Origin of the sequence: Longimicrobium sp., from assembly GCA_036389795.1 — a bacterium.
Classification (GTDB): Bacteria; Gemmatimonadota; Gemmatimonadetes; order Longimicrobiales; family Longimicrobiaceae; genus Longimicrobium.
Genome location: DASVWD010000096.1, coordinates 1 through 55173, shown reverse-complemented (window position 1 = coordinate 55173; position 55173 = coordinate 1). Strand labels below are relative to the sequence as shown.

Genomic DNA, 55173 nt, shown 5'->3' with positions numbered 1-55173 from the left:
GGAGGCGCTCCGGGCAGCCACGGGCGACTGGGGCCGCGTGGAGCTGTACGACGCGCTGGACCGCGGCGCCACGCCGGCCTCGGGCTCCGCGCCGTCGCGCGGGATGGTGGTCTGCCCGTGCTCGATGGGCACCCTGGCCTCGATCGCCGCGGGGACGTCGCGCAACCTGGTGGAGCGCGCGGCGGACGTCGCCCTCAAGGAGCGCCGTCCTCTGGTCCTGGTCCCCCGCGAGACGCCGCTGTCGCTGGTCCACCTGGAGAACATGACCCGCCTGACGCGTGCGGGGGCGACGATCCTCCCCGCCGCGCCCGGCTTCTACCACCGCCCGCGCTCGGTCGACGACCTGGTGGACTTCGTGGTCGCGCGCATCCTCGACCACCTGGGGGTGGAGCATTCCGTCGGGACGCGGTGGAAGAGCGGGGAGCAGCAGGCGGGCGGATGAAGATCGGACTGATCTCCGACACGCACGGGCTGCTGCGCGCGCAGGTGTTCGAGGCGCTCGCGGGCGTCGAGCACATCCTGCACGCGGGCGACGTGGGCCCCGCGGAGCTGCTGGACGAGCTGGCGGCGATCGCGCCGGTGACCGCCGTGTGGGGGAACACTGACGGGTGGGACGTGCGCCGGCGGGTGCAGGAGGTGGCCGAGGTGGAGCTCGGGGGCGTGCGCTGCGTGGTCGTGCACGGGATGCAGCTCGGCTCGCCGACGCCGGAGAAGGCGGCTGCGGCCTACCCGCACGCGGGGCTGGTCGTCTTCGGCCACTCGCACAGGCCGGTCATCCGGCAGGTCGGCGCCACGCTCGCCGTGAACCCGGGGAGCGCCGGACGCCAGCGCTTCCGCGACCCCGTCACCTGCGCCGTCGCGGAGATCGAGGGCGGCAGGGTCGCCGCGCGGCTTATCGAGCTCGATCCAGCGCGGAAATAAACTCGCACGAGATTCGCTCCGTGGCTGCCATATGTTGAGCCAAATACAAATCGATGCAGCACTGCGTGCTATCCAGGGTTCGGTGGATAGCGCGTATGAGAACTTTAACTATTGGATCTATGGACGACTCACTTATAGCAAAGAGGAAATGGAGTTTTTTGTCGAAAAAGCTTTCATTCAGCTCCTTACCCTTTTGGAGCTCCTTGGCCTGAGTCGAACTTACGATCTGTTGCTTCAAAGGTATCAAGAGGCGAAGCAAATAGGTTTTGCAGAGATCAAGCGGGACCCAGAAGACGAGCCGTATCTATTTTGGATGCCAGTCTTACGGACGTTCATCGACTCTATACCGAGTTCGGGCAACGAAAATTCACCACCCGCCGTTCAGAAGGATCTTTCGTCCATTCTGAAAGCAATGCTGTTCCCTATCACAGATGAAAGCCTGTTCGCCACCCGGCCGATGAGCGAAGATGATGTCCATACCAGAATAGAGGGTATTCTCCGTGTAATCTTCCCCGACCTACAGAGAAAACCACGTATTAACAAGCCGATCAAGAGCTTTGAGCCTGATACGGGACTCCCGAGTATCCGAACGCTTATCGAATATAAGTTCGTATCAGACGAAGCTAGCGCAAAACGAGTTGCTGAGGAGATCCTGGCCGACACACGTGGATATATTTCCGCTGAGTGGGACACCTTTTTCTATGTGATTTATGAAACCGTTCGGGTCAAATCTCCGACCGAGTGGGAAAACCTACTGCGGAACTCTGGTGTTGTCGTCAGCACGTCGATAGTTGTGTTACACGGTGTTGAACCCAAGCCCGGTCAGAGCAAACCCGCGGCTCTTTCTCAAGCAATCCTAAACACAGAGTCAAGCGCATGATTCTACAGAGGTTAGCACTGTTCTCCGCAGTGCTTGTGGGTAGTGCACTGCCCGCGGCGGCGCAGGACACCGCGCGCGCGGCTCCCGCGCCCCCGCGGCCCTGGACCTCGCCCGACCCGGTGCTGCGGCGGATCTGGGAGATCGGGATGAGCCAGTCGCAGCTCGAGCCGCTGGCGCAGGCGCTGCTGGACAGCGTGGGGCCGCGGCTCACGGGCTCGCCCGGGCAGGACGACGCGCACCGGTGGGCGGTCGCCCGGTACCAGGGCTGGGGGATTCCCGCGCGCACCGAGCAGTACGGCACCTGGCGCGGCTGGCGGCGCGGCCACACGCACGTGGACCTGGTGCAGCCGCGCGTGCGCACGCTGGAGGCCACCATGCTGGCCTGGAGCCCGGGGACCGGCGGGCGGCCCGTCACGGCGGGCGTCGTGATCCTCCCCGACCTGGCCGACTCCGCCGCCTTCCGCGCCTGGCTCCCGGGCGTGGCCGGCAAGTTCGTGCTCGTCTCCTTCCCCCAGCCCACCTGCCGCCCCGACGACAACTGGGCGAAGTGGGCCACCCCCGCCTCGTTCGAGCGGATGAAGGCCGCGCGGCAGGCCGCCCTCGCCGCGTGGAACCAGCGCGTCCAGAAGACCGGCCTCGCCGCGCGCGACCTGCCCGCCGCGCTGGAGCGGGCCGGCGCCGCGGGCGTGCTCACCCACCTGTGGTCGCAGGGGTGGGGCGTCGACAAGGTGTTCCAGGCGCGCACCGAGCGGGTGCCCAGCCTGGACCTGAGCTGCGAGGACTACGGCCTGGTCTTCCGCCTGGCGCAGAACGGCCAGGACCCCGTGCTCCGGGTCGACGCCGAGTCGCAGGCGCTGGGAGACGTCCCCGCCGTGAACACCATCGCGGAGGTGCGCGGGCGGCGGCTCCCGGGCGAGTACGTGGTGCTCTCCGCGCACTTCGACTCGTGGGACGCCGCCTCGGGGGCCACCGACAACGGCACCGGCACCATCGTGATGATGGAGGCCATGCGCATCCTCCGGCAGGTCTATCCCAACCCCCGGCGCACCATCCTGGCCGGGCACTGGAGCGGCGAGGAGCAGGGGCTGAACGGCTCGCGCGGCTTCGTGGCCGACCACCCGCAGGTGGTGCAGGGCCTGCAAGCGCTCTTCAACCAGGACAACGGCACCGGGCGCATCGCCAACTTCTCGTTCCAGGGCTTCACGCGCCTGGGCCCGACGGTGCGCGGCTGGCTGGCGAAGCTCCCGCCCGAGCTCACCGACAGCCTGCAGATCGCCGACCCCGGCGCGCCGAGCGCGGGCGGCACCGACAACGCCTCGTTCGTGTGCGCGGGGGTGCCGGCGTTCGGGCTGGGGTCGCTGTCGTGGGACTACGGCACCTACACCTGGCATACCAACCGCGACACCTACGACAAGATCTCCTTCGACGACGTGCGGCGGAACGCGGTGATGGTGGCCATGCTGGCGTACCTGGCCAGCGAAGAGCCCGAGCGGCTGCCGCGCGACCGCCTGGCCGAGCTGCCGCCCAACCCGCAGACGGGCCAGCCGCGACAGTGGCCCACCTGCCAGGAGCCCGCCCGCTCCGCCGCGCAGAGCACGCGCTAGGAATCGCTGGAGCAAAGACGTCGAGCCCCTCGCCAAGCGATCCGGCGAGGGGCTCGCTGTTCGTCATCGACCGCAAACAGCAACTGCGGTGTTTGGGCGTGTCCCTCCGCTGCGCTCCGGGCCGGGCTGCGCGCGCGGTAGGGCAGCAAACAACGCTGCCTAACCGCGCCGGGCCACCGCCGCCACATAACCCCCGTGGCGGCGGCGTCTGGCCCTCCGGGCGCGCATCCCTCACGCAAGTCGTTGTCGCGGGATACAGTTCCGTAGGGGCGAGCATGCGAGTCCGTGCGGTTCCTTATCGGCGCCTGACTCCGCCGCTCGCGCACCCGCTGGCATCCTCCGGTCGAGGCATGCCTCGACCCTACGGCACGTGCGTGCAGCCGCGTGAGCCTGCCTGGACGCGCAGAAAAAGCTCCCTCCACCGCGCAGCGGGGGAGGGCGGGGGGAGGGGGCTGCCGGCGGCCGCGCGAGTGCCGGCGAATCGCCCCCTCACCGGCCCGTCGTGTCGCCCGCGGCTCCGCCGCCGGCGGTGTCGCGCTGCTGGAACGACTGGATCAGCGAGTCGACGTTCGGCTGCGCGGCGCGGGCGCTGTCGGTCTGCGGGGCGCCGCCCACCGCGCGCAGCGTCACCAGCGCCACCTCGGGCGGGTGGCCGAAGCGCACGGGGACGAAGCTGTACCCCACCCCGCAGGTGGCGAAGACGGTGCTGCCGCGCAGCCGCCAGATGCGCGTGCGGCCGGGGTCGGGCGTGCCGGGGAGGATGGTGGTGTTGAACCAGGTGAGCCGCGGCGTCCCCGGCACCTCCACCTGCCCGCAGAAGGTGTGGCCCGCCAGCAGCGCCGCGTAGCGGTCGCGCGGGACGCCGATGGCCGCCACCGGCATGTGCGACAGCAGCACCAGCGCCGGGATGCCGCCGTAGATCTCCGCCTGGCGCCACTCGGGGCGGCGCACCACGTACGGCTCCACCCCGCCCACGTACGCCGTGTCGCCGCCGCGGATCACCGGCGTGCGGCTGTTGCGCAGCACCTGCACCCCCGCGCGCTCCAGCTCCGCCACCGTGCGGATCATGTTGCTGTCGGGCTCCTCGGGCTGGTCCAGCATGTCCCGGTCGCCCAGCACCGCGATCGTCCGCCGCCCCTTCAGCGGCGCCAGCACCCGCCCCAGCGCGCCGAAGTCGCCCCCGCGCCCCACGTAGTCGCCCAGCAGCACGATCAGGTCGGGGCGCGACTCCAGCGCCCGGCGCACGGCCGCCGCCGCCACCCGCTCGTTGTCGGCCCACATCCCCAGGTTGAAGTCCGAGAGCGCGGCGATGCGCATCCCGCTCCACCCGGGCGGCAGGTCCACCACCTCGATCTCCACCGGGGTCACGCGCACGTTCTCGGGCGCGGCCACGCCATAGAGCTCGCGCGGGTCCTCCTTCTGGCGCGCGCTGTCCGCCGCCGCGCTCCTGTTCGAAGACGCGTCACGGCCTCCGCACGCGGCGGTGAGGGCGAGCAGCAGGAAGAGGAGCGGGGAGCGCCGGGTGCTCCGCATCGGGGTCGTGGGCTCGGGGTCCAGAGGTCGGGGTTCCACGCGGGACGGCGTCCGCACGCGCAACCCGTGTGCCGGGCCCTGATCTTACGCCGAGAGGGGGAGCGCGTCCACGCGCTCGGGAGGGCAGGTGCTCCGCAGCTCGCCGGGGCGCAGACGGAACCAGCGGGCGAGCAGGAGGATCTCGTCCACCTGGTGGCGGGCCACCAGCGCGCCCTTGGGCTCCGGGCGGCCGAAGTGCTCCTCGCACAGCCGCGAGAGCCGCCGCCGCTCGGCGTGGGTCTGCGGGGCGGGGACCGCCGCGCGCACGGTGCCGCGGCGCACCAGGTACACGCGGTCGTCGCCCGCCGCGCCGGGGACGTGGTAGAGGAAGGTGAGGCCGTCCAGCGCCTCGCGCAGCTGGCTGAACTCGTCACGCAGCCGCTCCAGGCGGGCCAGCCGGTCGCGCAGCGAGGCCGCGTACTCGAACTCCCAGCGCTCGGCGGCCGCCTGCATCCGCTCCGCCAGCCAGCGCAGCGGCTCGTCGGCGCCGCCCTCCAGGAAGGCGCGCGCCAGCTCCACCCGGCGGCGGTACTGGTCCTGGCTGCAGCGCGCCGCGCACGGGCCCAGGCACAGCCGGAGCTCGAAGCGGTGGCAGCGCGGCGTGTGCTCCACCGAGAAGAGGTCGGCCTGGTCGGCGAAGCGCATCGGGGTGGAGAGCGAGCAGTCGCGCAGCCCCAGCAGGTCGTTCAGCTCGCGCACGGCGTCCACCACCCGCCGCCCGCCGCGGAAGGGGCCGTAGTAGCTGGCCGCGTCGTCGGAGACGGCGTGCACCACGAAGAGGCGCGGCGCCGCCCCGCCGGTGAACTTCAGGAACGACCAGCGGCCGTCGCGCTTGTGCTGCACGTTCAGCCGCGGGCGGAAGCGCTTGATCAGCTCCAGCTCGCGCAGCAGCGCCGCGAACTCGCTGGGCTGGTACTCCCACTCCAGCCCGCGCGCCTCGCTCAGGATGCGGTGCCCCTTGTCGCCCCGCCTGGCCCGGAAGTACGAGAGCAGCCGCGTGCGCAGCGACTTCGACTTCCCCACGTACACCACGATCCCGTCCGGCCCCAGCATGCGGTAGACGCCGGGGAGGTTCTTCGCGTCGCCGATGGACGCGCGGAGCGGGTGCGGGGAGGAGCGCGGCGGCACGTTGGGGACAGGCGCGGAATGAAGAAAAACCGAACAGGAGGGCAAAGTAGCGCGGGCCCGGCCGTCGCGAAAGGGAGTTCTGCGGCGCCCCGTCCGCTGGTCCGGGTTATGCAGCACGTCTCAGATACAAAAAGTCTGCAAAAGGTGATACCTGGGGTGCATCCTGAATCGCGCCTCAAATGCCTGATGCAGGAAATGTCCAGTAATGCCGCCCTGTTTGCCAACGAATGTGGAGGAGATGAATTAAACTCGTTAAATCTGTTAGGTCGCAAAAAGGACGTTTAGAGTCGGGCAGCGCGTTCGTTGAAAGAGGCGGGGCCGCGCAAGTTGGAGCAATGGCTTTCACCACTCTCCCAACCTGCGAGGCCCCGATGAGACTGCTCCGCGTGATCCTGGCCGTCCTGGCCCTCGGCACCGCCGTCGCTGCGTGTGGCTCCAGCTCCATCACCGGCCCCGACCAGCCCACAGCGCGCCACGAACAGCAGATGGGCGCGGGCGACGGCTGACCGTCGGGGAACGAGGGCGTGGCGTCAGCCCACGCCCTCGAACACCTGAAGCGAGCGGACGAACTCGCCCGGCAGCGACTCGGCGGCGGCGTCCTCCGCGGCCGACGCCGCGGCCGTCCGGCTCTCGGCGAGGCGGTGGTGGCGGGCGGAGTCGAGCACCGCCTCGGCCGTGAGCCGCACCTTCCCCTGGTTGCGCCGGGTGGCGAGGTCCAGCGCGGTCTGCGCCGCGCGCTCCGCCCGGTCCCACAGGCCGAGGCTGGCGGCCCCGTGCGCCAGGTCCAGGAACGCGCCAGACGCCATCTCCTCCGCCGCACCGCCCTGGTGGAGGTCCCAGACGTCGTCCCACGCCTGCTGGAAGCGGTCCCTGCGCCCCAGCCCGCCCGCCGCCCGGGCGAGGCCTCCGACGACCGCCAGGCGCTCGGCGGGGGTCTGGAAGATGGAGACGAGGCGCTCCAGCACCGGCAGGGCGCGGTCGAACCGGCCCAGCGTGTTCCAGAGATCGGCGACGTCTTGTGCCAGGCGCGGCAGGTGCGGGTCGGTGGGGCCGTACGCCTCCAGGGCGGCGCGCGCCCGCTCGTGGGCTTCCGACGTCTTCCCCGTCTCGACGGCGATGCTGAACAGGTTGTGCTGCGCGCTCCCCTCCAGGTGGTGCAGCGTGTTGCGGCTGGCCACCTTGAGCGCGCGCTCGTGGAAGCGCCTGGCCGCCGGGTAGTTGCCGCGCTCCATGTACAGGGTGCCCAGCCCCAGGAAGGCGCGGGCGTAGGTGGGCCAGTCGCCCACCTGGCGGGCCAGCGCGATGGTGCGCCGGTACCAGCTCTCGGCGCGCGCGTGCTCGGCGCGGCGGCGGGCCAGGCGGCCCACGGCGAACGCCGCCGCGGGGTCGGCCGGGGTCACGATCGCCGCGGCCTGCGCGAAGGCCAGCGCCGTGGCCAGCATCGCGCGCTCGTCGGCCCACGCGGCCACCTGGCGGCAGGCGAGCGCCACGTTCTCCTCGCGCGCCGCGTCGGGGCTGCCCACCATGTGGGCCACCGCCTTGAGCGGCTCCTCCACCTCGGGCGGGATCCCGGCGGCCAGCAGGGCGGCCAGCCGCGCCCGCTCCGCGCCCGGCGCGAAGAGAGCGCCCCGGGCGTCCGGCGCGGCCTGCCCCCAGAGGAGGGCGTCGCGCAGCGTCTGCCAGAGGACCAGCCCCTGCTCGCCCGGGATCTCGTCGAGCACGCCCAGGCCCTCGAACACGTCGTCGCCGTGCGTGAGCGCGGGGGGCACCCGCCACCTCCGTTGCGTCTTGCGGGGTGGCGCCTTGAACTTGCGTTGTCTCATGGTTCGGCTGGGAAGGAGCGTGGCGGGGGAGTTAGAACGTTCCGGAAACCATGACCTCGGAGGCTCAAGATAACGCGTGTTCGCGAAAGCGCCAGATTTTAGACGAAATGCAAGCCGGAGATGGCCGCCTCAGTGCTGGCAGCCTTCGCAGAAGAAGGTGGAGCGGCCGCCCTGCACGATGCGGCCGACGGGCCGTCCGCACTGCGTGCACGGCTCGCCCTCGCGGTCGTAGACGCGCAGCCGCGCCACGAAGCCGCCCGGCTCGCCGCTCGAGTCGCGGTAGTCCAGCAGGGTGGTGCCGCGGAACTCGATCGACTCCGTAAGTACGTCGCGCACGGCGCCCCGGATGCGTGCGCACTCGTCCGGAGCGAGCGTGTTCGCCGGGCGACGCGGGTCGACCTTCGCGCGGAAGAGCGCCTCGCTCGCGTAGATGTTGCCGACGCCCACCACGCGGGCCTGGTCCATCAGCCAGGTCTTGATCGCCACGCGCGAGCGGCCGGCGGCCTCGCACAGCCACTGGGCGGTGAACTGGTCCGAGAGCGGCTCGACGCCGAGGGCGGCCTCCCAGGCGCGCCACTCCGCTTCCGTCATCCGCCAGAGCCGGCCGAAGCGGCGCACGTCGTGGTAGCGCAGCTCGCGCTTTCTGTCCAGCTCGATCCGCACGCCCAGGTGCGGGGGCGCCTCGTCGTCCGCGCGGGTGACGAGGAGGCGGCCGGTCATCCCCAGGTTCACCAGCAGGTAGCCGTCGCCCACGTCGATCACGGTGTTCTTGGCGCGCCGGGCGACGCTCCGGATCCGCTTCCCCTCCAGCGCCTTCGCGAACTGCTCGGGAGACTCGCCCTCGACCAGGTCGGGGCGCAGCACCTCGACGCGGCGGATCCTGGCGCCCGGGAGCGCCTTCGCCAGGCCGCGGACGATGGTCTCGACCTCGGGGAGCTCAGGCACGCGCGGCCTCCGCGCGCTCGAGCTCGCGCCAGCCGATGTCGCGGCGGAAATGGCGCCCCGCGAACTCGATGCGCCCGGCGGCGCGGCGGCTCTTCTCGGCCGCTTCGGCGACGGTGGGCGCCAGGGCGGTGACGGCGAGCACGCGGCCGCCGGAGGTCACCAGCCGGCCGCCCTCGCCCTCGCGGGTGCCCTCGGTGGTGCCGGCGTGGAAGACGATCACGTCGCCCTGCGACTCCAGGTCGGGGGGGATGCGGACCGGGTGGCCGCTCTCGTAGCCGCCGGGGTAGCCGGCGGAGGCCAGGACGGTGGTGGCGGCCGCGCCGCCCTCCCAGTCGAGCGTGAGCCCCTCGATGCTCCCGCCGCGGGCGATCGCGTCGAGCGGCTCCAGGAGCGAGGAGCGCAGCAGGGGGAGCACCACCTGCGTCTCGGGGTCGCCGAAGCGGCAGTTGAACTCCACCACGCGCGGGCCCGTCCCGGTGAGCATGAGCCCGGCGTAGAGGAGGCCGCGGAAGGGGCGGTGCTCCTTCGCCAGCGCGGCGACGGTGGGCTCCAGGATCTCGCCCTGCACGCGCGCCATCAGCTCGGGGGTGGCGATGGAGACGGGGGCGTAGGCGCCCATCCCGCCGGTGTTGGGCCCGGTCTCGCCCTCGCCGACGCGCTTGTGGTCCTGGGCCGCGAGCATCGGCACCACGTGCTTCCCGTCGGTGAGCGCGAAGACGGAGAGCTCCTCGCCCGTCATCCGCTCCTCGACCACCACCTCGCGCCCGGCGCCGCCGAACGCGGTGCCGGCCAGCATCTCGCGCACGGCCGCGAGCGCCTCCTCCGTGGAGTCGGCGACGACGACGCCCTTGCCGGCGGCCAGCCCCGACGCCTTCACCACCACCGGGCCGGCGGCGCCAAGGACGTACGCCTCGGCGGCGGGCAGCTCGGAGAAGGCCCCGAAGGCGGCGGTGGGGATGCCGTGGCGCTGCATGAGCCCCTTGGCGAACGCCTTGGAGCTCTCGATCTCGGCGGCGGCGCGGGTGGGCCCGAAGGCGCAGAGCCCGTGCGCGGAGAAGTGGTCGACGATCCCCTCCGCCAGCGGAACTTCGGGGCCGACGACGGTGAGATCGATGTCGTTCTGGTCGACCCAGCCGGCGAGCGCCTGGATCTCGTCCGGGGCGAGGGGGACGGAGGTGGCGCCCCGCATCCCCCCGTTCGCCTTCGTGACGAAGAACTCCGCCTCCGGCGCGTCGCGCCGGAGCTTCCACAGGAGCGCGTGCTCGCGCCCGCCGTTGCCAACGATCAGGATCTTCACTTGCCAGCCGTGGCCGTCGTTCGGGGGATTGACCGTCCGGCGGGAACTTCCTCGCTCGGGTGGGCTGGCGCAAGGGTGCACCCAGGAGGACTCGACCACCCAATCCGGATGCGGCGTCTTCGAGCCGTCTGGGCCTGTCACATGCGAAGTGGGCGTGTCTCCGGTGGCGGCTTTCGCGCGGTCGGGGACTTGCCTCTTGCGCAGTCTCGAGTGATCGTCCAGTTTCTCACGAAATCAGTTGCGGTTCCTGTTGTGTCTGAAATGTCCACCCCTCCCCTTGTCCATTCCACATGACGGCTCCGCTCCTGCTGTACTCGACGAACACCTGGATTGCGTACGCGGTCGCGGAGCGGTTTTACGGGGGCATCCACTATGCGTGGTGCAGTCCGGTCTACGACGGAGTGCGGGCCGCGGCGCACGTGAACATCCCGCCCACGGCGAGCCCGGCGGAGATCTATCGGATTCTGCTGGAGGAGTCACGGCGTGGCGAGCAGCACAGCACGATAACCGAGCGGAACCGGGCGGGGATCAAGCGTGGCGCGGAAGAGAAGCGCGAGCGCGGGATCATCACCGAAGCGGTGGAAGAGGAGATCTACGAGATGATCGAGAAATCGGGCATCGCTGATTCCAGGCCCGTGCTGTTCATCATCCCGTTCCAGAAGGTGCGAGAGATCGCCATGGAGGTGCCGGTGCGAGAGCGTGCGCATCCGTTTTCGATCGAATACCGGATCGAGGCGCTGCCGCGCGACTGTTTCGACATGATCGAGCTGAGGAGCTGACGATGCTGGAGACTCTCTACTCCGTGCCCAGATCGATCCTCGTGGAGGTGGTCTACCAGGTCGGCCTCCGCCTGTACGTCCGGGCCCGCTTTCCCCTGACGGGCGAGGCTGAAGAGATCGCCGAGGCGGCCGCCAACCCGAAGGCGATCGACCTGGAGACGGCTTCGGTCGAAGAGGTGGTGACCGGCCTGCTGGGTGAGATCCAGCGGGCGGAAGCGAAGCCCCTCGCGGAGCTCTCGGACGAGGAGGCGGGGAAGTACATCGTCAGGATGAACGAGATCGTGAACGAGCGGACCGAGCCCGCCACCCCGGAACAGATCAGGCGCGCGGAGGCGACGCTCGAAGAGATGCGGAGGGACTACGGCGGATACTCTCGCAAGGTCGCCTGACGCGCCTGTTCATCAGCACGGCGTCCCCGACGGAGGGAAGGCCCCGTGGCTCAGGGGAGCCACGGGGCCATGTTTGCTGGTCCCAGGTTTACGTCTCCCGGCGTCGCGCCGGAGCTTCCACAGGAGCGCGACCCGCCGTTGCCTACGATGAGGATCTTCACCGCTTCACGATCAGAGGTCGTTCGAGGTCGTCGGGGAGCGCCGTCAGCGTGAGCCGGCCGGTTCGTTCGTGGCGGCGGGCTTCGGCGGGAAGCGCGCCCACGGCTCGAAGCGGGTGACCTCCACGATGGCGCCGCTCCACATCCCCAGGTGCCCGTGGTTCGCCGCGTCGAACCGGCCCTCCACCAGCATGTACCGCGGCTGGAAGTCCTGTCGCAGCACGTTCTCCGGCGGCTCAATCCACAATCCGTTGCGAGAGATCGAGTGCTCCCAGTCCTCGCGGGAGACGTAGATGCCGTTGCCTTCGAACTCGAGCCTCACGAAGCCGATCACCCGCACCCGCCTGCCGTCGAACTCCTCGGGGCGCGCGATCAGCTCGATGAGCGAGACGCCGTACAGGGTGCACCGGTCCTGCGCGTCCACCTCCTCGCATCGCGAGTCGCGGAGCCGCGCCTGCTCGCGTCCGGCCGGATCGGCGGGTCTCGGCGCTTCCCGCGAGCAGGCGAGCGCCGGGAGGAGCAGGAGGCAGGCGAGGCGCCCGAGCGGCGGGCCGCCCATGCGTCTCAAACCTGCGCCAGCGCCTGCTCCAGGTCGGCGATGAGGTCGTCGGCGTCCTCGATGCCGCAGGAGAGGCGCACGATGCCGTCGGAGAGGCCCATCGCCTGGCGGCGGTCGACGGGGACGGAGGCGTGCGTCATCATCACCGGGTGGCCGATCAGGCTCTCCACCCCGCCCAGCGACTCGGCCAGCGAGAAGATGCGCGTGGCGTTCACCACCTTCTTCGCGTTCTCCAGCGAGCCGGTCTCGATGGTGATCATCCCCGTGAAGCCCTTCATCTGCCGCGCGGCCAGCTCGTGCTGCGGGTGCGAGTGGAGGCCGGGGTAGTAGACGCGCTGGATCTTCGGGTGCTCGGAGAGCCACGCGGCGATGAGCGCGCCGTTGGCGTTGTGCATGGCCATGCGCACGTGCAGCGTCTTGGTGCCGCGCAGCGCCAGCCAGCAGTCGAACGGCCCCGGGACGGCGCCGGCGGCGTTCTGCAGGAAGCGCAGCCGCTCGTGCAGCTCGTCATCCGACGTGATCAGCAGCCCGCCCACCATGTCGGAGTGGCCGTTCAGGTACTTGGTGGTGGAGTGCATCACCAGGTCGGCGCCGAGCCCCAGCGGCTGCTGGTTGTACGGCGACGCGAAGGTGTTGTCGACGGAGAGCCACGCCCCAGCCGCGTGCGCGATCTCGGCGGCCGCCGCGATGTCGGTGAGGCGCATCATCGGGTTGGTGGGCGTCTCTACATGGACGAGCTTCGTGGTCGGGCGGAGCGCCGCGCGGATCTCGTCCAGGCTGGAGCTGTCGACGAAGGTGAACTCGATGCCCAGGCGCGAGATCACCCGGTCGAAGAGCCGGTAGGTGCCGCCGTAGACATTCTCGCCGCACACCACGTGGTCGCCGGCCGAGAGCAGCTTGATCATGGTGTCGGTGGCGGCCAGCCCCGACGCGAACGCCAGCCCGTGCTTCCCCCCCTCCAGCGACGCCACGTTCCCCTCCAGCGCCTCGCGCGTGGGGTTCTGCGTGCGGGCGTACTCGTAGCCGCCCTGGGGCCTGCCCAGCTCGGCCTGCACGTAGGTGGAGGTCTGGTAGATCGGCGTCATGATGGCGCCGGTGGTGGGGTCGGGCCGCTGCCCCGCGTGGATGGCGCGGGTGCCGAAGCCGGCGGACTGCAGGTCGCTTCTATGGTCGGGCAGCATCGGTCTTCCGGTTCGGGATCAGGGGGAGCAGGGGGCGGAAGATAGGGCGGGGAGGGGGAAAGTGCGAGGGGATGGGAGGTGGGGTCGGGAAGGCTTCGAACAGGGGCGGCTGAAGCCGCGGCAACAACCGCAGAAAGCCTCGCAAACCCCGCGAGGCTCCAACTGCTCCGGACGACACCGCCGCCGTTCTGACGGGTTTCGGGAGGATCTAGCGCGCCGCCAGCAGCTCCAGCAGCAGCCTCGCGGCGAGCTTCGCCGTGCGCGCGTCGTGGTCGTGGGGCGGGGAGAGCTCCATCAGGTCGGCGGCGACGAGCTTGGGGTGGGTGGCGATGGTCTGCACCAGCTCGACCACTTCGCGCGCGGTGAGGCCGCCGATGCCGGAGGCGCTCACGCCCGGGGCGAACGCGGCGTCCACGGCGTCGAGGTCGATGCTCAGGTAGAGCGCGTCGGCGTCGCGGGCGGCGGCGTAGAGGGCGGCCTTCGCGCTCGCCACCGCGCCCTGCTTGGCAACCTCGTCGAGGGGGATCAGCTTGACGCCCTGCGCCTCGGCCCACTCCAGGTAGTGGCGCGAGTTGGCGAAGCGGCGCAGGCCGATCATCGCCACGCGGCCGCCAGCGAGCACGCTCGTCTCCAGCGCGCGGCGGAAGGGGGTGCCGCTGGAGAGCGAGGCATCGTCGTCGTACTCGCGGACGTCCAGGTGCGCGTCGATGGTGACCAGGCCGAGCTTCAGCTCCGGCCGCGCGGCCGCCAGCCCGCGGATCACCGAGCCGGTGCAGCCGTGGTCGCCGCCCAGGAAGACCGGCCTGGCGCCGGCGGCGAAGACCGCGCGGGCGGCTTTCTCCATGAGCCGGTGCGCGGTGGCGCCGTTCATCGCCGGCAGCGCCACGTCGCCCAGGTCGGCCACGGGCTCGATCTCCCGCTCCCCATCGTACGTGCCGAACGCGGCCAGCGCCTCGCGGACGGCGCGCGGGCCGAAGCGGGCGCCCGGGCGCGGGGCGCCGCCGTCGTATGGGAGGCCCACGACCACGGCGCGGCCCTCCAGCGGCTCGCCGTCCGCGTACGGGCGCAGCAGCGCGGGGGCGCGCGGATCGCGCGGGTCGAACGCGGGGCGGAGGCCGGCGAGCGGGTCGGACACGGCGGGTCGGCGGACGGGTTTTCCGGGTTGCACGGGACCGGGGCGGCGCTAAGTTACGCGGTCCGCGGGCGGAGGGGCCAGTGCGGGGGCGGGATTCGGCGCGGGCGGGCGGGCCCGGCTCGCTGGCGGAGTAGATTCCTCGGTCGGCCCCGGGCGGTGGTGTGGAGGAAGGCTCGGTGCGGGGCCTCCCTCGGAATGACAGCGCGTGGGGTGAATGGCTCCGTCGCCCCCAAGGCATTCGTTCGAGAGACCAGAGACAGGTAGATGCGGATTCTGACGGGGATCCAGCCTTCGGGCGCGTTCCACATCGGCAACTACTTCGGGGCGATTCGGCCGCTGGTGCAGCTGCAGGAGCGCGGGCAGGTGTTCGCGATCATCGTGGACCTGCACGCGCTCACCACGCTGCAGGACGCGGACGCGCTGCGCGCCAACATCCGCAACGGGGCGGTGGACTGGCTGGCGTGCGGGCTCGACCCCGAGCGCAGCGTGTTCTTCCGGCAGAGCGACCTGCCGGAGCACACCGAGCTGATGTGGATCCTGACCACCGTCACCCCGACGGGGCTGCTGGAGCGCGCGCACGCCTACAAGGACAAGGTGGCGCAGGGGCTCTCGGCCAGCGCCGGCCTCTTCACCTACCCCGTCCTGCAGGCGGCCGACATCCTCCTCTACGACGCGGACGTGGTGCCCGTGGGGAAGGACCAGAAGCAGCACCTGGAGATCGCCCGCGACATCGCCGTGAAGATGAACGAGGCGTACGGCGGCGGCCAGGAGCTGCTCAAGCTGCCGGAGCCGGAGATCGCCGAGGAGGTGGCGGTGGTTCCCGGGCTCGACGGGCGCAAGATGAGCAAGAGCTACGGCAACGCCATCGAGATCTTCGGCGACGAGAAGACGACGCGGAAGCGCATCATGTCGATCGTCACCGACTCGACGCCGCTGGAGGCGCCGAAGGACCCCGAGGGCTCCAACATCATCGCCCTCTACAAGCTGGTGGCCTCGCCGGAGGAGGTGCGGCGGATGGAGGACGAGCACCGCGCGGGCGGCGTGGGCTACGGCGAGTTCAAGAAGCGGCTGTTCGAGGCGCTGTGGGACTACTTCGCCCCGATGCGCGCCCGCCGCGAGGAGATCCTGGCGCGGCCCGGCTACGTGGACGAGGTGCTGGCCGACGGCGCCGCCCGAGCCCGCGAGATCGCCGGCCCGACGATGGAGCGGGTGAAGCGGGCGGTGGGGTTGATGTGAGAAAAAGTGCGAAAGTGCTGAGTGCGAAAGTGCGAAAGTAGAACTCCGCGAGGGACGAGGCTGCCGTGCACGGAGGCCGATCACTTTCGCACTCTCGCACTTTCGCACTCTCGCACTTGCGGTCCGGTATGCTATCTGCTGTCCGGCGGAGCGAACCCGAGAGGAAGGGAAGGGGAGATGCCCGAGGAACGCGTGCCCAAGCCCGACGAGGCCCACGACTCCGGCAGCGACGCCGGGCCCGCCCAGTTCAAGACGGCCACCGACCAGCTCCGCCGCAACCCCGCGGGCGAGGCGGAGCGCGGCCGCGGACCGGTGGACTCGCTGCTCACGCTGGTCTGCGAGAACTGCGGCAAGGACTACTTCTTCGACGACGAGCCGCCGCCGCCCGGGATGAAGTGCGAGAAGTGCGGCGGCACCGTCTTCCGCTCGTTCTACGATACCGTGGGCGACGAGGTCACCGACGACTTCCGCGACTCCACCGAGCGCGATCTGGACCCCGACGACCCGGAGGGCGACGTGATGCCGGGCGACATCATGGACCTCAACCGGCTCTAGCGCGGATGGCGGACGGACAGGGCGGCCGGGCGCTCTTCACCGGCTCGGGGGTGGCGCTGGTGACGCCCTTCGGCGGGGGCGGGGTGGACGAGGACGCGCTGCGCGATCTGGTGCGCTTCCACCTGCGCGAGGGCAGCGACGCGCTGGTGGCCAACGGCAGCACCGGCGAGGCCACCACCATGTCGCCCGAGGAGCAGCGCCGCGCGGCGGAAGTCGTCGTCGACGAGTGCGCGAAGCAGGTGCCGGTGATCGTGGGCTGCGGCGGGAGCGACACGGCCGCGGTCGTCCGCCTGGCCGAGGGCGCGCGCGCGGCCGGAGCCGACGCGATCCTCGTCTCGCCCCCTCCCTACAACAAGCCGCCGCAGCGCGGGATCGTCGAGCACTACCGGCGGGTGATCGACGCGGCGGACCTGCCGTGCATCGTCTACAACGTCCCCGGCCGCACCGCCTGCAACGTCCTTCCCGAGACGATCGAGGCGCTGGCGGACCAGGACCCGCGCGTGGTGGGCGTCAAGGAGGCCAGCGGCGACATCTCGCAGGTGGCCGAGCTCTGCCGGAGGGTGGCCGACCGCGTGGCCGTCTACAGCGGCAACGACGACCAGGTGGTGCCGCTGCTGGCGCTGGGCGGGCTGGGCGTCATCTCCGTGCTCGCCAACGTGGCGCCGGCGCCGACCTCGCGGATGGTGCACGCGTTCCTGGAGGGCGACGTGGCCGAGTCGCGCCGGCTCCAGCTCCGGTACCTGCCGCTGGTCGCCGCGCTCTTCCGCGAGCCGAACCCGATCCCCGTGAAGGCCGCCGTGGCGATGCTGGGCTTCCGCACGGGGCCGCTGCGGCTGCCGCTGGTCGAAGCCTCCGACGCGGTGAAGAAGGAGCTGCGCGAGGCGATGCGCGCGGTGGGGATCGACCTGGGGGAGTCGTGAGATGGCGGAGCCGGTCCGCATCGTCCTGAGCGGCGCCACCGGGCGGATGGGGCAGACGCTGGCGCGGATGATCCACGAAGACGCCGGCCTGGAGCTGCTGGGCGGGATCGGGAAGATGCCCGAGCCCGCCTGCGACGTCGGCTGCCCGGTGGTGGAGACGCCCGAGACGGCGGGCGCCTGGCTCCGCGAAGCGGACGTGCTGGTCGACTTCTCCGCCCCCGCGCTGATCCGCCGCATCCTGGAGATGCACGGCGGCTCGCTGGACGGCACGGCCGTCGTGGTGGGGACCACGGGGCTGATGCCGGAGGAGACGACGCTGCTGAAGCGGGCGGCGGAGCGCGCGCCGGTGCTGCAGGCGGCCAACTTCAGCGTGGGCGTGAACCTGCTGCTCGACCTGGCCGAGCGCGCCGCCGCGGTGCTGGGCGACGACTACGACGTGGAGATCGTGGAGGCGCACCACCGCCGCAAGGCCGACGCGCCGAGCGGGACGGCGCTGGCGCTCGGACAGGCGGCGGCGCGCGGGCGGGGCGTGGACCTCGACTCGGTGCGGATCGACGGGCGCAGCGGCCGCCCCGGCGAGCGCCCGCGCGGGCAGGTGGGCTTCCACGCGGTGCGCGGCGGCGACATCGTGGGCGAGCACCGCGTGATGCTGATCGGCGACCGCGAGCGCATCGAGCTGGCCCACCTGGCGCAGGACCGCGCGCTCTTCGCCGAGGGCGCGTTGCGCGCGGCGAAGTGGATCGCCGGGAAGCCCGCGGGGACGTACACCATGCGCGACGTGCTGGGGCTGTGAGGAGGCGAGATCGATCAAAGCCGTGACATCCGGACTCCTGCCGCCCAGCCATTCCTTCCGATCCGCTGGACCTGCCGGGCACAATTCGATGGGAGCGCAAGGTGAGCTTCATCTCGAGGCTGTTCGGGCGACGCGAGGCGCCACCGGCGGAGCCCGACGAGGAGCTGGTCCCAGTGCCCATTCCGCCGCTCGGCGTCCTGCTGCTGGAGCTGGAGAAGCAGAAAGGATCGCCGCTCACCGAGGCCGAGGTGCTGGACGCGAGGGACAACTGCGTGTGCATGATGATGCGCGTGTCGGACCAGCGCGGCCTCGAGGAGAAGCGCGGCTTCCGCGACATCGACCCGGAAAACTGCTGGGCGGAATGGCTGGCGTTCCGGGCAGAAGTGGACGCCGGGCCTTCCGACGTGCCGGATCGGGCCTGACCGCTGCCCGGGTTCGATGAGAGGGTGCCTGGTGGCGTCCTCTTCGCGTTCGCGGTCCGGGCGGTTCTTGCACGGGACCGGTCGGGCGTCGCAGATTCGACGCGGTTCCGTGACCTTCTCCGATCCGCCTCTCCAGTGACCGAATTCCTCATCGGCCTCGGCATCCCCGCGTCGGTGGTGGCGGCGCTCCGGCTCGCGACGCTGGGGCGGCTGCTGCTGGCGTCCATCCTGGGCGGGATGATCGGGATGGAGCGCGAGCTGTCGGGGAAGCCGGCGGGGCTCAGGACCACGGTGCTGATCTGCGTGGGCGCGACGCTGCTCACGGAGCTGTCGCTCCAGATCGCGGGGCTCGGGATGGAGGGCGGCTTCCGGTCGGACCCGGCGCGGCTCGCGGCGCAGATCGTCCCCGGGATCGGCTTCATCGGCGCCGGGGCGATCCTGCACGGGCGCGGGCGGGTGACGGGGCTCACCACGGCGGCCACGCTGTGGGTGGCCACGGCCATCGGCATCGCGGTGGGCGCCGGCGCCTACGTGGAGGCGATCGGGACCACGCTGCTCGTGCTGGGCACGCTGCTCCTGCTGGCGAGGTTCGAGCGGTGGCTCTCCCGGCACCGCCTGCACCGGCGCTACGTGGCGGCGGTGGGGAGGCACGGCTCCGAATTCGAGCAGCTCGAGGAGGCGATCCGCGGCGGGAAGCTCGACATCCGGATCGAGAGCGTGGAGCGCGACGGCGACGCGCTGGAGGTGACGCTGCGCGCCGCCGGCCCCCGCCACGAGCACGACGACCTGCTCCGCCGCCTGGCGAAGGAGCCCGGCGTCCGCCGCGTCCGGCGGGGGTGACGCCGAAGAGGGTGTTTCTGCAAGACCCTCAACGCTGTCATCCTGAGGAGCCGCCTCGCGGAACTGTCGGAGTGGCGACAACCCGGGCCGCGACAAAGGATCTGCGGGTTGCGTCCGAGCGTGAGGTCGGGTGACGTGCGGCCCCATCCGCAGATCCTCCGGGCGCCCGGACGGTCGTGCGGACGCGGTTTCGGCGCAGGCGCCCTCAGGGTGACACCGTTTGTCGGATGGCGAGGTCCAATCTCTTTGAACGATGATCCGGCCCGCCGCGCGTTCCGCGGCGGGTCGCGCTTTTTGCGGGGTTGTGGGCGCTCCGCGGAGGCGCGATTTTGCGCGCTCGTACCGGATTTTCGCACCCGGAACGCGATTCGCATGGAGAACGCCGGCTTGCGGCGCCGCATCGTCATCAACCTGCGCGAGCGCCGGCCGATCTGGGACATGCCGGAGTGGGCGCTGGAGGAGATCCGCGCCGCCGTGCCGCCCGACTGGGAGTTCGTCGCCATCCCCGAGCCGGCCGACTCGCGTGGCGACGGGGGCGGCGTCGCGCCCGACGTGCTCCGGGCCGTGCGCGGCGCGGAGGTCTACCTGGGCTACGGCATCCCGCGCGAGCTGTTCGAGTCCGCCACGGCGCCGCCCGACGGCCGCCTGCGCTGGGCGCACTCCGGCGCGGCGGGCGTCGGCGGATCGCTGCACGACCTCATGCGCGCCTCCCCCGTGGCGCTCACCAACTCCGCCGGCGTGCACGCCGAGCCGATCGCCGACACTGTGCTGGCGATGGTGCTGCACTTCGCGCGCGGGCTGGACTGGGCCGTGCGCGCGCAGGCGCGCGGGGAGTGGGACCCGTCGCCCTTCCTGGCCGCCGACGCGCCGATCCGCGAGCTGGGCCGGTCCACGCTGGGGATCGTGGGCCTGGGCGGGATCGGCCGGGCGGTGGCGCGGCGGGGCGCGGCGCTGGGGATGCGCGTGGTCGGCACGCGGCGCCGCTCCGCCGAGGGGCCGCAAGGCGTGGAGGTGTGGACGGGCGACGACGCGCTGGAGCGCCTCCTCCCGGTCTGCGACTACCTGGTGCTCGCCGCGCCGATGACGGAGCGGACGCGCGGGATGCTGGGCGAGCGCGAGCTGGCGCGGCTGCCGCGGCACGCGGTGGTGATCAACGTGGGCCGCGGCGGTGTCGTGGACGAAGAGGCGCTGGCCGCGGCGCTCGGGGACGGGCGGCTGCGGGGGGCGGGGCTCGACGTGTTCGCGCGCGAGCCGCTCCCGGCCGGCTCGCCCCTGTGGGGCCTTCCCAACTGCCTGGTGACGCCCCATGTTTCGGGCACCTCCCACGGCTTCTGGCGGCGCGAGACGGACCTCGTGGTCGAGAACCTCCGGCGCTACTTGGCCGGCGCCCCCCTCCTGAACACCGTCGACAAAAAAGCGGGATACTAGACCGTGAGCACAGCCCTTCAGGAAACGCCCCCGGCGCGCGCGCCGGACCTCCGGGAGTCGGTCGAGAACATCATCAAGGCGGCCGTGCAGCGCGGCGCCAGCGACCTGCACATCAAGAGCGGCGACGTGTTCCGCGCCCGCATCAACGGGCAGCTCATCCCCTTCACCAAGCAGCGGCTCACTCCCGAGCAGACGCGCGGGATCGCCGAGTTCCTGATCCCGCACGAGCGCGACCGGCGGCGCCTGGACGAGATCACCGACTACGACTGCTCGTGGGGGCTGGCGGGGGTGGGGCGCTTCCGCGTGAACATCCTGCGCCAGCGCGGCAGCTTCATGATCGTGATGCGGGTGATCCCCATCGACATCCCCACCTTCGAGCAGCTGGGGCTGCCGCCGGTGCTGCGCGACATCGCGGCGCAGGAGCGCGGGCTGATCCTGGTGACGGGGGTGACGGGGTCGGGGAAGAGCTCCACGCAGGCGGCCATGATCGGCTACATGAACCAGAACATGCGCCGCCACGTGGTGACGCTGGAGAACCCGATCGAGTTCCTGCACCGCGACGTCAACTGCTCCATCACCCAGCGCGAGATCGGCGTCGACACCGACGACTTCCGGCACGGGCTGCGCGCGGCGCTCCGGCAGGACCCCGACGTGATCCTGATCGGCGAGATGCGCGACACCGAGTCGATCGACATCGCGCTCAAGAGCGCCGAGACGGGGCACCTGGTGATCAGCACCGTGCACACGCGCGACGCGGCGTCGACCATCTCGCGCCTGGTGGCCGTCTTCCCGCCCGAGGAGCAGCAGGTGGTGCGGATGCGCCTGGCCGAGCAGCTGCAGGCGGTGGTCAGCCAGCGGCTGCTCCCGCGCAAGGACGGCAAGGGGCGCGCGCTGGCATCGGAGGTGATGGTGGTGACGGGCACCATCCGCGACTGCATCGCCGACCCGGAGCGCCTGGAGGAGATCCGCGAGCTGATCGCCGAGGGGCGCACCACCTACGGGATGCAGACGTTCGACCAGTGCCTGATGGAGCTGGTGAACCAGGAGGTGGTGGACTACTCGGTGGCCAAGGCCGCCGCCACCAACCCGGGCGACTTCGAGCTGAAGATGAACATGCTCTCCGGGCGCGCGGCGGGCGAGAGCATGACGCAGTCGTACTTCTAGAGTGCGAAGTGCGTTAGTGCGTTAGTGCGGGCCGAGCCTGTCGTCCCGCGGCGATGTCATCCCGAGGGGCGCGGTAGCGACCCGAGGGATCTACTCGACGGTCCCGGAGGGTGGCGAGTCGGACGGATGCCCGCCGGCTTCGATCCACTCGCGGTTCATCCGATCCCCGTACGAAGTGCGAGATGCGGCTCGCTCCCGCGACAAAAAGCGCGGGAGCGGGTCTTGCTTCGTCCGGCGGTACGTGCTTACGTGCTGGCGGTCGAGCGGTCTACGGCGTTCCGGGACTCGTCGAAAGGCGCGGCGGATGGAGTACGCGGTTCTCGTGCTGGCGCAGGTGGCCGGCCTGCTGCTGATCCCCTTGGGGCTGCCGGGGACCTGGCTGCAGGTGGTGGCCCTGGTGGCCTACGGCTGGGCGACGGACTTCGCCACCGTGGGCTGGCCCTCCATCGCGGTGGTGGCCGTGCTGGCGACGGTGGCCGAGGTGCTGGAGTTCATGCTGGGCGGCCGCTTCGCGCAGAAGTACGGCGGGAGCCGGCGCGCCGGGTGGGGCGCCATCTTCGGCGGGCTGATCGGCGCCTTCGTGGGCCTGCCGATCCCGATCCTCGGCAGCGTGGTCGGCGCCTTCCTGGGCGCCTTCGCCGGCGCGGCGGTGCTGGAGATGACCAAGAACCCCGAGTGGCGCCCGGCGATGCGCGTGGGGTGGGGCGCCTTCCTGGGCCGCCTGGCCGCCGTCGCCCTGAAGTCCGGCATCGGCGTGGCCATCGCGGCCATCGCGCTGCTCTCGGCGGCGGTGTGAGGGACGCGTCTCCGGTGCACCGGCAGCCTCACCTCGATCCTCCCTCGACGGAAAGCACATCGTGGCGTTCCTGCTGCTGCTCGATGCGGCACTCCTCGCCTACTCCCTGGTCCTGATCTTCTCCCGGCAGGGCTCCATCTGGACCCCCTTCACCTCCCCGCGCCGGGACGGGAGGGCGGTCCTGGTCGTGTGGTGCCTCTGCTTTCTCCCGCTGACGCTGCTCGCCCTTCGCGGAGAGCGGTCGGGTGCGGAGGGACTCGCCTCGCTGATCGAGCCCTATCCCGGCGGCAGGCAGAGCTGGGTGCCCACCGAGGGGGAGGCCGGGGTGCTCCTGGCGGGCCTGGCGGCGACCCGGGGAGATTCCGCCCAGGCGAATTCGTATCTGCGGAATGCGAAAGCGGCCGCCGCGGATTCCTCGCGCATGCGGGCCTGGATGGCGGAGACCCGGGACTCCGCGTCCGTGGTCCACAGGTTCTACGCGAACGCCGCTCCTCGCTCCGGCTGGAGGGTCGACCCGGAAAAGAGCCAGGGGGTCCTGTGGCTGGAGCGTGGCAGCGAGGTGCTCCTGATCGCGGCTTTCGAGCGCCGGCCGAAGACGGCGATCCACTACCTTTACTGGCCGAAGGGTCTGCGGTGAGCGGCGTCATCCCGCGCGCTTCCCTCGTCTGAAGAGCCCGTGGGCACGAATGCCGTGAGCGCGGTCCGGCAGGAGATCCGCATGATCCACCGCACAACCCCGATCAGGCGTGCGCTCGTGCTGACCGCGACGGGTGCCGTGGTCGTGGCGATCGGGTGCCAGCCCGCCGCCGTCTCGCCGGGGGCGCGGCCGGCCCCCGCCGACCCCGCCGACCCCGCAGGCCTGCCGCCCGGCCTGCGCCCGGGGCCTCACGAGGTGGTGCGCGACGGGGTGCGGCTGTGGTACCGCGTGGCGGGCGAGGCGCCGGCGGGGATGCCTCCCGTCGTCTTCCTGCACGGCGGGCCCGGGCAGGGGAGCGCCCACTTCGACGCGCTGGTGGGCCCGCGGATGGAGCGCTCGCTGCGCATGGTGTACTTCGACCAGCGCGGGAGCGGCCACTCGGACCGCCCGGCGAGCGGCGACTACGCGATCGCCACGCTGGTGGAGGACGTCGAGGCGCTTCGCCGGGCGCTGGGGGTGCCGCGCATCGCGCTCGTCGGGCACTCCTTCGGCGGGCTGCTGGCGCTCGAGTACGCGGCGAAATATCCCGAGCGCGTCTCGCACCTGGTCTTCGCCGCCGGGCTGTGGGACACCCCGTTCCAGTGCCGCCTGCGGCTGCAGCGGCTGGCGGAGATGCGCCCCGCGGCTTACGCCCGTGTGCGCGCCGACACCCTCGAGCGCGACGGCGCGCGGCGCAGCGACTGCGAGCTGGAGTTCCGGGCGTTCGAGAGCGGAGAGGAGCGCGAGGCGTTCAACACCGAGCTGATGTTCCCCGACCCGTCCGTGCCGGCGCGGATGGACAGCGTGAACGCGGCGCGCGGGGTCCGCAACACGGGCGAGATGAGCCGGGCGCTCTTCGCGGCCGGTCTGCTCCGCTACCGCTTCACGGCGTTCGACCGGCTCGCCATGCCGGTGCTGGTGATCGCGGGCGGGCACGACGGCGCCGCGGGCCCGGCGGGGCAGCGCGAGCTCGCCCGCCGGCTGCCGAACGCCCGCTTCGTGGAGTACGAGAACAGCGGCCACTTCGTGTACCTGGACGAGCCCGACCGCTTCGCGCGCGACGTGGCGCGCTTCGTCTCCACGCCGCCTGGCCGGAGGACGGGACGCTGACCTGATACGAGGGGCGACGTTCCGGGTGGGTGGCGGATCTGCAGCGTCAGGGTAGCGCGAGCACCAGCTTGAGACCGGCATCGACGGCGGCCATGAGGCGTGCCGGTACGCGCCCCACGCGCTCCTCGAGAAATTCGCGGTCGAGCGTGACGAGCTGAGACACGTTGGCGACGGAGTCTTTGGGCAGACCTGCCGCCCTGGCGGGGACCAGGACGTTGCCCGGCGCCTCCACGAGACGCAGGTTGCTGGTGAGCACCACGGCCAGCACCGTGGCGATCCGGCTCCGGTTGAAGGCGTCGGACTGAACGATGAGCAGGGGCCGGCGGTAGCCCGGCTCCGAGCCGCGAGGCTCGTCGAGGTCGGCCCACCAGATCTCACCGCGACGGATCTCCACGCGCGGGGCCCCACCTACCAGGTCTCTCGGCCCAGCGAACCGCGCTGCGCGCGCCGGATGCCGGGATCGAGCTGGCTGGGCTCGGCGGCGTAGAGCCGGTCGAGGCGCGCCGTCACCTCGCTCGCGGTGTGCTTCGCGAGGAATTCGGCCACGGCCGTGGCGTAGAGCTCGCTGCGACTCACGCCCAGGCGACCGGCGAGGGCGTCGGCGGCGGCGAAGAGGTCGTCGGGGAGCGAAATGGCAGTCTTCATACCATCAGTATACCATGGTTATACCCAAATCCGCCAGAGCGTCTCACGAGCGCCGTTCCACGATGCAGCCCGAGGCGTGAGCCGCCATCACCCACTGACGAGACGACCATGGCAACCGATCCGCACAGCATCGCCCGGGAGATCGTCGGCCGGCTGGAGGAGGCCTGGAACGCCGGCGACAGCCCCGCCTTCGCCCGCCCGTTCGCGGACGACGCCGACTTCGTGGACATCCGCGGGGACCACCACCGCGGCCGGGAGGTGATCGCGGAGGGGCACCGCGGCATCTTCGCGTCGATCTACCGCGGCAGCCGCATCCGCTACGAGGTGACCCACGCGCGGGAGCTGGCCGACGGGGTGATCCTCGCGCACTCGACGGGCGAGCTCGAGGCGTCGTCGGGGCCGATGGCGGGGCGGCACCGGGCGACGCAGAGCCTGGTCCTGGTGCGGGACGGGAGCGAGTGGAGGATCGCCGCCTTCCACAACACGCTCGTGACGCCGCAGCCGGGCGGGGGAGGGGCCTGAGCGTTTGTGGCCACGCTCGCCGTCGGCACCCGCGTGCGGCTCGTGGAGCTGGCCGTGCGCTCCCTCGCGCACCTGCCGCCGCGGGAGGCGGAGCTCAGGGTGAGCGTGCACCCGGCCGCGCTCAACGCCCGGCAGAACCGGCACACCCAGGTCGCGGGGCTGGTGGACGGAGCGGTGGTCTGGCTGGGCGCGCTGGGCGAGGACCTCCTGCTCGCGGACGGCGGCCCGGCCGACGCCGCGGTCCGCCGGGCGGTGCGCGGCTGCATCCTCGCCGGCCCCCGGCTGTGGGAGATCGCCCGCCCCGGCCCGCTCTCGCGCGACGACCGGCCGCTCTCGACCGTCTACCACGGCGAGCGGCCCTGGCTGGTGATCGGCGAGACCCCGGACGGCGGCCCGGTCGCCGTCCCCCTCAACCGGGCCACCAACCCGAAGTGGTATTCCCCCGAGGTGCCGCAGGCGTCGATGAGCTTCCCCGGGAACGACCGGAGCTCCCAGGTCGAGCTGGCCCACGCCTGGACCCTGTCGGCCGCGGTGCCCGCGTGCGGCACGCTCTCCATCGCGCGCTCTCCCGGCCTGAAGGAGAAGATCCGCGCCTACTTCGACTTCGGCGCGTAGCCGCGTCCGTCGCGGCGCCCGCCGTCCGTTGGCCCGAAGGGGATGATCGGCGCCGCGGCCCCTGGCGCGCCGGCCCGGCGGGAGTGAGTTTGGGTGGCGAGTCCACTCGAAATTCCTTCGCGTCGGAGAGAAGTAGATGAAACGGCTGCATCTGATCGCCGCCGCGGCGCTCCTGGGCGCGCCGGGCTGCGCCCCTCCCGGCACCCCCGCGCCCGCGCTCCCGGCCGCCATCCCGCCGCTGAGCGGGGAGCAGCGCACCGCGTTCGCGCTGCGCTACATCGACGCGAGCGAAGGCACCGGGGCGGCCGTGGAGCCGCACAAGTGCGTCTACGCGCACTACACCGGCTGGCTGACCGACGGCACCAAGTTCGACTCCTCGCGCGACCCGGCGCCGGACGGCACGCCGCGCCCCCCGATCGGGTTCCCGCAGGGCGCGCGGCACGTCATCGCCGGGTGGGACGAGGGGTTCGTGGGGATGCGGGTCGGCGGGCGCCGGCGCCTGTTCATCCCCTACCAGCTCGCGTACGGCGAATCCGGCCGCCCGCCGGTGATCCCGGCCCGGTCGGACCTGATCTTCGACGTGGAGCTGATGGCCCTGGCCGACCCGATCGGGGGGCAGGGCTGCCCGCCGTGGGAGGCCGTGAGCCGCACGGCCCCCTGACCGCCGCGGAGGGCTGCGGCGAGGCGTCTCCCGAGACCCCGGTCCGCCATGCGATTCGTGCTCCTGGCGGTGGCGCTGCTCGCGGGCGGCCTGCTCTGGCGGCGCCGCGCGCCGGCGCCGTTCCCGCCCGCGCTCACCCGGCTCCTGGACAACCCGCTGCGCCGGCGCGTCCTGGCGCCCGCGAGGCTGGCCCGGGAGCTGGAGCTGGCGCCCGGGATGCCGGTGCTGGAGATCGGGCCGGGCGGGGGGCTGTTCACCGAGGTGCTGCTGCGGGAGGAGCCGCGGGTCCGGCTGGTGTGCCTGGACGTGCAGCCGGCCATGCTGCGCCAGGTGCGGCGGCGCACGGAGGGCCGCTCGCCCGCGCTGGTGTGCGCCACGGCGTCGGCGCTCCCCTTCCGCGACGGGCGGTTCGCGCGCATCCTCCTGGTCAACGTGCTCGGCGAGGTGCCCGACCGGGCGGGGGCGCTCGGGGAGTGCGCGCGCGTCCTGGCGCCGGACGGCTGGGCGGCCGTCACCGAGTCGCTGCCGGACCCCGACTACGTGCGGCCGCGCGTCCTGGTTCGCGAGGCGGCGGCCGCGGGGCTCCGCGCCACCGGGCGGCGCGGCACCTGGGCGTCGTACACGCAGCGGCTGGCCCGGGCGTCCGGGCCCGGCCCGTAGGCAGGCCGCTCCCGGCGCCGCGAGCCCGTCCCTATCGTCGAGCCGCCCGCGGCTGCCGGCGGCCGGCCCCCCGCGTGGCAGGCCGGCCGCCGAACGCTCTTCCCCAACACGTCCCCGAGCCGGCATGCCCGTCTTCGTCCACCTGACCTCGCACCGGAACCTGCGCTCCATCCGCCGCCGCGGGATCGTGCCTCCCCGGACCTGGCCGGGCGGCGTCTACGCGCTGCCGGTGACCCGCAGCTTCTACGTCTCGCACCAGTGGCTGCGGGAGCTGAGGAGGCTGGGCGGGGGCACCATCCTGGGCGTCTACTTCCGCCTCCCCGGTGACGAGCCGGTGCACGTCGGCCACTACAACCGCGGGCACGTGGAGATGACCGCGGCGGAGGCCGTCGCGCTCATGATGGCGGCGGAGGGGCGCGACCCCGCCCGCGCCCGCGAACAGGACCAGGAGTCCAGGGCCGTGCAGCGCGGCCGGAAGCTCCCCGACTCGCCGGAAGGGTACGAGGTGCTCGTCCCCCGGGCGGTCCTCCCCTCCGAGATCCTGCGGGTGAAGGCGCTCCCGCAGGTGGTCGGCTGGCGCTACCGGCCGCGCGCCAACGGCTCCCCGCCGTGCGCGTGCGTCTGCTGCGAGCGGGGGACGTACGGGATCCGCAGGCTACTGCGCCGGGTGGAGGAGGCGGAGGCCGCCGGCCGGCCCACCCGGGCCGTGGTCTTCAGCCGGGGAGAGGATTCCTTCCGGCGCGTGGAGCGGCTCCGCCGCCGCCGGGACGGGTCGTCCTGAGCGGACGCGACGTTGACCGCCATCCCCCTGGCCATCGTCGGCGCCGCCGTCATCGCGACCGTCGTCTTCCTGCGCTCCGAGAAGGCCCGGCCGCGCCGGCGCGGGCTGCTGATCACGGCCGGCGTCGCCGCGGCGCTCGCCGCGCTCGGCGTGGTGCTCCTCGGCATCCCAGGCGCGGTGGTCTACGAGCTCTTCGACCCCCTGGTGCGCGCGGTGCTCGGGAGGGGCTACGCGGAGCTGGGCGCCGGCGCCTGGGCGGCGGCGATCGTCACCACCCTCGTCTGGCCCTCTTCGCTCGTCCTGGCGTACGCCGTCGCCTGGGGGCCGCTGCGGCGCCGGCCGGCGTGGACGCGGTGGACGGTGATGGTCCTGGTCCCGTGCGCGGCCGCGGCCGCGCTCGCGTTCTGGCCGCACCTGGCATCGTGAGCCGGCGCCCGGCGCCCGCGCCCTGGAGAGACGTGGCGCGGCCGGAAGAAAGAAAGGGAAGGAGATGGTGGAGAAGTTCGGACTGATGGTGCGGACCGATTCGGGTCCCGGCGTGCTCCACCGGCTGACCGGGGTGATCGCCGGGCACGGCGGCGACATCTCCTCGGTCGACATCATCGACCAGGAAGCCGGCCAGGCCCGCATCTACTTCGAGATCGAGATGCCGCAGGACCCGCAGCCGCTGGCCGAGGAGCTCCGCGCGCTCCCCGTGGTGCACGAGGTGGAGTTCGTCAAGACGCTGCAGATGATCTACGGGAAGCGGATCATCATCATGGGCGGCGGCGCGCAGGTGGGGCAGGTGGCGATCGGCGCCATCTCCGAGGCCGACCGCCACAACATCCGCGGCGAGCGCATCTCGGTCGACACCATCCCGCTGGTGGGCGAGCAGCCCCTGGCCGACGCCGTGCGCGCCGTGGCCCGCCTGCCGCGCGCCTCGGCCCTGGTGCTGGCGGGCTCGCTGATGGGCGGCGACATCGAGCGGGCGGTGCGCGAGGTGCGCGCGCAGGGGCTCCTGGTGGTGAGCCTGAACATGGCCGGGAGCGTCCCCGACGCGGCCGACCTGGTGGTGACCGACCCGGTGCAGGCGGGGGTGATGACCGTGATGGCGATCGCGAAGACGGCCAAGTTCACCGTCAGCCACCTCAAGCGCCGGGTGTTCTGAGCGGCGGCGGACGGGCCGCCGCGGACGTGCGCCGAAGCGCGCTGCGGGGGCGGGCTCCCGAGCCGGGCGGCTGAAGCCGCGGCTGCAACGGCGAGAAGCCTGCCTTCGCAGGCTGGTTCGGCGCGGAAGCCGGCTTCGGTGCGGAAAGCGTGGTTCCCGCTGCTCCCCGAAGGCGGACTTCGTGCCGTCGTGGCCGCGGTTCCAACCGCCTGCGGGATCATGATGATGGGATCCGGGATCGGAAATCCGCCTGGGAGGTGAAGGATGGTCTGGCTCCGGACGCTCTTCTTCGCCCTGGCCTTCGTCGCCACCATGTTCGTCCTGCTGCCGCTCCAGCTGGCCGGCCCGGGCGCCGTCCGCGGGATCGGCGCCGGGCCGCTCGCGATCGCGGGCGCGCTCCTGACGGCCGGCGGGCTGGCGCTGGCGGCGTGGTGCTGGTGGGACTTCACCGTGCGCGGGCGCGGCACCCCGGCGCCGTTCGACCCGCCCCGCGCGCTGGTGGTCAGCGGGCCGTACCGCTACGTGCGCAACCCGATGTACCTGGGGGCGGGGGCGATCCTGCTGGGCGAGGCGGCGCTGCTGCGGGCGCCGGTGCTCCTGCTCTACGGCCTGGTCTTCGTCCTGGCCGTCCACGCGTTCGTCGTGCTCTACGAGGAGCGCACGCTCGGCCGCCGCTTCGGCGCCGATTACGAAGCCTACCGGGCGGCGGTGCCGCGCTGGCTCCCCCGGCTGCGTCCGTACCGGGAGCCGGAGCGCCCGGCCGCCTGACCAGGGCGCCGGCCGGACGCCGCCACGTCCGCCGCTTGTTCTTCCCGCGGCGAAGCGGCATACTTGAGTCATCCCCCGACACTCACATGTCCCGCCCTTGATGGGAGGCCTTCGTGTCCTCGCCGCCCGCCGTCCGCGCCGCCAGCGTCTTCGCCGCCGCCGTCCTGGCGCTCGCCCCGGCACCCGGAGCCTCCCAGGCGCAGGAGCCCGGCCGGGTGCTGGCCGGGCAGACGACGATCTTCCTCCCCGACACCTCCGGGTACTCGCCGGTCCAGCGCCGCATCCTGGCGATGGAGCGCGAGCGCAGCGTGGCCATCGCGCGGCGCGACACCGCGTGGCTGGCGGCGCTCTACGCGCCGGACTTCCGCGGCGTGGTGGGGAGCGGCGCGCGGGTGGACCGGCCCGCGCTCTTCCGCGTCTTCGGCCAGGACACGCCCGACCAGCGCTTCGTGATCGACGAGCTGGAGGTGCGCGAGCTCGCCCCCGCCGCCGCCACCGTGGCCGGCCGGCTGCGCTCCATGACGCCCGAAGGGCATACGCTGACCGAGCAGCGCTACCTGCACGTCTACGTGCGCCGGAGCGACAGGTGGTGGCTGGTGGCCGCCCAGGGCACCGCCGTCGCCCCGCGCGCCGCGCCGCCCTCCCCTACCGGCGCGCCGCCGCGCCGCTCGTAGCCTCCGGCCGCGCGGTGGGCTCGCGGATCCAGTGCAGGAGCCCGGGGGTGAGCCAGCGCAGCTCCCCTCCCTCGCGGGTGACCAGGGCGTAGCTCAGCGCGCTGCGCTCGGGCGCGTAGTGGCGGCGCATGTGGGCGGCGAGGTCCACCCACACGGTGTCGCCGCGGACCTGCAGGCTCTCGCCGAGCGGATGGCTGACGTAGCTGCGCCCCGTGGCGTCGGCCGAGACGGAGAAGAGCTCGACGCCGCCGGGGACGGGTCCGCGCGCCCGGAAGGCGACGCGCTCCGCGACGGCGCCGTCGTCCGCCAGCGGCTCCAGCACGGGCCGGTAGCGCGCCCCGCCCAGCACGTACTCGCGGTAGAGGGCCGGGTCCACGCCGCGCATCACCAGCATCCGCGGCAGCAGGGCAGACCTGCCGTCCCAGTAGCCGGGGTTGACGGTGTGCAGCCAGCGGTAGCTCCCCGCGAGCGCCTCCGCGATCTCCGGGGTGTAGTGGCCGAAGGGGAAGGCGAAGTCCCGTGTGGCCGGCGCCGACCGCGTCTGCTCGCCCAACAGGCGGGGAGAGCGGACGAGCGAGGCCGCCACTTCGGCCCCGGAGCCGGGGAGGCTGCGGTGGTCGTAGCCGTGGGCGGCCACCCGGTGCCCGGCGCGGGCGAGCCGCTCCACCTCGTCAGGGGTGAGGAAGCGGTCGCTCCCCGGGCGGGTGCGGCTGGGGATCACGAAGAAGATCCCGCGGAAGCCGTGGCGCTCCAGGAGCTCGGCCGCGCGCAGCTGCGCCCTGGGCCCGTCGTCGAAGGTGAGGATCACCTGGCGGCCGCCGCCCCTGCCGGGGGGCCGGGCCTCCTCCGGGAACACCGACCGGAACCCCTGCTCCTCGAGGAACACGAGCGTCTCCTCGAACGCGGAGTACGACTCGGTCAGCGAGCCGTCCCGCGCGGTGGGCTCGTCCTGGAAGTAGTGCCAGGCGAGCACGGGGATGCCGCCCTGCGCTCCGGCCGGGTCCGCCGGCAAGCTCCGCGGGGGCGCGGCGCAGGCGGCCGAGCAGAGCGCGGCCAGGACCAGGAGGCGGCGTGCCGCGCGGGGGCGTGGGATGCGGGTGGCTGCGTGCATCGGCGATGGTGGATGCGGTCGGTGGCGTGCCGGTGAGCGGGTCGGGCCCGGCCCTGAGTCTACCTGGCGACCCCGCGACCCCGCCACCGTGCGTCCGGCGGTCGACACCCGCCGCGGCGGCGCGGGGCTCCGATCCAGCAGTATTGGCGCAGGGCCCTCGCGTGCCATTCTTCGCGTACGTGCACCTTCTCTTTTCCGATCCGACTCCGATCCGACTCCGAGCGACGATGACGAGAGTTCACCCCTTCATCGCCCTCGCGGCGGCCCTGCTCTGGCTCCCGGGCGCCGCGCGGGGACAGGGCGCGCCCGCGGAACCCCCGGCCCTGGGGACGTATCAGCTCTCCGCCGTCGAAGAGCTGCCCGAGCTGCTGAACCGCCGGCAGGTCGCGCGCGAGATCTCGCGCAGATACCCGCCGCATCTGCGCGCGCAGGGAATCGGCGGGACCGTGACCCTGCGGATGCGCGTGCAGGCGGACGGCTCCGTCGACACCACCTCCATCGCGCTCGAGGTCGCCACGAACCCCGACCTGGTGCCGGCGGCCACCCAGGTGGCGCAGACGCTCCGGTTCCGTCCGGCGCGGGTGGGCGGCAAACCCGTCCGCGCCTGGGTGACGCTGCCGATCACCTTCCACACCTCCCTGCCGCCGGCGAAGAGGGAGGAGCCGTGGCCTCCGCCCGAGCCCGGGAGCAGGCCGTGACGGCCGTGGGCCGACGCCGCGGCGTGGCCAGCCGCGGCCCGGGGCTCCCACGCGGATTCCGTTGACACCTCCCGCGGCGGCGGCGTAGCTTCCGCGCAGGACGAGGCGAGCGCGGTCCCACCCTCCCGGACCGCGCTTTCGCTTGCCGCCCGCGAGCTCCCGATCCTCTCCCTCCCGTCCATCCCGCACCCGCTCCCGCCATGGAACGGTACGAGCACCTCCTCGCGCTCGTCTCCATCATCGTCGGCCTGGGGCTGACGGACCTGCTCGGCAGCCTGCACCGGCTGATCCGGGCCCGCCGCCGCGTGCGCTGGCACTGGCTGCCGCTCCTGTGGGCCGCCGGCGTGCTCCTTCTCACGCTGCAGTACTGGTGGGTCTTCTTCCGGACCGGCCGGGCGCCGGTGTGGGGCAACTTCTTCGCGTTCGTGATCCATCTCTGCGGCCCGATCCTCCTGTTCCTGGTGGGCGCCGCGGCGCTCCCCGACGAGGTGGACGACGGCACCGACCTGCTGGAGCAGTACTTCGCGCAGCGCCACTACTTCTTCGCGCTGCTGGCGCTGTACCTGGGGCACACCCTGCTCGACCAGACGCTGCGGGGGAACATCGGGATGGACGCCGGCGTGGCCATCCGCCTGGTGGCCATCGCGCTGCTCCTGACGCTGATCCGCAGCCGGAGCGTGCGCTACCACGTCGCCGCCACCCTCGCGCTCCTCGGCTGCACGGTCTCGTACATCGTGATCTACTCCCTCCGCCTCGAGTGAGGCCCGGTTGACACCCCCCGGAGGCGGCATATATTCAACTCAGGATGCGTCGAGCGCGGTCCCACCTTCTGGCGGGACCGCGCTTTTTCGCGCGCCCCCGCGGCGCGATCCCTGCACCGGGCCACGCGCCTGGCCTGGTGCCGCTGGTCTTCGCGCGCGCGTCGAATCCTTGCCCGGCGCGGTCGTCGCGCCGGGCGTCCGGGCGCTCTCGGGACGGGAGAGATGAAGAGCGGAAGCTGCGTGGTGATCGTCGGCTCGCAGTGGGGCGACGAGGGGAAGGGGAAGATCGTCGACGTCCTCGCCGAAGAGGTGGACATCGTCGCCCGCTACCAGGGCGGCGCCAACGCGGGGCACACCGTACACGTGGGGCAGGAGGAGTTCATCCTCCACCAGATCCCCTCCGGCATCCTGCACCCCCGCCGCCGCTGCCTGCTGGGCAACGGGGTGGTGTTCGACCCCTTCCAGTTCTTCGAGGAGTACGACGCGCTGGTGGCGCGCGGGATCGACGCCGAGGGGCGCGTGGGGGTCAGCGGTCGCGCGCACCTCCTCCTCTACTACCACAAGCTGCTCGACCGCGCCGCCGAGAAGAGCCGCGGGGCGGGGAAGATCGGCACCACGGGGCGCGGGATCGGGCCGGCGTACGAGGACAAGGTGGCCCGCCAGGGGATCCGCGTGGCCGACCTGCGCGACCCCTCCCGCGCCGAGGAGCTGCTGCGCCGCGCCGCCGAGCGGATCAACCGCAAGCTCTCGCTCTTCGACTCGGCCGAGCAGGTGGACGCGGACCTGCTGGTGCGCGACGTGATGGGGATGCGCGAGCGGCTGCTGGCGCTGATGGTCGACACCGGCCGGGTGATCCACGACGCGCTGAACGCGGGCAGCCGCGTGCTGCTGGAGGGGGCGCAGGGGGCGCTGCTGGACGTGGACCACGGCACCTACCCGTACGTCACCTCGTCGAACACCACCTCGGGCGGCGCGGCGCTGGGCGTGGGGATCGGGCCCACGATGATCGACGACGTGGTGGGGGTGGTGAAGGCCTACACCACGCGCGTGGGCGAGGGGCCGCTGCCCACCGAGCTGCCGCCGGGGCTGCAGGAGCAGGTGCGCGAGTGGGGCGGCGAGTACGGGGCGACGACGGGGCGCCCGCGCCGCTGCGGCTGGTTCGACGCGGTGGTGGTGCGCTACGCGGCGCGGGTGAACGGGCTCACCGGCCTGGCGGTGACCAAGCTGGACGTGCTGGACCACCTGGACGAGGTGAAGATCGCCACCCGCTACTGCGCGGCGGGGGACACGCTGGACGACTTCCCGGGCGACCTGGGGCTGCTGGAGGAGGCCGAGCCGGAGTACGAGACGCTCCCCGGCTGGCGGACCGACACGCGGCAGGCGCGCCGCTGGGAAGACCTTCCCGGGGCCGCGCACCGCTACCTGCGCCGCCTGGAGGAGCTGACCGGCGTGCCGATCTGGTACGTCTCCGTCGGCACCCGCCGCGACCAGATCATCCACGTGGAGCGATAGGGCGTCCGTCGTGGGAGGATGCGGAAGCACGGCGGGCGCAATATCTTGCGCCCGTCGCTCGTTTGGATGGCGGACATCCCTAAGGATGTCATTCCGAGGGAGCCCGCGCAGGACTCGCGTCTGCGCGAAGGGTTGTGGCGACCGAGGAATCTACTCACCCCGCCGCGAGGCTCGTCCATCGCGTGGAGGCCGTCCACCAGGCGGGGCGAGTAGATCCTTCGGTCGCCGCCCGGCATCGTCGTGGAGGGCTGGGTCTGTGCGGCGGCTCCCTCAGGATGACAACCATAGTCGAAGGCAACAGGTTGAAGGCATCTGGTAGCTGAATGGCAGGGAGTGCGACCTCGGTCGACGCGGAGCTGGAGGCGGCGCTCGCGCGGGTGAAGCCGGCGGTGCGGGCGCTGGGGGCGTACACCCTCAGGCCGTACGAGCCGCGCATCAAGCTCAACCAGAACGAGAGCCCGTACGACGTCCCCGACGCGCTGAAGGCGCGCATCGCCGAGCGGCTGAAGGACCGGCCGTGGAACCGCTACCCGCCGTTCGTCGCCAGCAACTTCATCTCGGCCGTCGCCGAGGCGGCGGGGTGGCCGGCCGAGGGCGTGCTGGTGGCCAACGGCTCCAACGAGCTGATCCAGGCGATCCTGACCGTCACCGTCGGCCCCGGCACCACTGTCGTCATCCCCGAGCCGACCTTCACGCTCTACCGGCTGATGACGGAGGTGAACGGCGGCACCGTCGCCTCCGTCCCGCTCACGGACGACCTGCGCTTCGACGTCGAGGGGATCGTGCGCGCGGCGCGGGACTCGGACGCGGCGGTGGTCGTCCTCTGCACGCCGAACAACCCCACGGGGTGCTGGCTCTCCCGCGAGGAGATCGAGCGCATCCACGCCGAGACGGGCGCGCTGGTGCTGCTGGACCAGGCGTACGTGGAGTTCGGCGGCTACGACGGGCGTCCGCTCCTGGACGAGCGCCCCCGCCTGGTGGTGCTGCGCACCTTCAGCAAGGCGATGGCGCTGGCGGGGCTGCGCGCGGGGTACCTGCTGGCGCACCCGGCGCTGGCGGCGGAGGTGCACAAGGCCAAGCTGCCGTACAACATCAACTTCTTCACCGAGGTGGCCGCCGCCGAGGTGCTGCGCGGCCGCGACCTGCTGGCGGCCAGCGTCCAGGCGATCCGCGGCGAGCGCGACCGGCTGCTGCGGGAGATGCGGGGCGTCCCCGGCATCCGCGTCTACGGCAGCGCGGCCAACTTCGTGCTCTTCCGCGTCGACTCGCCCCACGTCACCCACACGCGGCTCTTCGAGCGGCTGCTGGGCGAGCACGGGATCCTGGTGCGCGACGTGTCGAAGTACCCGATGCTGGAGCGCTGCCTGCGGGTCAACGCCGGGACGCCGGAGGAGACGGGCGCGTTCCTCGAGGCGCTGAAGACGATCATGAGCGAGGCGGCATGAGCCGGACGGGCGAGCGGGAGCGGCAGACGCGGGAGACCCGGGTGCGGGTGCGCATCGGCCTGGACGGCGCGGGCGAGGCGCGGGTGGCGACCGGGATCGGCTTCTTCGACCACATGCTCGACGCGCTGGCCCGCCACGGGATGTTCGACCTGGAGGTGGAGTGCGCGGGCGACCTGCACGTGGACGCGCACCACACCGTGGAGGACGTGGGGATCGTCCTGGGCGGCGCCTTCCTGGACGCGCTGGGCGACAAGGCCGGGATCGCGCGCTACGCCGACGCCACGGTGCCGCTGGACGAGGCGCTGGTGCGGGCGGTGGTGGACGTCTCGGGGCGGCCGTTCCTGCACTTCGCGGTGCCGCTCCCGCCCGGCCAGGCGCGCATCGGCGAGTTCGACGCCGCCCTCTCGGCCGAGTTCTGGCGCGCCTTCGCCACCGAGGCGCGGGTCACCATGCACCTGGACGGCCTGCGCGGCGACAACGCGCACCACGTGGTGGAGGCCACCTTCAAGGCCGCCGCCCGCGCGCTGGACGCCGCCACGCGCCCGGACCCGCGCCGCGAGGGCGTGGTCCCCTCGACCAAGGGCGCGCTGTGACGGCCAGGCCGAAGGTCGTGATCCTCGACTACGGCGCGGGGAACCTGCGCTCCGTCGCCAAGGCCTTCGAGCACGAGGGCGCCGGCGCGGTGCTGACGGACGACCCGGCCGTGGCGGCCGGCGCGGAGCGGCTGGTGCTTCCCGGGCAGGGGCACTTCGGGCAGTGCATGACGCGGCTGGAGGAGCGGGGGCTGGGCGACGCGGTGCGCGGGCACGTGGCCTTCGGCCGCCCGTTCCTGGGGATCTGCGTGGGGATGCAGCTCCTCTACGAGGGAAGCGAGGAGGCGCCGGGGGTGCGCGGGCTGGGGCTGCTGCCGGGGACGATCCGGCGGCTCAGGACGGACCTGCCGCTGCCGCACGTGGGGTGGAACTCGGTGGAGTTCATCCGCGGCGCCGAGGCCGACCCGCTGCTGGATGGGGTAGCCGGCCCCGAGCCGCGCTGGTTCTACCACGTGCACTCCTTCGGCGCGCTGGAGGCTGACGCGGAGCACGTCCTCGGCCGCTGCACCTACGACGACACCTTCGCCAGCATCGTGGGGCGCGACAACGTGTGGGGGATCCAGTTCCACCCCGAGAAGAGCCAGGAGGACGGGCTCCGGATCCTCAGGAACTTCGCGGGGATGTGAGGGGAGGCTGCGGATGAAGCAGAACCAAGAGATCAACGAAGCAGCAACGAAACCCGGCGATCAGGACGACGAGCAGCCGCAGGATCTGTTCACGTTCCTACAGTCCTCCCCGCTCGCCGAGGCGATCGCGGCGGGTGAGCTGGACCCGGAATGGTTCGAGCGCTCGCGGGACTCCGATCGCGAGATCGACTTCGGCTCGGTGGATTCGGATGCCTGACCGCGTCACATTCTTCAAGGGCCACGGGCTCGGCAACGACTACCTGGCGCTGGAGCCGGAGGGGCTCCCCTTCGATCTCACCCCGCCCGCCGTCCGGCTGCTCTGCGACCGGCACACGGGGGTGGGCTCCGACGGCATCCTGGCGGCCGTGGCGTCGGAGGCCGCCGACTTCGGGGTGCGCATCTTCAACCCCGACGGGAGCGAGGCCGAGAAGAGCGGCAACGGGCTGCGCATCTTCGCCGCGTACCTGCTGGACCGGCACCGCGTGCGCATCGGCCGGCCCTTCACCGTCGAGACGCCCGGCGGCGTGGTGGGGCTGCTCATCCGCGAGGAGCTGGACCGCGGGGTGCTGGACGTGGAGGCCGAGATGGGCACCGCCTCCTTCCGCAGCGTCGACGTGGGGCTCGCCGGCCCCGACCGCGAGGTGGACCACGAGCCGCTGGAGCTGGCCGCCGGCGACACCGTGGCCATCAACACCGTCTCCACGGGCAACCCGCACTGCGTGGTGTTCCAGGACGAGCTGGACGCGGAAGACCTGCGCCGGCGCGCCCCGCAGATCTCGGCGCACCCGGCGTTCGCGCGGGGCACCAACGTGCAGTTCGCCGTCCCCGCCGAGCCCGACGCGCTCGACGCCTGGGTGTGGGAGCGCGGCGCGGGCGAGACCAGCGCCTCGGGCTCCAGCGCCTGCGCCGTGGCCGCCGCGGCCGTGCGGCGCGGGCTGGTGAGCGAGCGGCGCGTGCGCGTGCGCATGCCCGGCGGCACCCTGCACGTGGAGGTGCGCGACGACTGGAGCCTGCTGCTCCGCGGCCCCGTCGAGGGCGTGTACCGCGGCGAGCTCACCGAGGGGATGCTGGACCGGCTGAAGGGGCTCTCGTTCCCGTGACCCTGGCCAAGCGCATCATCCCCTGCCTGGACGTCAAGGACGGCCGGGTGGTGAAGGGGATCCAGTTCGAGGGGCTGCGCGACGCCGGCGACCCGGTGGAGCAGGCGGTGCGCTACGACGCCGAGCGCGCCGACGAGCTGTGCTTCCTCGACATCACCGCCAGCCACGAGGGGCGCCAGGCCACCCTGGAGATGATCCGCCGCACCGCCGACTCGGTGTTCATCCCCTTCACCGTGGGCGGCGGCGTGCGCTCGGTGGGCGACTTCCTGGCCCTCCTGGGCGCCGGCGCCGACAAGGTCTCCGTCAACACGGCGGCCGTCGAGGACCCCGATCTCGTCGCCCGCGCGGCGGAGCACTTCGGCAGCCAGTGCGTCGTGGTCGCCGTCGACGCGCGGCGGGCCGCGCCGGAGCAGGCGGAGCGCACGCCGTCCGGCTTCGAGGTGTTCACCCACGGCGGGCGGCGGGGGACGGGGATCGACGCGGTGGAGTGGGCGCGGCGCGTGGAGTCGCTGGGCGCGGGCGAGATCCTGCTCACCTCGATGGACCGCGACGGCACCCGCGACGGCTACGACCTGGAGCTCACCCGCGCGGTCTCGTCGGCGGTGCGCATCCCGGTGATCGCCTCCGGGGGCGCGGGGGCGCTGGAGCACCTGGACGCCGCGCTGGCCGCCGGGGCGCACGCCGTGCTGGCCGCCTCCATCTTCCACTTCGGCGAGTTCACCCTGGCGCAGGCCCGCCGCTACCTGGCCGAGCGCGGCCACCCCGTGCGCGGGTAGGGCGCGGATCGAGGCCGGCCGGGAAAGGCCTCGCACGGAGTCGACGGAGTCAGCCGGGGAGCTCCAGCGGTTCTCCGTCGACCCGGTGAGACATGCCGTTCGGGGGCGCGGCTCCCGCCGCGTCGCCGGAGGCTGGGAGCACCGCGGTCCGATCCCTGCAAGTGGCCCTTCCGGCTCAGGTTGAGAGGGGAACCCGTTTTTCGACGAGGAGCGTTCGTGAAGCGTTCGACTGGATTCTGGCCGCGGTCGGCCGCCCTGGCGGCGGCGCTCTCGCTGGCGCTCGCCGCCTGCGGCGGCGACGGGGGGAACGAGGCGGCGGCCGCGGAGGAGAAGGGGAAGGCCGGCGCCGAGAAAGGCGACGGGAAGGCGGCGGCGCCCGCCGGGCAGCAGCAGGCGCCCCGCCGCTTCGCCTTCGGCAACAGCGCGGCCGAGGCGCGGGCGTGCATGCAGCGGCGCCAGGCGCGGCTCGACTCGGCCGCGGCGGCGCTCCAGGCCGACTCCACGGCGAAGCGGCCGGGGGCCGGGCGCAACCCGGTCTTCGCCAAGGAGCAGGGGTGGTACCCGCAGATGTCGGAGTTCCTGGACGGCTCCATCCTCCCGTGCAACCGCCTGGTGGTGTACTACGGGAACCCCAACTCCAAGCAGATGGGGGCGCTGGGCGAGTACCCGCGCGACGAGATGCTGGCCCGCCTGCGCCGCCAGGCCGACCAGTGGCGGCAGGCCGATCCGGGCACCCCGGTGATCCACGGCCTCCACCTGATCGCCGTAGTGGCGCAGGGCGCCCCGGGGCCGTCGGGACACTACCGCGCGCAGATGCGCGACACCCAGGTCGACTCCATCTACCAGATGGCCCGGTCGATCGACGGCGTCCTGTTCATCGACGTGCAGGTGGGCACCGACGACATCCGCAACATCATGCCGCGCTTCGAGAACTTCCTGAAGCGCCCGGACGTGCACTTCGCGGTGGACCCCGAGTTCTACATGCGCGGCGGCACGCCTCCCGGCCGGCGGATCGGGACCATGTACGCGGCCGACATCAACTGGGTGATGGACCAGCTCACGCGCATCGTGCGGGAGAACAACCTGCCGCCCAAGCTGCTGATCATCCACCGCTTCACGCGCAACATGGTGCCCGACGTGGAGAACGTGCGGACGCGGCCCGAGGTGCAGCTGGTGATGCACATGGACGGCTGGGGCGCGCCGTGGCTGAAGTACGACTCGTACCGCGACTACATCGTGCGGCACCCCAAGCAGTTCACGGGGTGGAAGAACTTCTACCACAACGACACCAAGAAGGGCGACCCGCTGACCACGCCCCGGGACCTGCTCCAGCTCTGGCCCGAGCCGCTGTACATCCAGTACCAGTAGTGCGAAGTGCGAAGTGCTGGAAGGATGACGGGAAGGCCGCGCTCCCCCGGGGGCGCGGCCTTCTTCGACTGTGCGGCGGTCACCGCCCGGGCGGCGCGGGCGCGGGGCGCAGTACGCCGGCCAGGCGGCCGGCGTCGCGGTAGGTGTCGCGGCCCAGGCGCAGCGCGGAGGCGGGGCGCCGGCAGGCGGCGGTGAGCAGCTCCAGCACCCCGGCCGCCGCGCCGCGGTCCGCCAGCAGCCAGGGAGACTGGCGCAGCAGCCCGGCCAGCGCCTCCGAGGCCGGGAGCGGGGAGAGCGCGGTGGGAAGATCGGCCTCGACGCGCGGGAAGAGGAGGCCGGCGAGCGGGGCGGTGCGCCGCCAGCGGCCGGGCCAGCGCTCGTGCGGGTCGATCTCGCCGCGGCGGCGTCCCGGCTCTCCCTCCTCCCACCCTTCGTCCAGGTGGAAGCGGCGCGGCCACCCCTCCACCCGCACCGCGCCCGACCCGGGGTCGCGATACAGCACCACGTGGTCGTCGGAGACGAACTCCCACCCGGCGCCGATCAGGTTCACGGCCGTGGTCGACTTCCCCGCGTGCGTGTCGCCCGCCAGCAGCAGGCACCCGCCGCCGGGCTCCACCACGGCCGCCGCGTGCACCAGCGCCCGCCCCATCCGCCCCAGCAGGAGCGCCGCGGAGAGCGTGGCCATCGAGTAGAGGTCCCAGGCGGCGGCCGCCGCGCCTTCCGTCTCCCGCGGCGCAACCAGCACCACCGAGCCGTCCTCCAGCTCGCCCCGCCCCGCGCACCCGCCGTCGCCGCGCAGCTCGAGGACTCCTCCGTCGACCCATGCGTCCACCGGGCCCAGGCGCAGCAGGGGCGGACCCTCGGGCCGGGGCGGGATGGACGCCTCGCCGCGCCGCACGCGGATCGCGGCGCCGGGCGGAGCGGGGTCGGGCGGCGATTCGTCGTAGGGGAGGAGGGGGAGCCAGCGGCGGAGGAGGGGGAGGAGGGCGGGGTCGGCCTCCAGCCGCAGGGCGTGGTCCGCCAGGAGGGAGAGGACGGCCGGACCGCTCAAGCGCGCAGCACCAGGGGGACGTGCCCGCCGGGCGAGGCCGCCAGGGCGGGGTCGCCGGGGCGCGCCACCCAGGCGTGGGCGGCGATCTCGCCCCCCTCGCCCTCGCTCTTCACCCCGATACGGAGCTGCGCGGGCACGCCGTAGCGGCGCAGCACCAGGCACTCGGCCACGCTGCGGTACAGGCAGGTGTTCCGCCACGGCGAGCCGGGAACGCGGGCCAGGAGCGCCACCGTCCGCATGGCCCCGCCCAGCGCCCCGCGCGGGACCGCGGCGTCCGCGCGCGCGGGCGCCGACGGGCGGAGCAGCGCCTGCAGCCGCCGGCCCCGCAGCCAGAAGGGGACCCGGAGCGCGGCCCAGGCCCCCACCAGCGCCGCCGCGTGCCGGCGCGTCATCCGGCGGCCGCCTCCACGATCAGCCGGCGCTGCTCCAGCTCGCCCAGGAGCGCGTCCAGGTCGGCCCCGGCGGTAGCCGCGTCCACGTCCATGTCGTGCGCCTCGGCGTACTTCAACATCTCCGACACGATCTCCTCGCGGTCCAGCCCGCGCTCCAGCCCCTTCCACACCACCGCCGCCGTGGCGTTCAGGCGGAAGTAGTCCTTGGTGTCCATGTGCAGGAGCACCGCCTCGCCGTCCAGGTGGGCGGCCAGCACCTCGTCGGGCACCGCGTAGCGCTTCTCGCTCATCCGGCGCCGTCAGTTGGGAAGGACCGCGGGCCGCTGCGCGGTGCCCGGCCCGGTCTCGATGGCGCCGCCGGCCGCGGGGTCGGCGGGGTCCAGCCAGCGCAGGCGCCCGGCCGCCACGTACACCAGCCGGCCGTCGGGCGTCCAGGCCGGCTGCACCTCGGAGCCCGCGTCGGTGGTCAGGCGCGACACCTCGCCGCTGGAGACGCGCACCATCCACACGTCGGTGCCGTTGCTCCCCGGGCGGTTCGAGGCGAAGGCGATCCGCCCGTCGGCGCTGTACGCCGGCTCCACCTCGGCCGCGGTGGAGCCCGCCACCGGGGCCGGCGTCCCCGGGATGGGGAAGTCGTACAGGTCGGCCGAGCCCGTGTTGGTGGCCACGAACACCAGCCGGTTCCCCGTGGCCGCCCACGACGGCGAGGTCTCGATCGACCCCGAGAAGCCGAAGCTCGCGGTGGCGCGCTCGGCGCCGGTGCCGTTGCCGGCCGCCGTCCACAGCTTGGTGACCCCCGAGGCGTCGTAGGCGTAGGCCAGGCGCGCCCCGTCGGGCGAGAGCGAGGGGGTGGTCTCGTTGGCCGTGGTGGTGGTGAGCCGCGTCTCGCCCCCGGTGAGCGGCATGGAGTACAGCTCCGCGTTGCCGGCGCGGTAGCTCACGAACACCACCCGGTCGCGCGCCACGGTGGGGTCCTGGTCGTCGCCCAGGTCGGTGGTGAGCCGGGTCAGGTTCTGCCCGTCCAGGTCCACGCGCCAGATGTCGCGGTTGCCCCCGTCCAGCTTGTCGAAGAATACCACCGGCGGCGCGGCCACCGTGACCGTGGTGGTCCCCACGCGGTTGGGCGCGCTGGCGTTGACGGTGAGCTGACCCGCGCGCAGCAGCCGCACCCGGCCGCCGCCCAGCAGCTCGCCGGCGTCGGCGGGCGAGAGCGTGAGCACGGCGTCGGGCACCGGCGCGCCCTCGGCGCTCGCCGTCACCGTCACCACGTAGCCGCGCTCCAGCCGGCCCTGCACCTGCAGCGAGAGCGGCCGGTCCAGGTCGGTGGGGCCGCCGCCTTCACAGCCGCCGAGCGCGAGGGCGAGCGCGACCGCCGCCGGGGCGGCGAGGGAGCGGGAGAGGAAGCGGATGGACATGGAGGCCTGCGGGGGTGCGCGATTCGAGGTCGGAGAGGGGCGGACGGTCCGGATGTCCGCCCCGCGTTGAAAGTTGGGGCCTGTCCGCACTTTGCACCAGCCCCCGGTGCGGAAGAACGCGCGCGGGGGCGGGGGCGTGACGGCGGGGTGGGACAGGTGCGAAGTGCGAAAGTGCGTGAGTGGCGTGCTCCGTGCCTCGCACCTTCAGCACCCGGCACTCAGCGCTTCGCACCGCAGTTAAAACAGCGGCGGGGGGCGCCGTGCGCCCCCCGCCGCCGGGGATACAGCCCCCGCGGACCGCTAGCGCTGCCGCATCAGCGCTTCCAGCCGCGCGATGCGGGCCTCCAGGTCGTCGATCCGCTGCGTCTTCGCCGCCAGCTCGGCCTGGGCGCGCCGCAGCTCCTCCTGGGCGGCGCGCAGCTCGGCCGTGCGGGCCTCCAGCGCCTTGATGGCCGCCAGGTTCACGCCGTCGAAGTCGCCCGAGTTGATGGTGAGCGGGTCGTCGTTCAGCGCGAACGCCGCGTGCCAGTCCTGCGCCATCGGCCCGATGTGGCGCACCTGCCGCCCCTCGGCGATGTAGTTCCAGCTCGTCACCGGCACCCCCCTGAGGCGCGCCAGGATGTCCTCGCCGTCCAGCCCCAGGAAGTTCTCCTTGCGGTTGCGGTCGGAGATCACGTTCCAGGAGCTGCCGCCGGCGTTCAGCGACACGCCCGTGGTGGTGGTGGCGTTGGTGAAGAGCCGGTACCCGCCCGCGTAGCGGGTGTTGAACTGGTTGTTGGCGCTCGCCTCCAGCGAGTCGGTGGTCGACTGGTCGGCGGCGTTGAAGGTGCCGGGGTGGCCGTTGGCGCTGGCGCGGTGCCCCAGCGCCACCGCGTAGTCGGCGTCGGCCGTCACCCGGTAGCCGATCGCCACCGCCCCCTGCCCGCCCGCGGTGTTGGTGAAGCCCATCGCCACGCAGCCGAAGCCGGTGCAGCGGTTGCTGGCGCCGGTGCTGAAGCCGGCCGTGCCGCTCACCAGGTTGCTCCCGCCGAACCCCGCGGCGTCCACCCCCGTCACCTCCACCTGGTCGCCGAAGGCGAAGGTGGCGAAGGCGCTGGCCTTGGTCTGGTTGCCGCCCGCCCACGAGTAGAAGCCCACGTTGGCGTCGTCCCAGTAGTTGCCCGCGCCGCCGTCGTCGGTGCCGCCGGCCCGGAAGGCCGCCTTGAACGGGTACCACATCATCCGGTAGCCGGCGCCCGAGGCGGGGATGATGCCGATCCCCAGCTCGCCGACGGCCACCACGCCGCCGGCCGAGTCCACGCGGAAGCGGTCGCCCGGCGGCGAGCCCGAGCGCAGGCGCAGCAGGATGTCGGACTGCGCGGACGCGGCCGCGGGCGCGAGGGCCAGCGCGGCGGCCATCGGCGCCGCCACGGCCAGCGTGCGGAGGAGCTGCCTCTTCATGGGGTTCATGGTCGTCTCTCGTCTCTCGTCGGGTTGGGAGGGCGCCCGGCGCCCCCGTGGATGCGCGTGGCTTCAGGCCGGCCTACGGAGTCTGCTGCAGCCGGAACCCGGTGTTGGTGATCCGCCCGCCCTGCACCTGGATGCGCTTGTCGACGGTCACGTTCCCGTTCATCGAGTAGGTGCCGCCGGGCGCGGCCAGGACGTTCGTGCGCGGGAACACCCCCCTCATGGTCTGGGCGACCCCGACCAGCACCAGCGACCCGGATGAGCTGGTGATGCTCGCGCTGCCGAAGACGACGGGGCCCGCGCACGGCCCGGAGTTGGTGCACACGCTGCCGCTGGCCGTCAGGTTGAACGAGCCCAGGCTGATCGAGGGGATCGTGCCGCCCGGCGTGAGGTCCTCGACCTCGATCCCGCCGATCGACTCGTTCTGGAAGAGCGCCGGGTAGGGCGTGCCCGCCACGGGAAGCGTGTCGGTCACCACCGCGGTGTCCTGCGGCTCGGGCTTCACGCTGTCGGGGAGCCAGTTGGCCCCGTTCTCCCAGTTGGCGACCCCCGCCGCGCCCGTCCAGTAGCGCCGGACGCGCGAGACGTTCATCGGCTTCTTCCCCCGGCGCCCGTCGCTGGAGAAGACGGCGATGTCGGTGGTGCCGAAGCGCAGCCCGTGCACCAGGCCGGTGCCGTTCACCTTGGCGCGGGTGGAGTCGGTGGAGAGCCAGGTGTAGGTCACCGGGTCGTCGTCGACGGTGCCCACCACCGTGCGCAGGATCGGGGTGAGCTGGCGCTCCAGCCCCGCGCGGACGTTGAAGTTGCCCTGGATCTCGACGTAGCCGTTCTCGTAGGGGACGGCGGCCGCCACGTACAGCAGGAAGCTGAAGCTGCCCACCGAGGGCGGCATGTTGAACTGCCACGTCTTGGGGGCGGAGATCTGGCCCTGCGTCAGCACCGTGCTGTACTTGTAGAACGGCTGGCCGGTGGCGGTGAAGTTGTCGGTGCCGTCGCCCACCACCGTGATGGTCCCGGTGCCGCTGGTGACCGTGGGGCCCTGGTGGAAGAACACCCGCACCCCGTTGGCGTCGGGCGCCAGCGCCGCCGTGGTGTCGGCGGTGCCCAGCGGCTGCGGGATCAGGTTCTGCACCGTGACGTCGAAGGTGAACGCCTGGGTGGGAGAGTCGTAGTTGACGTTGCTCGAGGTGAGCTTCACGAAGACGCCCTGCCCCCCCACGATCAGGTACCTCGGCGCCTTGTCGCCCTGCGGCGCGGCCGGGTCGCACGAGACCGTCTTCGCCCGCACGTCGGCCCTGCACTGGACCACCTGGATCAGCGAGGGGTCCTTGGGCGGGGCCACCGGGCCGCCCGGTCCTCCGGGGGGCGTGGGCCCCACCGGGTCCGACCGGTCGGTGCACGCCGCGGCCAGGATCGCGAGACCCGCCAGCCCCGCGACCGCGGCGGAGGTACGGACGGGGTACCGCCTGAGTAGTTGCATGGTGAGACCTCGGGTCAAACGGGTTGCGCGCTCTTGCGGTACGTGAGCGTCACGAGGCTTCGCGGCGCCTCCGGCCCACGGGGCTCGGCGGCGGCGTGCCACGGGCTGTCGGGGTACTGCCCCATCCACTGCATCTTCCCCAGCGCCCGCGCGCAGCGGATGCAGGGGAACGCCTCCAGCTCGCCTGCCGCGGGCCGCGGGGCCGAGGCGAGCCGCTGGGCGTCGAGGCGGGCCACGTAGCGCGGCCACGCCTCCAGGAAGGGGACCTCGTTGAGGTCCGCCACCACGTCGTGCTCGTTGTCGCCGTACTCCGAGAGCTGGCAGCAGAGCGAGAGCCGCCCCCGGGCGTCGACGTAGACGCGCTTCGCGGCGAAGGTGTCGCAGAGCGGCTCGGCCTCGTCGAAGGGCGCCCCGTAGTCCAGGAACACCCCCGCGCGCCGCCCCTCGCGGCCGAGCGCCAGGATCTCGTCACGGGCCGCGTACCACTCCCGGGGCGCCAGGTCGCTGTCGCGCGCGGCGCTGCCGGGGACCGGCTGGGCCAGCGCGAAGTGCAGGCTGACGCCCAGCGCCTCGGCCAGGTCGGCCGCCTGGCGCAGCTGGTGCCGGTCGCGCCGGTCCACCACGAAGCCCAGCGAGGTGGGGATCCGGCGGCTGGTGAGCAGCGCCACCGCCAGGAGCACCCGGCGGAAGCTGCCCCGGCCGCGCTCGGCGTCGTGCACGGCCTCGTCGGCGCCCGAGAGCGACACCCGCACCGCGGCGGGGGGGTGCCGGTCGAGCCCCGGCATCAGCCGGCGCATGTGCCAGCCGTTGGTCACGAAGCGGTACGACACCCCGCGCTCGTGCAGCGCGGCGACGATGCGGTCCCACTGGGGGTGGATGGTGGGCTCGCCCCCGGTCATGCTCACCGCCACCTCGCCGAAGAGCACCTTCGCCTGGTCGACCGTGGCGGTGATCAGGTCGGGGTCCAGGTTGCGCACGGTGGTCACGTCGTCCCGGATGCAGTGGGGACAACGCAGGTTGCAGTGCTCGGTGATGGCGAGACCCAGGAGCATGGGGCGCCCGGCGCGTCAGATGATCACGGTGCTGCCGCCCCCGCCGGGGCCGCCGCCGCCGGGGATGCCGGGGCCGGTCTGGAGCGTGAGCTCGGTCAGGCGCGGCAGGTCGGCCACCTCGGGGCGCACCCATGCGCGGCGGCTCGGGCGCGGAGCGCGGGGCGCGGACGCGGATGGATCAAGGGCCATTGCGGGGTTCCTCCGGATGGGGAGTCGGGACGGTTTGCGACGGGCGCTGACCACGCGGCCCCGTCCTGGGGGATCTCTTCGGCTGGGTTCGGGCGGGCCGCGGGCGAGGCCCAAGCGGACGCCTCGGCGAGAGGTCCGGGAAACGCGCAGGGCGCGGGGAAAACGTCATCCTCACGCCGGTGTGCGGCGTGCCGGGACTGCGGTTGGCGTGGGGATGCGCAGCTCGTCCGCCGGGCGTACTCGGGTGGGGAACCCCGCACCGCCCGCCTCTGCGCGAAGGAGGATGATAACGACCGCAAGCCTTAGACGCAACTGCTACATCGGCTTCGCGCGAAACACTTGCGGCCGGCCTCGCCGGACTGTTACGAAAGGAGCCTGGGCCGCCCCTTTGGGAAACAGCCGCGGCCCCACCCGCGCGTCCGGGCGGCCGGGATGCGGGTCGGGCGGGACCGGCGCCGCCGTGGGGAGCGCGGACCGTTCAGAAGATCACGGTGCTGCCGCCCCCGCCCGGGCCGCCGCCGCCGGAGACGCCGCCGTCGGGGGACGCGAGCGTGAGCTCGGTCAGGCGCGGCAGGTCGGCCACCACGGGGCGCACCCATGCGCGGCGGCTCGGGCGCGGGGCGCGGGGCACGGACGCGGATGGATCGAGGGCCATTGCAGGTTCCTCCGGATAGGGAGTCGGGACGGCTGCGGCGGGCGCCGACCGTCCCCTGGGGTCTCTTCGGCTGGGTTCGGGCGGGCCGCGGACACGGAAAACGTCCCGGCGAGGGTTCCCGGGAGACGTGGGCGCGAGAAATGGCGTGATTTTCACGTCGGCGGGAGGATGATAACGACGGCGAGCTTCAGAAACAACCGCTACACCGGCTCGCGAGGATGAAATCCTTCTGCACGATCGATTGCGGAGCATCGTCCTGGTCCCGAACGGATCGGAGTCACACGGAGACACAGGGGACCGAAAGGGGTTCTCCGTGTCTCCGGTGAGACTTTTCAGGGCCTGTACCTGAACGATCCTCTGCTCCTCCGCGCGAGCTCGCGATGCGTCGAAATCAGGGCTTCGGACCCCAGGCGATCCCGTGCGGGCGCTCGCGGAGGAGTGGCGGGCGGTCACGCGGCGCGGTGGTGGGATGGCGTCCTTCCGTTTTCACGTGAATCCCCGAACCTCGTCGGTTCATCACACGAGTCGACGGAAGCGGCGGAGACGGAGAAACAGGTTGCTCCGTCGACCCCGTGGAAGAGATCCGCTTCCAGGCTGGTCCGGTCTTCAGCCGGATTCGGTGCATGTGGACGAAGTATCGCGTATGATGGCCTATCCCGAGAGTCGCCCGTCTCCCCCCCGCGCGGAGGTCGCGCCGATGCGTCCACGAACGTCCCGCCTCGCCCTGCTCGCGCTCCTCGCCGCCGCGGCGGGGTGCGAGAAGATCCCCACCGACCCGCCCGCCCTCGCCCCGCCGGCCGCGCCCCGGCGCGCGGTGGAGCCGTACGCGGGGAAGATCCGCATCGGCATCGTGCCCGCCGCGTCGTCGGTGAAGATCGGCGCCACGGTGGGCTACGACGTCCGCGAGAAGGGGTCGAACGCGTACCTCGTCTCCGGGGTGGCGAACGAGCAGGTGACCGTCACCTGGAACCTCTCGGTGGCCGTGGCCACCAACAGCCGCCGCCTGCAGGTGGTCTGCACCGCCAGCGCCGCCGACCGCGACCAGCGCGTGCTGGCGGGGACCAACGCGGGCTTCCCCTCGGCGTGGGAGTACGTGTCGACGGCGAGCTGCTGGCGTGTGTACATCGGCGAGCGGCCGCTCCCCATCGACACCACCGCCGAGCGCATCTACAAGGAGAACGTGATCGCCGCCGGGCTGGCGACCTCGGCGGCGCTCTGGAAGACGGTGAACGCCACGGTCAACGAGCCGCGCTACGTCACCACCAAGACCAGCACCGGCACGTCCGCCAGCTCGCGCAACCCGCCGCGCGTCACGGTGGCGTCCACGGCGCGCGTGCTGATCGGCGGGACCACGCAGTACCGCGGCGTCGCCGAGGTGACGCGCAACGCGGCGGGGACGCTGGCCGGCGTCAACGAGGTGCCGATGGAGGAGTACCTGTACGGCGTGGTGCCGCGCGAGCTGGGGCCGTCGCAGTACCCGGAGGCCGAGGCGCAGAAGGCGCAGGCGGTGGCGGCGCGGACGTACGCGCTGTCGAACCTGGGCAAGCACTGGAACAACGGCTACGACCTGCTGGCCACCGTGCAGGACCAGGTGTACGGCGGCGCGGCGGCCGAGCACTCCGTGTCCACGGCGGCCGTGAACGCCACGGCGGGGATCGCGGCCACCTACAACGGCAGCCTGATCAACGCGCTCTTCTACGCCACCAGCGGCGGCAAGACGTCCAACGTCGAGGACGTCTTCACCGGCACGGACGCGTACCTGCGCACCGTGTGGGACGCGCCGGCCGGGCAGGAGCTGCCCTCCGTCACGGCGCTGCTGAACGACCTGCGCAACCCCACCTGGACGGGCGCGTACGCGTCGTGGCACACGTACCACCGGTGGAACTACACGTGGACGATGGCGCAGATGAGCTGCGTGATCGGCGACTTCGCCAACAAGCCGGTGGGGAACGTGACGGCGATCAACATCCTCTCCCGCTCGGCGACGTCGGGGCGGGTGACGCAGATCGAGTTCGTCACCGACGCCGGCACCTTCACCGAGACGGGCACGGCGATCCGCTCGGCGATGCAGTACATCAACGCGTCGGGCGTGCCGACGCTGCTCCCCAGCACGCTCTTCGTCATCGACCGCCTGACCAACAGCTCCGGCCAGCTGACGGGGTACCGGGTGTACGGCGGCGGCAACGGCCACGGCGCCGGCATGGCGCAGACGGGCGCGGTGGGGATGGCGCGCGCCGGCCACACCTATCAGCAGATCCTGCAGAAGTACTACACGGGGATCGTGCTGCAGACGAAGGCGGGCACGCGCCGCGACGGCGTCTCGCCCAACCCGCCCACCGTCACCGATCCCTACGACTGCACCTCGGCGTAGGGCCCCCGTGCCCCCGGCCCCCTCTCTCCGATCCCGCGGGAGAGGGGGCTGACGCCGGCTCTGGAAAAAGGCTTGTTCACCGCTCTTTTGTGCGAAGTGCGAAGCGCGGCGGTCGTCGCGCACCTGGAACCGACCGGTATCACACAGAGACACAGAGGACACGGAGGGCACGGACAACTTCGTCCGCTGTTCCTCCGTGTCCTCTGTGCCCTCGGTGTGAGTCCAGGGTTCGACTCGATTTCACACGGACCCGACACGGGGGGCTTGGCAAAGCGCACGGAGTGGACGTATCTTCCCCGGGCCACGCTCCCTCGGCGCCCTCGTGCGCGCCGTGAACCAGGCCGCGCCCCGCGGGTAAGGGGCCCGTCCATCCCGAACTCCTTCCGCTCACGCCGTGACCCTCGAAGCCGCGCCCGCGCCCCCGAGCGACCGCCTGGAAGAGGCCCGCGAGGTACTCCGCCGCTGGTGGAGGTACCCCGACTTCCGCCCCGGGCAGGACCAGGCGATCCGCAACGTCCTCTCCGGCGGCGACAGCCTCACCGTGATGCCCACCGGCGGGGGGAAGAGCCTCTGCTACCAGGTGCCGGCGATGATGCTCCCCGGGGTGACGCTGGTCGTCTCCCCGCTCATTTCATTGATGAAGGACCAGGTCGACACGCTCGAGGCGGTGGGGCTGCCGGCCACCTTCCTCAACTCCTCGCTCCCCGGGTCCGAGATGTCGGCGCGGCTGGAGGCGGCCGAGCGCGGGGCGTTCAAGCTGGTGTACGTGGCCCCCGAGCGCTTCGACTCCGAGGGCTTCCAGCGGCGCCTGGCCGCGCTCGACGTGTCGCTCCTGGCGGTGGACGAGGCGCACTGCGTGTCGGAGTGGGGGCACGACTTCCGCCCCTCGTACCTGCGCCTGGGCCAGGTGCGCAGGCTCCTGCGCGACCCGCCGGTGGCCGCGCTCACCGCCACCGCCACCGAGGAGGTGCGCCGCGACATCGTCCGCCAGCTGTCCTTACGCTCCCCGCGCGTGCTGGTGACGGGGTTCGACCGGCGCAACCTGGTGTGGCACGTCCTCAGGGCCAAGAACGACTCGGAGAAGGACCGCATCCTCCTCAAGCTGCTCAAGGGGCGCGAGGGGAGCGCCGTGGTCTACGCGTCGACGCGCAAGAACGTGGACGCGCTCACCATGCTGCTGGCCGGCGCCGGCGTCCCGGCGGTGGGCTACCACGCGGGGCTCCCCGACCGCGACCGCAAGCGCATCCAGGACCGCTTCATGAGCGGCGAGGCGCCCGTGGTGGTGGCCACCAACGCCTTCGGGATGGGGATCGACAAGAGCGACGTGCGGATCGTGGTCCACTACAACATGCCCGGCAACCTGGAGGCGTACTACCAGGAGGCCGGCCGCGCCGGGCGCGACGGCGGGCCCTCGGACTGCGTGCTGCTGCACTCCTACAGCGACCGCTTCACCCACGAGTTCTTCATCAACGCGGCCAACCCGCCCCGGAAGGCGGTGGAGGAGGTGCTGCAGGCGCTGCGCCGCGGGTGCGGCCCCGACGGCGTCTACACCCTCCCGGTCGACGCGCTGGGGCGCTCGCTGGAGCACGTGGAGAACGACCGGCAGGCGGCCTCGGCGGTGCGGGTGCTGGAGCAGTTCGGGGTGGTGAAGCAGTCGCGCCCGGGGAGCCCCGCCGTGCGGCTGCGGCTGGTCGCCACGCCGAAGCGGATCTCCGAGGAGCTGGGCGGGCGCGAGGCGGAGCTCCTCTTCCTGCGCGCGCTCTGGAAGGCGGGCGGCGGCGAGGGCGTCTACAAGGGCGCCGAGCTGGAGTGGCGGCTCCTGGCGCGCGCCGCCGGCGGCGACCGGGGGCGGGCGGCGGAGCTGCTCGACCGGCTGCAGGACGGCGGCTTCCTGGAGTGGCGCCCCTCCAGCGGCGAGGGCGTGTGGGTGCTGGACCGCGAGACGCCCCTCCCGCGCCTGCCGGTCGACTGGCGCTCGCTGGACGAGAAGAGGAAGCGCGACCTGCGCAAGCTGGACAAGATGCAGATCTACGCCTACACGAAGGACTGCCGGCGCGGCTTCGTGCTGGAGTACTTCGGCGACGCGGCGGCGATGAAGCACTGCGGGGCGTGCGACAACTGCCTGCGCGAGGAGGAGGGGATCGCCGCGCGCTTCGGCATCCGCCTGGGCGAGGGCGGCGAGCCGAAGAAGAAGGGGCGGATGCCGCTGGAGGAGCGGCGGGAGCGCCGGGCGGAGCGGCGCCAGGAGGCGGCGCGCTGGGACGGCGCGGCGCCCCCCGCGTACGGCCTGCGCGAGCGGCTGCGGGGCCTCCGGATGGACCTGGCGCGCAAGCACGGGATCCCCCCCTTCGCCGTCTTCTCCGACGCGGTGATGCGCGAGATCGTGGAGCGCGCTCCCACCACGCCCGAGGCGCTGCTGGCCGTCCCCGGCGTGCACCCGAAGCTGCTGGAGCGCTTCGGCTCACCGCTGCTGGAGCTGCTCCAGAGGGAGGCGGGCGGGGGAGAGTCCTGCCCCGTCGCGGTCCCCGGCGTCGACGTCCTCCACGCGGCGGACCCGGGCCGCCGCCCCGCCGCCCGCGCGCCGGAGCCGGCGGACGAGGCGGCCGGGCCCACGCCGGAGCAGTCGGCGCTGTACCGGCGGCTCAAGGCGCTGCGCAACGAGCTGGCGCGCGAGGCCGGCCTTCCCGCCTACTGCATCTTCGCCGACAAGACGCTGGTGGAGCTGGCCAAGCGCCGCCCCCGGAGCCCCGCCGAGATGCGGCAGGTGAGCGGCGTGGGCGCCGCCAAGCTGGAGAAGTACGGCGAGGCGTTCCTGGCCGCGCTGCGGGAGGGGGCGTGAGGCGCGTGCCTGTGGGCCCGCTCCTGTCGGTCTCCCGCTCCCAGAGCAACGGCGGGGGAGTTCGTGGCGTGAAGGTGTCTTAGCGGGTTCGCCGAGCCTGCCACGTGAGCCCGCCCTTGGTTCCGGCGCCGGTGTCGCTGCAGAGTCTGCTGGTGCCCGTCGAAGGGATGACGGACATCGAACTGATAGCGCTTGGCAGGCGTCTTTACGAGAGTCACTGCGTGAGGCCCGCACGGGCAGGCGCCGTTCTGACCCACGATGGAGCGCCCGTCTTCATCTATCCTGACGACTTCGACCATGCCTTCTTCACGGCGGCTACACGGTCACGTCGCGGAATTGCCAAAGACGTGGTTGATCCGGAGCGGATCGCCCGCGCACGGTGGATTGCGCCCATTGTCGGGGGCCTGGTGCCGGGCACGAAGTGCTATCGCGTCTGCGAGTGGGGCAGCTTCCGGAAACCGCCTCCGGAGAAGCGGCTCTATGTGGTACGGGACGAGAGGTATGTAATCTGGCTGCTGCCGCGAGGCCGTGGGGGGTTCCGGTTCAAAACGGCGTACGTAACCGGCCACGGAGATATTGAGCGATACATCGCGCGTCAGCGGCTGATCTGGGAACGCCGACGTGAGGAGTCACCGTAGAGGCACAAACGATGATGCCCCGCCGACACAAGGCCGACGGGGCATCATTGTGCCCCGTGATTGTAAACTTGGCTCACGAGGCGAGGCCGGGCCCGCCGTCCGAAAGCACGGGCTGATGCCACGGACAAGCCGTGACATGGCTGTAAATCTAGCAGCCTGGCCCGCGCAGGTCAATCAGGGGCGCCTCGGCACACTGCCCCAGCGAGTTGCACTCCAGGGCACGGCTCTCTCGGTGTCGTATCACACGATGCGCCAGATCTCGCGGTGGCCCTCCTCCACCAGCTCCATGTAGCCCTCCAGCGCGCGGCGGACCTCGGGGCGCGAGGAGTAGCTCCGCATGTGGCGGTCGAACTGCCCGACGTCGTCGATCTCCGCCTGGAGGACCACGGTCCAATAGGTGGCCACGTAGTCGACCAGCACCCGGCAGTTGCGGAAGCCGTCCTCCGCCTCCATCGACGGCACCGTCTCCTTGAAGCGCCGGGCCAGCTCCCCCGCCTTCCCCGGCTTGCAGCGGAACACGTCGCGGATCAGGTACATGGCGGCCTCTCCGGGTGCGGGGTACGGGGGATCGGGGCGGCTGAAGCCGCGGCAGCAACTGCGCAAAGCCCGCCTTCGCGGGCTCCTTCGGCGCGGACGCGGGTCTGCGCGGGAGGGCTGACCTGGGGGCACGAAGCGAGGGCGCAGCTCGCCAGTCCGCGCAGGCGGACTTTGTGCCGTTCCAGCGGGCGATTTATGCTGATTGACGATCTGCTTCGGTATTCGCGATCGAAGTTCCCGTAGGGGCGAGGCATGCCTCGCCCGGATGGCCGAAGGCCATCACGCGGCGACATGCCCGGCCCGCTTCGACGAGCTTTGGTGTTGCGAGAGGCAG

61 protein-coding genes (1 of these 61 only partly in view) are annotated in these 55173 nt (G+C 72.5%); 40 read left to right on the top strand and 21 right to left on the bottom strand.

Translation table 11 applies throughout. The annotated features are described in order from the left end of the window. The 4 genes in view from VF746_12440 to VF746_12425 are tightly spaced (at most 35 nt apart) and all read left to right on the top strand, a layout consistent with a single transcriptional unit that may run on beyond the window. Positions 1-442 carry the 3' portion of a flavin prenyltransferase UbiX gene (locus tag VF746_12440; GenBank protein ID HEX8693226.1) on the top strand. The gene continues 170 nt to the left of window position 1, outside the view, so only the last 442 of its 612 coding nucleotides appear in the window; the start codon falls outside the window, past its left edge; the stop codon is at positions 440-442. After that, complete coding sequence (locus VF746_12435; GenBank protein HEX8693225.1) at positions 439-921, top strand: metallophosphoesterase family protein; 483 nt, start codon at positions 439-441, stop codon at positions 919-921. The genes VF746_12440 and VF746_12435 overlap by 4 nt, the downstream gene beginning before the upstream one ends. Positions 922-952: 31 nt before the next feature. Then, positions 953-1801 carry a hypothetical protein gene (locus tag VF746_12430; GenBank protein HEX8693224.1) on the top strand — a complete coding sequence of 283 codons (849 nt, stop codon included), beginning with the start codon at positions 953-955 and terminating at the stop codon, positions 1799-1801. A 35-nt stretch (positions 1802-1836) separates the two neighbouring features. Continuing rightward, complete coding sequence (locus VF746_12425) at positions 1837-3405, top strand: M28 family peptidase (protein HEX8693223.1); 1569 nt, start codon at positions 1837-1839, stop codon at positions 3403-3405. A 489-nt stretch (positions 3406-3894) separates the two neighbouring features. Here VF746_12425 and VF746_12420 read toward each other — a convergent pair whose 3' ends face one another. After that, positions 3895-4938, bottom strand: coding sequence for a metallophosphoesterase (locus tag VF746_12420; protein HEX8693222.1), 1044 nt, complete (start codon positions 4936-4938; stop codon positions 3895-3897). An 84-nt stretch (positions 4939-5022) separates the two neighbouring features. After that, the gene (locus VF746_12415) at positions 5023-6105 is read right to left on the bottom strand and encodes a GIY-YIG nuclease family protein (GenBank protein ID HEX8693221.1); all 1083 of its coding nucleotides are present in this window, start codon (positions 6103-6105) and stop codon (positions 5023-5025) included. 371 nt (positions 6106-6476) lie between these two features. Here VF746_12415 and VF746_12410 point away from each other — a divergent pair, with 371 nt between their 5' ends. Then, a complete protein-coding gene (locus VF746_12410) occupies positions 6477-6611 on the top strand; it encodes a hypothetical protein (GenBank protein HEX8693220.1) in 135 nt (44 codons plus the stop codon). 24 nt (positions 6612-6635) lie between these two features. Here the strand turns inward: VF746_12410 and VF746_12405 are convergent, their stop codons facing one another. From VF746_12405 to purD, 3 genes are all read right to left on the bottom strand, one after another. Then, positions 6636-7874, bottom strand: coding sequence for a tetratricopeptide repeat protein (locus VF746_12405; protein ID HEX8693219.1), 1239 nt, complete (start codon positions 7872-7874; stop codon positions 6636-6638). A gap of 183 nt (positions 7875-8057) precedes the next feature. Beyond that, positions 8058-8873, bottom strand: a complete 816-nt coding sequence (gene mutM, locus VF746_12400; GenBank protein ID HEX8693218.1) for a bifunctional DNA-formamidopyrimidine glycosylase/DNA-(apurinic or apyrimidinic site) lyase — start codon at positions 8871-8873, stop codon at positions 8058-8060. Next, positions 8866-10170: a phosphoribosylamine--glycine ligase gene (gene purD / locus VF746_12395; GenBank protein ID HEX8693217.1), complete on the bottom strand. Its 1305-nt coding sequence runs from the start codon at positions 10168-10170 to the stop codon at positions 8866-8868. The genes mutM and purD overlap by 8 nt, the downstream gene beginning before the upstream one ends. A 290-nt stretch (positions 10171-10460) precedes the next feature. On the opposite strand from purD, the gene VF746_12390 reads away from it, so the two are divergent. Together VF746_12390 and VF746_12385 are read left to right on the top strand one after the other, a co-directional pair. Further along, complete coding sequence (locus VF746_12390; protein ID HEX8693216.1) at positions 10461-10949, top strand: hypothetical protein; 489 nt, start codon at positions 10461-10463, stop codon at positions 10947-10949. 2 nt (positions 10950-10951) lie between these two features. Further along, positions 10952-11338, top strand: coding sequence for a hypothetical protein (locus VF746_12385; protein HEX8693215.1), 387 nt, complete (start codon positions 10952-10954; stop codon positions 11336-11338). Between the two features lie 204 nt (positions 11339-11542). Here the strand turns inward: VF746_12385 and VF746_12380 are convergent, their stop codons facing one another. From VF746_12380 to VF746_12370, 3 genes are all read right to left on the bottom strand, one after another. Further along, positions 11543-12064 carry a hypothetical protein gene (locus tag VF746_12380; protein HEX8693214.1) on the bottom strand — a complete coding sequence of 174 codons (522 nt, stop codon included), beginning with the start codon at positions 12062-12064 and terminating at the stop codon, positions 11543-11545. Beyond that, on the bottom strand, positions 12061-13236 hold the full coding sequence (locus tag VF746_12375) for a cystathionine gamma-synthase (protein ID HEX8693213.1): 1176 nt from the start codon (positions 13234-13236) through the stop codon (positions 12061-12063). The genes VF746_12380 and VF746_12375 overlap by 4 nt, the downstream gene beginning before the upstream one ends. 208 nt (positions 13237-13444) lie before the next feature. Continuing rightward, positions 13445-14371, bottom strand: a complete 927-nt coding sequence (locus tag VF746_12370; protein HEX8693212.1) for an arginase family protein — start codon at positions 14369-14371, stop codon at positions 13445-13447. A 264-nt stretch (positions 14372-14635) separates the two neighbouring features. Here VF746_12370 and trpS point away from each other — a divergent pair, with 264 nt between their 5' ends. The 11 genes from trpS to VF746_12315 all read left to right on the top strand — a co-directional run bounded on the left by trpS (position 14636) and on the right by VF746_12315 (position 24311). Next, on the top strand, positions 14636-15607 hold the full coding sequence (gene trpS / locus VF746_12365; GenBank protein ID HEX8693211.1) for a tryptophan--tRNA ligase: 972 nt from the start codon (positions 14636-14638) through the stop codon (positions 15605-15607). 177 nt (positions 15608-15784) lie between these two features. Beyond that, entirely contained in the window at positions 15785-16162 is a 378-nt protein-coding gene (locus tag VF746_12360; protein HEX8693210.1) for a hypothetical protein, read from the top strand. A 5-nt stretch (positions 16163-16167) separates the two neighbouring features. Next, positions 16168-17082, top strand: a complete 915-nt coding sequence (dapA, locus tag VF746_12355; GenBank protein HEX8693209.1) for a 4-hydroxy-tetrahydrodipicolinate synthase — start codon at positions 16168-16170, stop codon at positions 17080-17082. A gap of 1 nt (position 17083) precedes the next feature. Next, complete coding sequence (dapB, locus tag VF746_12350; protein HEX8693208.1) at positions 17084-17875, top strand: 4-hydroxy-tetrahydrodipicolinate reductase; 792 nt, start codon at positions 17084-17086, stop codon at positions 17873-17875. Between the two features lie 101 nt (positions 17876-17976). Continuing rightward, on the top strand, positions 17977-18297 hold the full coding sequence (locus VF746_12345; protein HEX8693207.1) for a hypothetical protein: 321 nt from the start codon (positions 17977-17979) through the stop codon (positions 18295-18297). Between the two features lie 135 nt (positions 18298-18432). Beyond that, positions 18433-19137 carry an MgtC/SapB family protein gene (locus VF746_12340; protein HEX8693206.1) on the top strand — a complete coding sequence of 235 codons (705 nt, stop codon included), beginning with the start codon at positions 18433-18435 and terminating at the stop codon, positions 19135-19137. Positions 19138-19509: 372 nt separating this feature from the next. Beyond that, positions 19510-20565 (top strand): D-2-hydroxyacid dehydrogenase, encoded by a 1056-nt coding sequence (locus VF746_12335; protein HEX8693205.1) that lies wholly within the window; start codon positions 19510-19512, stop codon positions 20563-20565. Between the two features lie 3 nt (positions 20566-20568). Further along, positions 20569-21729 (top strand): PilT/PilU family type 4a pilus ATPase, encoded by a 1161-nt coding sequence (locus VF746_12330; GenBank protein HEX8693204.1) that lies wholly within the window; start codon positions 20569-20571, stop codon positions 21727-21729. 304 nt (positions 21730-22033) lie between these two features. Then, a complete protein-coding gene (locus VF746_12325) occupies positions 22034-22525 on the top strand; it encodes a DUF456 domain-containing protein (GenBank protein HEX8693203.1) in 492 nt (163 codons plus the stop codon). Positions 22526-22586: 61 nt separating this feature from the next. Further along, positions 22587-23162: a hypothetical protein gene (locus tag VF746_12320; protein HEX8693202.1), complete on the top strand. Its 576-nt coding sequence runs from the start codon at positions 22587-22589 to the stop codon at positions 23160-23162. An 81-nt stretch (positions 23163-23243) separates the two neighbouring features. After that, complete coding sequence (locus VF746_12315) at positions 23244-24311, top strand: alpha/beta hydrolase (protein ID HEX8693201.1); 1068 nt, start codon at positions 23244-23246, stop codon at positions 24309-24311. A 46-nt stretch (positions 24312-24357) separates the two neighbouring features. Here VF746_12315 and VF746_12310 read toward each other — a convergent pair whose 3' ends face one another. Both VF746_12310 and VF746_12305 read right to left on the bottom strand, forming a co-directional pair. Next, positions 24358-24705 (bottom strand): type II toxin-antitoxin system PemK/MazF family toxin, encoded by a 348-nt coding sequence (locus VF746_12310; GenBank protein ID HEX8693200.1) that lies wholly within the window; start codon positions 24703-24705, stop codon positions 24358-24360. A gap of 14 nt (positions 24706-24719) precedes the next feature. After that, complete coding sequence (locus tag VF746_12305) at positions 24720-24956, bottom strand: hypothetical protein (protein HEX8693199.1); 237 nt, start codon at positions 24954-24956, stop codon at positions 24720-24722. A 108-nt stretch (positions 24957-25064) separates the two neighbouring features. Here VF746_12305 and VF746_12300 point away from each other — a divergent pair, with 108 nt between their 5' ends. The 9 genes from VF746_12300 (at position 25065) to VF746_12260 (ending at position 30784) form a co-directional block, all read left to right on the top strand. Next, complete coding sequence (locus tag VF746_12300) at positions 25065-25478, top strand: SgcJ/EcaC family oxidoreductase (protein HEX8693198.1); 414 nt, start codon at positions 25065-25067, stop codon at positions 25476-25478. A 6-nt stretch (positions 25479-25484) separates the two neighbouring features. Beyond that, complete coding sequence (locus VF746_12295) at positions 25485-26093, top strand: hypothetical protein (GenBank protein ID HEX8693197.1); 609 nt, start codon at positions 25485-25487, stop codon at positions 26091-26093. Positions 26094-26229: 136 nt separating this feature from the next. After that, on the top strand, positions 26230-26754 hold the full coding sequence (locus tag VF746_12290; protein HEX8693196.1) for an FKBP-type peptidyl-prolyl cis-trans isomerase: 525 nt from the start codon (positions 26230-26232) through the stop codon (positions 26752-26754). Positions 26755-26802: 48 nt separating this feature from the next. After that, positions 26803-27414: a class I SAM-dependent methyltransferase gene (locus VF746_12285; protein HEX8693195.1), complete on the top strand. Its 612-nt coding sequence runs from the start codon at positions 26803-26805 to the stop codon at positions 27412-27414. Positions 27415-27538: 124 nt separating this feature from the next. Continuing rightward, positions 27539-28195: a hypothetical protein gene (locus VF746_12280; GenBank protein HEX8693194.1), complete on the top strand. Its 657-nt coding sequence runs from the start codon at positions 27539-27541 to the stop codon at positions 28193-28195. A gap of 12 nt (positions 28196-28207) precedes the next feature. After that, positions 28208-28621, top strand: a complete 414-nt coding sequence (locus VF746_12275; GenBank protein HEX8693193.1) for a hypothetical protein — start codon at positions 28208-28210, stop codon at positions 28619-28621. 64 nt (positions 28622-28685) lie between these two features. Then, positions 28686-29342: a DUF5612 domain-containing protein gene (locus VF746_12270; protein ID HEX8693192.1), complete on the top strand. Its 657-nt coding sequence runs from the start codon at positions 28686-28688 to the stop codon at positions 29340-29342. A gap of 264 nt (positions 29343-29606) precedes the next feature. Further along, positions 29607-30110 carry an isoprenylcysteine carboxylmethyltransferase family protein gene (locus tag VF746_12265; protein ID HEX8693191.1) on the top strand — a complete coding sequence of 168 codons (504 nt, stop codon included), beginning with the start codon at positions 29607-29609 and terminating at the stop codon, positions 30108-30110. A 113-nt stretch (positions 30111-30223) separates the two neighbouring features. Continuing rightward, positions 30224-30784 (top strand): nuclear transport factor 2 family protein, encoded by a 561-nt coding sequence (locus VF746_12260; GenBank protein ID HEX8693190.1) that lies wholly within the window; start codon positions 30224-30226, stop codon positions 30782-30784. Here VF746_12260 and VF746_12255 read toward each other — a convergent pair. Further along, on the bottom strand, positions 30756-31895 hold the full coding sequence (locus VF746_12255) for a polysaccharide deacetylase family protein (GenBank protein HEX8693189.1): 1140 nt from the start codon (positions 31893-31895) through the stop codon (positions 30756-30758). The two genes, VF746_12260 and VF746_12255, sit on opposite strands and share 29 nt — an antisense overlap. A 227-nt stretch (positions 31896-32122) precedes the next feature. Here VF746_12255 and VF746_12250 point away from each other — a divergent pair, with 227 nt between their 5' ends. The 10 genes from VF746_12250 (at position 32123) to VF746_12205 (ending at position 40774) form a co-directional block, all read left to right on the top strand. Then, positions 32123-32593 (top strand): energy transducer TonB, encoded by a 471-nt coding sequence (locus tag VF746_12250; GenBank protein ID HEX8693188.1) that lies wholly within the window; start codon positions 32123-32125, stop codon positions 32591-32593. 200 nt (positions 32594-32793) lie between these two features. Next, positions 32794-33354, top strand: a complete 561-nt coding sequence (locus VF746_12245) for a hypothetical protein (protein HEX8693187.1) — start codon at positions 32794-32796, stop codon at positions 33352-33354. A gap of 222 nt (positions 33355-33576) precedes the next feature. Beyond that, positions 33577-34866, top strand: a complete 1290-nt coding sequence (locus tag VF746_12240) for an adenylosuccinate synthase (protein HEX8693186.1) — start codon at positions 33577-33579, stop codon at positions 34864-34866. 323 nt (positions 34867-35189) lie between these two features. After that, complete coding sequence (hisC, locus tag VF746_12235; protein HEX8693185.1) at positions 35190-36311, top strand: histidinol-phosphate transaminase; 1122 nt, start codon at positions 35190-35192, stop codon at positions 36309-36311. Continuing rightward, on the top strand, positions 36308-36904 hold the full coding sequence (gene hisB / locus VF746_12230; protein HEX8693184.1) for an imidazoleglycerol-phosphate dehydratase HisB: 597 nt from the start codon (positions 36308-36310) through the stop codon (positions 36902-36904). Before hisC ends, hisB begins: the two co-directional genes overlap by 4 nt. A 17-nt stretch (positions 36905-36921) precedes the next feature. Further along, a complete protein-coding gene (gene hisH, locus VF746_12225; protein HEX8693183.1) occupies positions 36922-37530 on the top strand; it encodes an imidazole glycerol phosphate synthase subunit HisH in 609 nt (202 codons plus the stop codon). A gap of 13 nt (positions 37531-37543) precedes the next feature. Continuing rightward, positions 37544-37747, top strand: coding sequence for a hypothetical protein (locus tag VF746_12220; protein HEX8693182.1), 204 nt, complete (start codon positions 37544-37546; stop codon positions 37745-37747). Continuing rightward, positions 37740-38630 carry a diaminopimelate epimerase gene (gene dapF, locus VF746_12215; GenBank protein ID HEX8693181.1) on the top strand — a complete coding sequence of 297 codons (891 nt, stop codon included), beginning with the start codon at positions 37740-37742 and terminating at the stop codon, positions 38628-38630. Before VF746_12220 ends, dapF begins: the two co-directional genes overlap by 8 nt. Further along, positions 38627-39406 (top strand): imidazole glycerol phosphate synthase subunit HisF, encoded by a 780-nt coding sequence (gene hisF, locus VF746_12210; protein HEX8693180.1) that lies wholly within the window; start codon positions 38627-38629, stop codon positions 39404-39406. Before dapF ends, hisF begins: the two co-directional genes overlap by 4 nt. Positions 39407-39622: 216 nt before the next feature. Further along, positions 39623-40774 carry a hypothetical protein gene (locus VF746_12205; protein ID HEX8693179.1) on the top strand — a complete coding sequence of 384 codons (1152 nt, stop codon included), beginning with the start codon at positions 39623-39625 and terminating at the stop codon, positions 40772-40774. Positions 40775-40853: 79 nt separating this feature from the next. Here VF746_12205 and VF746_12200 read toward each other — a convergent pair whose 3' ends face one another. From VF746_12200 to VF746_12160, 9 genes are all read right to left on the bottom strand, one after another. Next, positions 40854-41825 carry a hypothetical protein gene (locus VF746_12200; GenBank protein ID HEX8693178.1) on the bottom strand — a complete coding sequence of 324 codons (972 nt, stop codon included), beginning with the start codon at positions 41823-41825 and terminating at the stop codon, positions 40854-40856. Beyond that, positions 41822-42217 (bottom strand): lasso peptide biosynthesis B2 protein, encoded by a 396-nt coding sequence (locus VF746_12195; GenBank protein HEX8693177.1) that lies wholly within the window; start codon positions 42215-42217, stop codon positions 41822-41824. The genes VF746_12200 and VF746_12195 overlap by 4 nt, the downstream gene beginning before the upstream one ends. Beyond that, the gene (locus VF746_12190; protein HEX8693176.1) at positions 42214-42507 is read right to left on the bottom strand and encodes a PqqD family protein; all 294 of its coding nucleotides are present in this window, start codon (positions 42505-42507) and stop codon (positions 42214-42216) included. The genes VF746_12195 and VF746_12190 overlap by 4 nt, the downstream gene beginning before the upstream one ends. A gap of 9 nt (positions 42508-42516) precedes the next feature. Continuing rightward, positions 42517-43632 carry a hypothetical protein gene (locus tag VF746_12185; protein ID HEX8693175.1) on the bottom strand — a complete coding sequence of 372 codons (1116 nt, stop codon included), beginning with the start codon at positions 43630-43632 and terminating at the stop codon, positions 42517-42519. Positions 43633-43932: 300 nt separating this feature from the next. Next, positions 43933-45081, bottom strand: coding sequence for a tail fiber domain-containing protein (locus VF746_12180; protein HEX8693174.1), 1149 nt, complete (start codon positions 45079-45081; stop codon positions 43933-43935). A 73-nt stretch (positions 45082-45154) separates the two neighbouring features. Next, on the bottom strand, positions 45155-46558 hold the full coding sequence (locus VF746_12175) for an Ig-like domain-containing protein (GenBank protein ID HEX8693173.1): 1404 nt from the start codon (positions 46556-46558) through the stop codon (positions 45155-45157). Between the two features lie 14 nt (positions 46559-46572). Further along, positions 46573-47610, bottom strand: coding sequence for a radical SAM protein (locus VF746_12170; GenBank protein ID HEX8693172.1), 1038 nt, complete (start codon positions 47608-47610; stop codon positions 46573-46575). Positions 47611-47625: 15 nt separating this feature from the next. Then, positions 47626-47799: a hypothetical protein gene (locus tag VF746_12165; protein ID HEX8693171.1), complete on the bottom strand. Its 174-nt coding sequence runs from the start codon at positions 47797-47799 to the stop codon at positions 47626-47628. A gap of 478 nt (positions 47800-48277) precedes the next feature. After that, positions 48278-48454 (bottom strand): hypothetical protein, encoded by a 177-nt coding sequence (locus VF746_12160; protein ID HEX8693170.1) that lies wholly within the window; start codon positions 48452-48454, stop codon positions 48278-48280. 697 nt (positions 48455-49151) lie between these two features. Here VF746_12160 and VF746_12155 point away from each other — a divergent pair. The 3 genes from VF746_12155 to VF746_12145 all read left to right on the top strand — a co-directional run bounded on the left by VF746_12155 (position 49152) and on the right by VF746_12145 (position 54302). Beyond that, a complete protein-coding gene (locus VF746_12155) occupies positions 49152-50825 on the top strand; it encodes a SpoIID/LytB domain-containing protein (protein ID HEX8693169.1) in 1674 nt (557 codons plus the stop codon). 394 nt (positions 50826-51219) lie between these two features. Then, positions 51220-53664: an ATP-dependent DNA helicase RecQ gene (locus tag VF746_12150; protein HEX8693168.1), complete on the top strand. Its 2445-nt coding sequence runs from the start codon at positions 51220-51222 to the stop codon at positions 53662-53664. Positions 53665-53831: 167 nt separating this feature from the next. Next, the gene (locus tag VF746_12145) at positions 53832-54302 is read left to right on the top strand and encodes a hypothetical protein (protein ID HEX8693167.1); all 471 of its coding nucleotides are present in this window, start codon (positions 53832-53834) and stop codon (positions 54300-54302) included. A gap of 240 nt (positions 54303-54542) precedes the next feature. Here VF746_12145 and VF746_12140 read toward each other — a convergent pair whose 3' ends face one another. Further along, positions 54543-54839 carry an antibiotic biosynthesis monooxygenase gene (locus tag VF746_12140; GenBank protein ID HEX8693166.1) on the bottom strand — a complete coding sequence of 99 codons (297 nt, stop codon included), beginning with the start codon at positions 54837-54839 and terminating at the stop codon, positions 54543-54545. Positions 54840-55173: the final 334 nt, after the last annotated feature.

Excerpts from the sequence above, each read along its gene's own strand:
- VF746_12165 (HEX8693171.1), bottom strand. The coding sequence starts at position 47,799 with ATGGCCCTTGATCCATCCGCGTCCGCGCCCCGCGCTCCGCGCCCGAGC.
- VF746_12385 (HEX8693215.1), top strand. The coding sequence starts at position 10,952 with ATGCTGGAGACTCTCTACTCCGTGCCCAGATCGATCCTCGTGGAGGTG.
- VF746_12420 (HEX8693222.1), bottom strand. The coding sequence starts at position 4,938 with ATGCGGAGCACCCGGCGCTCCCCGCTCCTCTTCCTGCTGCTCGCCCTC.
- VF746_12220 (HEX8693182.1), top strand. The coding sequence starts at position 37,544 with ATGAAGCAGAACCAAGAGATCAACGAAGCAGCAACGAAACCCGGCGAT.
- VF746_12375 (HEX8693213.1), bottom strand. The coding sequence starts at position 13,236 with ATGCTGCCCGACCATAGAAGCGACCTGCAGTCCGCCGGCTTCGGCACC.
- VF746_12245 (HEX8693187.1), top strand. The coding sequence starts at position 32,794 with ATGGAACGGTACGAGCACCTCCTCGCGCTCGTCTCCATCATCGTCGGC.
- hisB (HEX8693184.1), top strand. The coding sequence starts at position 36,308 with ATGAGCCGGACGGGCGAGCGGGAGCGGCAGACGCGGGAGACCCGGGTG.
- VF746_12325 (HEX8693203.1), top strand. The coding sequence starts at position 22,034 with ATGGAGTACGCGGTTCTCGTGCTGGCGCAGGTGGCCGGCCTGCTGCTG.
- VF746_12300 (HEX8693198.1), top strand. The coding sequence starts at position 25,065 with ATGGCAACCGATCCGCACAGCATCGCCCGGGAGATCGTCGGCCGGCTG.
- VF746_12270 (HEX8693192.1), top strand. The coding sequence starts at position 28,686 with ATGGTGGAGAAGTTCGGACTGATGGTGCGGACCGATTCGGGTCCCGGC.
- VF746_12255 (HEX8693189.1), bottom strand. The coding sequence starts at position 31,895 with ATGCACGCAGCCACCCGCATCCCACGCCCCCGCGCGGCACGCCGCCTC.
- dapF (HEX8693181.1), top strand. The coding sequence starts at position 37,740 with ATGCCTGACCGCGTCACATTCTTCAAGGGCCACGGGCTCGGCAACGAC.
- VF746_12155 (HEX8693169.1), top strand. The coding sequence starts at position 49,152 with ATGCGTCCACGAACGTCCCGCCTCGCCCTGCTCGCGCTCCTCGCCGCC.
- VF746_12185 (HEX8693175.1), bottom strand. The coding sequence starts at position 43,632 with ATGTCCATCCGCTTCCTCTCCCGCTCCCTCGCCGCCCCGGCGGCGGTC.
- VF746_12435 (HEX8693225.1), top strand. The coding sequence starts at position 439 with ATGAAGATCGGACTGATCTCCGACACGCACGGGCTGCTGCGCGCGCAG.
- VF746_12290 (HEX8693196.1), top strand. The coding sequence starts at position 26,230 with ATGAAACGGCTGCATCTGATCGCCGCCGCGGCGCTCCTGGGCGCGCCG.
- VF746_12410 (HEX8693220.1), top strand. The coding sequence starts at position 6,477 with ATGAGACTGCTCCGCGTGATCCTGGCCGTCCTGGCCCTCGGCACCGCC.
- VF746_12305 (HEX8693199.1), bottom strand. The coding sequence starts at position 24,956 with ATGAAGACTGCCATTTCGCTCCCCGACGACCTCTTCGCCGCCGCCGAC.
- VF746_12180 (HEX8693174.1), bottom strand. The coding sequence starts at position 45,081 with ATGAACCCCATGAAGAGGCAGCTCCTCCGCACGCTGGCCGTGGCGGCG.
- dapB (HEX8693208.1), top strand. The coding sequence starts at position 17,084 with ATGGCGGAGCCGGTCCGCATCGTCCTGAGCGGCGCCACCGGGCGGATG.
- VF746_12160 (HEX8693170.1), bottom strand. The coding sequence starts at position 48,454 with ATGGCCCTCGATCCATCCGCGTCCGTGCCCCGCGCCCCGCGCCCGAGC.
- VF746_12145 (HEX8693167.1), top strand. The coding sequence starts at position 53,832 with ATGACGGACATCGAACTGATAGCGCTTGGCAGGCGTCTTTACGAGAGT.
- VF746_12280 (HEX8693194.1), top strand. The coding sequence starts at position 27,539 with ATGCCCGTCTTCGTCCACCTGACCTCGCACCGGAACCTGCGCTCCATC.
- VF746_12240 (HEX8693186.1), top strand. The coding sequence starts at position 33,577 with ATGAAGAGCGGAAGCTGCGTGGTGATCGTCGGCTCGCAGTGGGGCGAC.
- VF746_12315 (HEX8693201.1), top strand. The coding sequence starts at position 23,244 with ATGATCCACCGCACAACCCCGATCAGGCGTGCGCTCGTGCTGACCGCG.
- VF746_12175 (HEX8693173.1), bottom strand. The coding sequence starts at position 46,558 with ATGCAACTACTCAGGCGGTACCCCGTCCGTACCTCCGCCGCGGTCGCG.
- VF746_12170 (HEX8693172.1), bottom strand. The coding sequence starts at position 47,610 with ATGCTCCTGGGTCTCGCCATCACCGAGCACTGCAACCTGCGTTGTCCC.
- hisC (HEX8693185.1), top strand. The coding sequence starts at position 35,190 with ATGGCAGGGAGTGCGACCTCGGTCGACGCGGAGCTGGAGGCGGCGCTC.
- trpS (HEX8693211.1), top strand. The coding sequence starts at position 14,636 with ATGCGGATTCTGACGGGGATCCAGCCTTCGGGCGCGTTCCACATCGGC.
- dapA (HEX8693209.1), top strand. The coding sequence starts at position 16,168 with ATGGCGGACGGACAGGGCGGCCGGGCGCTCTTCACCGGCTCGGGGGTG.
- VF746_12360 (HEX8693210.1), top strand. The coding sequence starts at position 15,785 with ATGCCCGAGGAACGCGTGCCCAAGCCCGACGAGGCCCACGACTCCGGC.
- VF746_12250 (HEX8693188.1), top strand. The coding sequence starts at position 32,123 with ATGACGAGAGTTCACCCCTTCATCGCCCTCGCGGCGGCCCTGCTCTGG.
- VF746_12430 (HEX8693224.1), top strand. The coding sequence starts at position 953 with ATGTTGAGCCAAATACAAATCGATGCAGCACTGCGTGCTATCCAGGGT.
- VF746_12335 (HEX8693205.1), top strand. The coding sequence starts at position 19,510 with ATGGAGAACGCCGGCTTGCGGCGCCGCATCGTCATCAACCTGCGCGAG.
- VF746_12195 (HEX8693177.1), bottom strand. The coding sequence starts at position 42,217 with ATGACGCGCCGGCACGCGGCGGCGCTGGTGGGGGCCTGGGCCGCGCTC.
- VF746_12285 (HEX8693195.1), top strand. The coding sequence starts at position 26,803 with ATGCGATTCGTGCTCCTGGCGGTGGCGCTGCTCGCGGGCGGCCTGCTC.
- VF746_12390 (HEX8693216.1), top strand. The coding sequence starts at position 10,461 with ATGACGGCTCCGCTCCTGCTGTACTCGACGAACACCTGGATTGCGTAC.
- VF746_12140 (HEX8693166.1), bottom strand. The coding sequence starts at position 54,839 with ATGTACCTGATCCGCGACGTGTTCCGCTGCAAGCCGGGGAAGGCGGGG.
- VF746_12265 (HEX8693191.1), top strand. The coding sequence starts at position 29,607 with ATGGTCTGGCTCCGGACGCTCTTCTTCGCCCTGGCCTTCGTCGCCACC.
- VF746_12190 (HEX8693176.1), bottom strand. The coding sequence starts at position 42,507 with ATGAGCGAGAAGCGCTACGCGGTGCCCGACGAGGTGCTGGCCGCCCAC.